Origin of the sequence: Nostoc sp. FACHB-892, assembly GCF_014698795.1 — a bacterium.
Lineage (GTDB): Bacteria > Cyanobacteriota > Cyanobacteriia > Cyanobacteriales > Nostocaceae > Nostoc.
In genome coordinates this window covers 1-46,047 of record NZ_JACJTR010000046.1, presented here as the reverse complement: position 1 = coordinate 46,047, position 46,047 = coordinate 1, and the positions used below count along the sequence as shown (strand labels likewise).

The 46,047-nt window shown below is 41.6% G+C and carries 37 protein-coding genes and 2 pseudogenes; 18 read left to right on the top strand and 21 right to left on the bottom strand.

Going from position 1 to position 46,047, the window contains the following annotated elements:
* Positions 1-170: 170 nt before the first annotated feature.
* Positions 171-281, bottom strand: a pseudogene (locus H6G96_RS41775) (beta-carotene hydroxylase); the annotation flags it as partial.
* A 78-nt stretch (positions 282-359) separates the two neighbouring features.
* On the opposite strand from H6G96_RS41775, the gene H6G96_RS33280 reads away from it, so the two are divergent.
* Positions 360-584 carry a DUF433 domain-containing protein gene (locus H6G96_RS33280; protein WP_190917638.1) on the top strand — a complete coding sequence of 75 codons (225 nt, stop codon included), beginning with the start codon at positions 360-362 and terminating at the stop codon, positions 582-584.
* Positions 568-894: a DUF5615 family PIN-like protein gene (locus tag H6G96_RS33275; RefSeq protein WP_190917636.1), complete on the top strand. Its 327-nt coding sequence runs from the start codon at positions 568-570 to the stop codon at positions 892-894. The genes H6G96_RS33280 and H6G96_RS33275 overlap by 17 nt, the downstream gene beginning before the upstream one ends.
* A gap of 21 nt (positions 895-915) precedes the next feature.
* Here the strand turns inward: H6G96_RS33275 and crtR are convergent, their stop codons facing one another.
* The gene (gene crtR, locus H6G96_RS33270) at positions 916-1,806 is read right to left on the bottom strand and encodes a beta-carotene hydroxylase (RefSeq protein ID WP_190917644.1); all 891 of its coding nucleotides are present in this window, start codon (positions 1,804-1,806) and stop codon (positions 916-918) included.
* Positions 1,807-2,186: 380 nt separating this feature from the next.
* Between crtR and pyk the strand changes: the two genes are divergently transcribed.
* Positions 2,187-3,956, top strand: a complete 1,770-nt coding sequence (gene pyk, locus H6G96_RS33265) for a pyruvate kinase (protein WP_190917634.1) — start codon at positions 2,187-2,189, stop codon at positions 3,954-3,956.
* 83 nt (positions 3,957-4,039) lie between these two features.
* Here pyk and H6G96_RS33260 read toward each other — a convergent pair whose 3' ends face one another.
* On the bottom strand, positions 4,040-5,821 hold the full coding sequence (locus H6G96_RS33260; protein ID WP_190917632.1) for a M61 family metallopeptidase: 1,782 nt from the start codon (positions 5,819-5,821) through the stop codon (positions 4,040-4,042).
* A gap of 283 nt (positions 5,822-6,104) precedes the next feature.
* Positions 6,105-7,751 carry a cellulase family glycosylhydrolase gene (locus H6G96_RS33255; protein WP_190917630.1) on the bottom strand — a complete coding sequence of 549 codons (1,647 nt, stop codon included), beginning with the start codon at positions 7,749-7,751 and terminating at the stop codon, positions 6,105-6,107.
* 551 nt (positions 7,752-8,302) lie between these two features.
* Here H6G96_RS33255 and H6G96_RS33250 point away from each other — a divergent pair.
* Positions 8,303-9,103: a hypothetical protein gene (locus H6G96_RS33250; RefSeq protein ID WP_242063496.1), complete on the top strand. Its 801-nt coding sequence runs from the start codon at positions 8,303-8,305 to the stop codon at positions 9,101-9,103.
* Between the two features lie 405 nt (positions 9,104-9,508).
* Complete coding sequence (locus H6G96_RS33245; protein ID WP_190917628.1) at positions 9,509-10,825, top strand: NF041680 family putative transposase; 1,317 nt, start codon at positions 9,509-9,511, stop codon at positions 10,823-10,825.
* Between the two features lie 289 nt (positions 10,826-11,114).
* On the opposite strand, the gene H6G96_RS33240 is transcribed toward H6G96_RS33245, so the two are convergent.
* Entirely contained in the window at positions 11,115-11,909 is a 795-nt protein-coding gene (locus H6G96_RS33240; RefSeq protein WP_190917626.1) for a hypothetical protein, read from the bottom strand.
* 213 nt (positions 11,910-12,122) lie between these two features.
* On the opposite strand from H6G96_RS33240, the gene H6G96_RS33235 reads away from it, so the two are divergent.
* The 5 genes from H6G96_RS33235 to bcsA all read left to right on the top strand — a co-directional run bounded on the left by H6G96_RS33235 (position 12,123) and on the right by bcsA (position 22,797).
* Positions 12,123-13,877, top strand: coding sequence for a porin (locus tag H6G96_RS33235; RefSeq protein ID WP_190917624.1), 1,755 nt, complete (start codon positions 12,123-12,125; stop codon positions 13,875-13,877).
* Positions 13,874-16,231 (top strand): tetratricopeptide repeat protein, encoded by a 2,358-nt coding sequence (locus H6G96_RS33230; RefSeq protein WP_190917622.1) that lies wholly within the window; start codon positions 13,874-13,876, stop codon positions 16,229-16,231. The genes H6G96_RS33235 and H6G96_RS33230 overlap by 4 nt, the downstream gene beginning before the upstream one ends.
* 125 nt (positions 16,232-16,356) lie before the next feature.
* On the top strand, positions 16,357-17,616 hold the full coding sequence (locus tag H6G96_RS33225) for a glycosyl hydrolase family 8 (protein ID WP_190917620.1): 1,260 nt from the start codon (positions 16,357-16,359) through the stop codon (positions 17,614-17,616).
* Positions 17,617-17,787: 171 nt separating this feature from the next.
* A complete protein-coding gene (locus tag H6G96_RS33220; protein ID WP_190917618.1) occupies positions 17,788-20,127 on the top strand; it encodes a cellulose biosynthesis cyclic di-GMP-binding regulatory protein BcsB in 2,340 nt (779 codons plus the stop codon).
* A 57-nt stretch (positions 20,128-20,184) separates the two neighbouring features.
* The gene (gene bcsA / locus H6G96_RS33215; protein ID WP_190917615.1) at positions 20,185-22,797 is read left to right on the top strand and encodes a UDP-forming cellulose synthase catalytic subunit; all 2,613 of its coding nucleotides are present in this window, start codon (positions 20,185-20,187) and stop codon (positions 22,795-22,797) included.
* A 277-nt stretch (positions 22,798-23,074) separates the two neighbouring features.
* Here the strand turns inward: bcsA and H6G96_RS33210 are convergent, their stop codons facing one another.
* From H6G96_RS33210 to H6G96_RS33190, 5 genes are all read right to left on the bottom strand, one after another.
* On the bottom strand, positions 23,075-23,758 hold the full coding sequence (locus H6G96_RS33210; RefSeq protein WP_190917613.1) for a Crp/Fnr family transcriptional regulator: 684 nt from the start codon (positions 23,756-23,758) through the stop codon (positions 23,075-23,077).
* A 198-nt stretch (positions 23,759-23,956) separates the two neighbouring features.
* Positions 23,957-25,192 carry a pilus assembly protein PilB gene (locus tag H6G96_RS33205; protein WP_190917611.1) on the bottom strand — a complete coding sequence of 412 codons (1,236 nt, stop codon included), beginning with the start codon at positions 25,190-25,192 and terminating at the stop codon, positions 23,957-23,959.
* A gap of 432 nt (positions 25,193-25,624) precedes the next feature.
* Entirely contained in the window at positions 25,625-26,812 is a 1,188-nt protein-coding gene (locus H6G96_RS33200; protein WP_190917608.1) for a HetZ-related protein 2, read from the bottom strand.
* 709 nt (positions 26,813-27,521) lie between these two features.
* Complete coding sequence (locus H6G96_RS33195; protein ID WP_109011757.1) at positions 27,522-27,869, bottom strand: carbon dioxide-concentrating mechanism protein CcmK; 348 nt, start codon at positions 27,867-27,869, stop codon at positions 27,522-27,524.
* A gap of 82 nt (positions 27,870-27,951) precedes the next feature.
* Positions 27,952-28,263 carry a BMC domain-containing protein gene (locus H6G96_RS33190; protein WP_190917606.1) on the bottom strand — a complete coding sequence of 104 codons (312 nt, stop codon included), beginning with the start codon at positions 28,261-28,263 and terminating at the stop codon, positions 27,952-27,954.
* Positions 28,264-28,568: 305 nt separating this feature from the next.
* On the opposite strand from H6G96_RS33190, the gene H6G96_RS33185 reads away from it, so the two are divergent.
* Together H6G96_RS33185 and H6G96_RS33180 are read left to right on the top strand one after the other, a co-directional pair.
* Entirely contained in the window at positions 28,569-29,456 is an 888-nt protein-coding gene (locus H6G96_RS33185; protein ID WP_190917604.1) for an alpha/beta hydrolase, read from the top strand.
* A 319-nt stretch (positions 29,457-29,775) separates the two neighbouring features.
* On the top strand, positions 29,776-30,795 hold the full coding sequence (locus tag H6G96_RS33180) for an acyltransferase family protein (protein WP_190917602.1): 1,020 nt from the start codon (positions 29,776-29,778) through the stop codon (positions 30,793-30,795).
* A gap of 119 nt (positions 30,796-30,914) precedes the next feature.
* Here H6G96_RS33180 and H6G96_RS33175 read toward each other — a convergent pair whose 3' ends face one another.
* Both H6G96_RS33175 and H6G96_RS33170 read right to left on the bottom strand, forming a co-directional pair.
* Positions 30,915-31,661 (bottom strand): hypothetical protein, encoded by a 747-nt coding sequence (locus tag H6G96_RS33175; protein ID WP_190917600.1) that lies wholly within the window; start codon positions 31,659-31,661, stop codon positions 30,915-30,917.
* Positions 31,662-31,663: 2 nt separating this feature from the next.
* Entirely contained in the window at positions 31,664-32,296 is a 633-nt protein-coding gene (locus H6G96_RS33170; protein WP_190917597.1) for an AAA family ATPase, read from the bottom strand.
* Positions 32,297-32,485: 189 nt separating this feature from the next.
* Here H6G96_RS33170 and H6G96_RS33165 point away from each other — a divergent pair, with 189 nt between their 5' ends.
* Entirely contained in the window at positions 32,486-33,868 is a 1,383-nt protein-coding gene (locus tag H6G96_RS33165) for a cytochrome P450 (protein ID WP_190917640.1), read from the top strand.
* A gap of 284 nt (positions 33,869-34,152) precedes the next feature.
* Here H6G96_RS33165 and H6G96_RS33160 read toward each other — a convergent pair whose 3' ends face one another.
* From H6G96_RS33160 to upp, 3 genes are all read right to left on the bottom strand, one after another.
* On the bottom strand, positions 34,153-34,410 hold the full coding sequence (locus H6G96_RS33160) for a YggT family protein (RefSeq protein WP_190729636.1): 258 nt from the start codon (positions 34,408-34,410) through the stop codon (positions 34,153-34,155).
* 129 nt (positions 34,411-34,539) lie between these two features.
* Positions 34,540-34,893: a hypothetical protein gene (locus H6G96_RS33155; protein ID WP_190917595.1), complete on the bottom strand. Its 354-nt coding sequence runs from the start codon at positions 34,891-34,893 to the stop codon at positions 34,540-34,542.
* Positions 34,894-34,969: 76 nt separating this feature from the next.
* Complete coding sequence (upp, locus tag H6G96_RS33150) at positions 34,970-35,620, bottom strand: uracil phosphoribosyltransferase (protein WP_190917593.1); 651 nt, start codon at positions 35,618-35,620, stop codon at positions 34,970-34,972.
* A gap of 371 nt (positions 35,621-35,991) precedes the next feature.
* On the opposite strand from upp, the gene crtH reads away from it, so the two are divergent.
* On the top strand, positions 35,992-37,482 hold the full coding sequence (gene crtH, locus H6G96_RS33145) for a carotenoid isomerase (RefSeq protein ID WP_190917591.1): 1,491 nt from the start codon (positions 35,992-35,994) through the stop codon (positions 37,480-37,482).
* A 37-nt stretch (positions 37,483-37,519) separates the two neighbouring features.
* Here the strand turns inward: crtH and purT are convergent, their stop codons facing one another.
* The 4 genes from purT to H6G96_RS33125 form a co-directional block, all read right to left on the bottom strand.
* Complete coding sequence (gene purT, locus H6G96_RS33140; protein ID WP_190917589.1) at positions 37,520-38,683, bottom strand: formate-dependent phosphoribosylglycinamide formyltransferase; 1,164 nt, start codon at positions 38,681-38,683, stop codon at positions 37,520-37,522.
* Positions 38,684-38,748: 65 nt separating this feature from the next.
* Positions 38,749-39,231, bottom strand: coding sequence for a pentapeptide repeat-containing protein (locus H6G96_RS33135; RefSeq protein WP_190917587.1), 483 nt, complete (start codon positions 39,229-39,231; stop codon positions 38,749-38,751).
* Positions 39,232-39,434: 203 nt separating this feature from the next.
* A complete protein-coding gene (locus tag H6G96_RS33130) occupies positions 39,435-41,192 on the bottom strand; it encodes an ABC transporter permease (protein WP_190917585.1) in 1,758 nt (585 codons plus the stop codon).
* Positions 41,193-41,236: 44 nt separating this feature from the next.
* Complete coding sequence (locus H6G96_RS33125; RefSeq protein ID WP_190917582.1) at positions 41,237-42,187, bottom strand: ABC transporter ATP-binding protein; 951 nt, start codon at positions 42,185-42,187, stop codon at positions 41,237-41,239.
* A 233-nt stretch (positions 42,188-42,420) separates the two neighbouring features.
* Between H6G96_RS33125 and H6G96_RS33120 the strand changes: the two genes are divergently transcribed.
* Positions 42,421-43,029: a hypothetical protein gene (locus tag H6G96_RS33120; RefSeq protein WP_190917581.1), complete on the top strand. Its 609-nt coding sequence runs from the start codon at positions 42,421-42,423 to the stop codon at positions 43,027-43,029.
* A 115-nt stretch (positions 43,030-43,144) separates the two neighbouring features.
* Here the strand turns inward: H6G96_RS33120 and H6G96_RS33115 are convergent, their stop codons facing one another.
* Both H6G96_RS33115 and H6G96_RS33110 read right to left on the bottom strand, forming a co-directional pair.
* The gene (locus tag H6G96_RS33115; protein WP_190917579.1) at positions 43,145-43,369 is read right to left on the bottom strand and encodes a hypothetical protein; all 225 of its coding nucleotides are present in this window, start codon (positions 43,367-43,369) and stop codon (positions 43,145-43,147) included.
* The gene (locus tag H6G96_RS33110) at positions 43,353-43,814 is read right to left on the bottom strand and encodes a PIN domain-containing protein (protein WP_190917577.1); all 462 of its coding nucleotides are present in this window, start codon (positions 43,812-43,814) and stop codon (positions 43,353-43,355) included. The genes H6G96_RS33115 and H6G96_RS33110 overlap by 17 nt, the downstream gene beginning before the upstream one ends.
* Positions 43,815-43,874: 60 nt before the next feature.
* On the opposite strand from H6G96_RS33110, the gene leuB reads away from it, so the two are divergent.
* From leuB to H6G96_RS33095, 3 genes and pseudogenes are all read left to right on the top strand, one after another.
* Complete coding sequence (gene leuB, locus H6G96_RS33105; protein ID WP_190917575.1) at positions 43,875-44,963, top strand: 3-isopropylmalate dehydrogenase; 1,089 nt, start codon at positions 43,875-43,877, stop codon at positions 44,961-44,963.
* Between the two features lie 90 nt (positions 44,964-45,053).
* Positions 45,054-45,314, top strand: coding sequence for a hypothetical protein (locus H6G96_RS33100; protein ID WP_190917573.1), 261 nt, complete (start codon positions 45,054-45,056; stop codon positions 45,312-45,314).
* Between the two features lie 151 nt (positions 45,315-45,465).
* Positions 45,466-45,918, top strand: a pseudogene (locus tag H6G96_RS33095) (prepilin peptidase); the annotation flags it as partial.
* Positions 45,919-46,047: the final 129 nt, after the last annotated feature.

Genomic DNA, 46,047 nt, shown 5'->3' with positions numbered 1-46,047 from the left:
AATTGGTACGAAATACAACGCAACATGTTCACATTAGTTGTACGTGAGCATATTTTTGCAAACCTTAGCAGTGATGGCATTTTCTAGACAACATAGATAATCTTTTTTGTCAATGCGTAAGTCCTAACTTCTATCACGACAGTGATCGCACATTACGTTTTGTTGCAAATAGAAGACCACAAATGATGAATTAAGTGGTAATTCTGTACCATAATCAAAATATTGAGAATTGGGTTGCAGTAGACACGAGCATTTTTCCAGCGATCGCCCTTTGCAAAGGGGAATAAAATATATGCTGAGATTTCTGAGACGACGAGAGTTAGGATCAGAAGGTAGTCTGTAGCTGACAAGCTAACTATATGACATCCACATCGCGTGTTGTTCATAGTGACCCCGATATATTGGGGGGAACCCCTGTTTTTGTTGGTACTCGTGTGCCGATAAAAACCTTGCTCGATTATCTAGAAGCGGGTGACTCACTGGATGAGTTTTTAGATCACTTTCCCAGTGTCAGCCGTCACCAAGCAATCGCCACTCTCGAATTAGCAAAGGAAATGCTAACAGTGTATGCGAATTCTGCTTGATGAGTGTGTTCCACGACCCTTAAGGCGTGAACTTACTGATTATGAGGTACGCACAGTTGTGGAAATGGGATGGTCGGGCAAAAAGAATGGCGAACTGTTGCAACTGATGCTCCAGGAGAATTTCATAATTCTCCTCACAACAGACCAAAACTTACGATATCAGCAAAACTTGCAACAGGCTGGAATTGCAGTCGTTGTTCTAGTAGCATCTAGTAATCGCCTACCTGATTTGCTTTCATTGATACCCAGTGTTCGTAGTGTCTTAACAACGATCGCTCCAGGTGTAGTTGTTGAAATCAGAGATTTTTGACGCGAGCTTAATATAACAACTCTATTCTTTTTGATGATGAAACCGAATTCCTAAAAAGATGTCATAAACAAATTCAAAAAAGTCTTTTTTCTGCAACAATCCTGAAGTTTGATAACAGCCTTTCTCATCTAACAGGGGCTTCATCACATAGTACGCAGGTTGATAATTATACCAAGGAATAGAAGGCCACAAATGATGAATTAAGTGGTAATTCTGTCCCATAATCAGAATATTGAGAACTTGATTTGGGTAGACACGAGCATTTTTCCAGCGACCGCGCTCCGCAAAAGGACGATGAGGCAAATAGTCAAAAAATAATCCCAGTGCTATCCCCACCACAAAAGCGGGTATAAACCAAAAATTTAGAATGTAACCCAAAAAGTGGTATTGCACCGCTATATAAACAATTACACCGATAATTAAGCGGCTAATGAACCATTCTAATAGCTCATATTTGCGCCACAGTCGCCGTTGAAAGAAAAACACCTCATGGTATAAAAACCGCACTGCAATCAGCCATAGCGGACCACCCGTAGAAACATAATGATCTGGGTCGTCTTCGGGATGATTGACATGACCATGATGCTGTAAATGCACCCGCGTAAATACTGGAAAAGCAAAAGCTAGCATCAATGCACTGCCATGCCCTAACATCGCATTCATTACCCGGTTGCGATGGGCAGATTGGTGACAAGCGTCATGAATTACCGTCCCAGCACAATGCAAAGCAATAGTGTTAACGCTAAAGCACACCCAGTGCGGCCATTCCCAAAGCCAGTAACCAAAGTTAGATAGCACCAGCATTGCTACAGCTACCAAAAACAGCAGTAGCGTGAAATTAAAATCACCAGGAGGCGCTAAAAATTCCTTTGGCGGGATTGTCAGTGGCTTTTTTGCCTCCGATGCGATCATCTTTAACATTGACTCCTTCTTAATCAAACATTACAAATATACGATAAAGATTAGGAAAGAATAAATTTATGTAAAGTTTTCTATAGCAAGATTTATCTACAGCTTTGAATATCAGTAGATGAATAACGCTATGATTCCAGACAAAGCCTAATCTTAACTAATAATTGGGGTATGACAATCGGCAAGAAGTTAAAGGGATAAACTGCTTCGTGAGGAGGATAGATACAAGATTGTTGTAATATATCAAGTCTATCCCACAGAACCCACTCTCCCCAGAAACACTCTCTAACTGCTTATATCTATTGGTATAGCAGTAACTGAAAAGGAGATGCCACTTAAGTTACGATGACTTCCCAGATAGCTCCCTAACTTCAGCCCCTATGCAATTAAGAGATTCTCTGCGCCGGACAAAAATTGTCGCTACTATTGGCCCTGCTACTAGTAGTCCTGAAATGCTCAAGGCGATTATTGAAGCGGGAGCCACGACGCTACGACTCAATTTCTCCCACGGAACTCATGCCGACCATCAGCGTAGTATTCGCTTAATTCGGCAAACGGCTTTTGAACTAAATCAACCAGTGGCTATTCTCCAAGACTTGCAGGGCCCAAAAATTCGCTTGGGGAAGTTTGACAACGGGTCTATAGTTGTGGCAAAAGGCGATCGCTTCACCTTGACAAATCGCCCGGTGGTAGGTACGCAAGAAATTAGCTGCGTCACCTATGATTATTTAGCCGAAGAAGTTCCAGTTGGCGCAAAAATCCTGCTCGATGACGGACGAGTAGAAATGGTTGTGGAGGAAATTAACCGGGACAAAGGTGATTTGCATTGTCGGATCACCGTGCCTGGTAAACTTTCTAACAACAAAGGCGTAAATTTTCCCGGCGTTTACCTGTCTATTAAAGCAATGACCGACAAAGACCGAGAGGATCTGATGTTTGGTCTAGATCAGGGTGTAGATTGGGTGGCACTTTCCTTTGTCCGCAATCCGCAGGATTTGATTGAAATTAAAGAGTTAATTTCCAGTACAGGCAAGCAAGTGCCGGTGGTTGCCAAAATTGAAAAGCATGAAGCCATAGAACAAATGGAGGCAGTTCTGGCTTTGTGCGATGGTGTAATGGTTGCCAGAGGCGACTTAGGCGTGGAACTGCCAGCAGAAGATGTCCCAGTATTGCAAAAGCGGCTAATTGCTACAGCAAATCGCTTGGGGATTCCCATCATCACCGCCACCCAGATGTTAGACAGCATGGTGAGCAATCCCCGTCCCACTCGCGCAGAAGTATCGGATGTGGCAAATGCGATTTTAGATGGCACGGATGCGGTAATGCTCTCCAATGAAACTGCTGTAGGTAACTACCCTGTAGAAGCAGTAGCGACGATGGCGCGGATTGCCGAGCGGATGGAACAGGAAGAAGCCCAACACTTAAACTTACGTTCTTTGAGAGATTCCCGGCGCTCCATTCCCAATGCTATTAGTCAAGCTGTAGGGCAAATTGCCGAACAACTAGGCGCAGCAGCAATCATGACCCTAACGCAAACTGGAGCAACAGCTCGCAATGTATCTAAATTCCGTCCCCAAACACCGATTTTGGCAGTGACACCCCATGTGAATGTGGCGCGGCAGCTACAGATGGTGTGGGGAGTAAAACCGCTATTGGTGCTAGGATTACCTTCGACTGGTCAGACATTTCAAGCTGCAATCAACGTGGCTCAGGAGCTTAAATTACTGTCTGAGGGAGATTTAGTAGTAATGACTGCTGGCACACTCCAAGGAATTTCCGGCTCCACAGATTTGATTAAAGTTGAGGTGGTGACGGCAATACTAGGTCATGGAATTGGGCTGGGACAAGGTTCAGTGAGTGGTCGCGCACGAGTAGCTAATACTGGCATGGATGTTAGTAACTTTAATCCTGGAGATATATTAGTTGCACCTCGTACTAGTGCTGATTTTGTTGAGGCAATTCGTAAAGCTGCTGGAATTATTACGGAAGAGGAAAGTCTCACAAGTCACGCAGCAATCATCGGCTTGCGTCTCGGTGTGCCAGTTATTGTCGGCGTGAAGCAGGCAACGCAGGCGATTCGGGATGGGGCGATCATAACGCTGGATCTGCAACGGGGTTTGATTTATTCTGGGGCGGTGAGAACGCATTAGGATTGGGGAAGAAGCAGGGGGCAGGGAGCAGGGGGCAAGGGGTAGAAGAATTAATAACCAATACCCCATGCCCAATCCCTTTATCAAACAGTTGCGATCGCTACCCCAAGCCATCCAGCAAAGTTTTGCTGCTGTGTGGAGTCAGGATGCTCAACAGGCTTTACCTGATATCGGGTAGGACGGGGTGGGGCTAGGGTGATGGAATAGCTACGCAGTTCGTCTTGATGAAAAACTGTGACTTTGATTGCATCACTTGGTTGGTAATCTTTGAGGCGATCGCTTAAGCTATTCCCCGTTACCTTAATCCCATCAATTGCTAACAACTCATCACCTGCATCAATTCCCCCTATTTGTGCAGGTGAACCCGCCTCCACAAACTTAATCATCTCTCGCCCATTCTCTGTATTTATTCTTACGCCCAGATAAGGTTCTTCTTGCTGTTCAGCTACCAACTGCAAGCCAAAAGGTTCTAAATATTGATTAAAAGGTAAATCATCAATGCCATCAATATAGCGTTTAAAGAAATCAGTCAAATCGATTCCGGCAACAGATTCTATAACTTCTTGCAACTGTTCTGGGGTATAGCCAATTTCATCTTGTCCAAATTGCTGCCACATTTTCAACATCACGTCATCGAGGGAACGTTGATTGTCATGAGTAGAGCGAATCAACAAATCCAGCAATAACGATACCATTTCTCCCTTTAAATAGTAAGAAATTTGGGAATTACCGCTATTAGCATCCGGGCGATAGAGTTTTATCCAGGCATCAAAACTCGACTCGGAAACGGGCTGTACCTTGCGCCCCGGTGTCATTTCATATCTGGTAATTTCCTTGCTCAATTTATTCAAATACGACTGAACATCATAAATTTCTGCCCGCAAAGGAATTAACAAGTCATAGTAACTAGTAGTACCCTCACAAAACCATAATGATGGTGTGTAATTTTCTTGATCGTAATCAAAAACCTCTAATGCTTTTGGGCGAATTCGCTTGACATTCCATAAGTGAAAGAACTCGTGTGCTACCAATTGCATAAAGCGATCGTACTTTTCCTGAGCGCGAAATCCAAAACGCTGGTAAATTAATGAGCAAGAGTCTTTATGTTCCAAACCGCCAAAAGCTTGGCTAAATAAATGTAGTAGAAACACGTATCGTTCATAGGGCAAACCGCCGAACATCTGGGCTTCTACCTGAATAATTTTTTGAATATCAGCAATCATCTCTTGGGCTTGGAAATTTCCTTGCCCCCAAATTGCCAGTTCATGGGGTTTTCCCAAAACCTCAAAGTTATACAATTGATGGCGACCAATCTCAAACGGAGTATCAACAAGAGTATCAAAATTGGCAGCCAAGAAAGTATTTGTTTTCTCACCAATAGGTGACAAGGCAGTAGTTACCTGCCATTCTGGGCGTGGTGGTACGATAGTGACGCGAATTGGTTGGTTCTCCCAGCCCTTTATTCTAAAAAATAGTGCCGCACCGTTAAAATAACCGTGGGTAGCATCTAAGTGATTTGTCCGTACCGATAGCTCATTGGCAAAAATTCTGTAACGTACAGTTAATTCTGAAACAGCTTTTTTGTCTATCTGCCAGTGATTTTTACTGATCTTCCGCCAAAGTAAAGGTTTACCCTCTGAAAAAGCCTCAAAATCCTGTAAATTCTTGGCATATTCACGGACTAAATAGGAACCGGGTGTCCACACCGGCAATTTTAAATCGAGAATCGACGAGGCGTAATCGGCAATGTGTAAAGTTACCTCAAACAGATGGGTTTCTGGTTGGGACATTCCCACCAAGTAATGGATTGTTGGCCCGCTTTCCTGGACGTAAGTGTTGGGACGAGTTGCTGTTGCTTCAGTCATCTTGTGTGCTGAGTTAATACTCAACGGTTAATGGAATTAGTGATTTCTCCTATCATGACAAATTCGCCTTTTAACTTTTGGCTTCAACGAAGAGGCAGTTATTGAAGAGGGCAAGGAGAAATGACCCCTTCAATAACTGCTGTGGAATCAAGAGAAAAAATGGGTCTGAGTCCCCACTTCTACTAAACTGGCTCTCGTAAAGAGCCGGAAGCTAGCCCAACAGACTGGATCGAATTCCCCCACTTGAACCATCCCTTTTGCTCCCTGCTCCCTTGCCTCTTTTTCAAATCGAGACGGCGGCTGTTTGCTGCGGCTGATAATCAGAACCAAGTTTGTTGGCACAAAACCCAGTATCCCGTACTTGATTTGGTTCAATTGTTTTTCCCCAGTCCAAAGGAGTCACTACATACTGTATGGCTCCTTGCTGCTTAAAATCTGCGTTCCAAAAGTTATTAATCTTAGCTTGATTCATATTAAATGCCAGTTGCCAGTTATTAACCTTGGTATTACCCTGATTGGTAATTTTGAAGCTGACACAAAATCCAGTTTCCCAGTTGGAACTGATCTCAGTAGTGACTTTTAGTTGGGCAGCACTAGTAGTAGATGGGGAGACAGAAGGAGTAGGAGTTGAGGAGATAGAAGGGGTAGGAGTTGGGGAGATAGAAGGAGTAGGAGTTGGGGAAATAGGAGGATTACTAAGTTGATCTGGCGGTTGAACTTGTACAGGTGGGAGCAATTGGGACAGTAATTGCTGCTTGGGTAGATCAACACTTTGCCAATCATCTAATAAAATTCCGCCTGTATCACTACTATTAGGATTCCAACTCCAGTAAGTAAAGCTCAAGTTATTTTTTTGAATGTATTTCACCAACTCATTTTGCCAAATTCCTTCTTTGGAATTTAAGTCTACTTGCCGTCCCCCAAACTCCCCAATTAAGATGGGGGCAATATTCTGACTAGCGATATAGTTAAATCCTATTTGCCAGCGTTCAATTAGATTGTTAGGAAAGTTAGAGTCAGAAAAGTAGGGCTGATTGTACACCCCAGCGCCGTACTCATGAGGAGAATAGACTAGCTTATTAGAACGAGATAAACGTACTGGATAGTTTTTTACACCTTCTAGATTTCCACCATACCAATGCTGTGACAATTTTTGACCGGGGACATTCTTTTCAACTCCTTCAACGACAATCAGCCAATTAGGATTAACATTGAGAATCGCATTGCCTGCACGTTCTGCTGCTAGTCGCCAGTCAGTACTTATATTGTTATCACCCCAGCTAGCTTTCCCGTAAGGTTCATTTTTTAAGTCTGCACCAATAACGTTAGTTTGATTCTTGTAGCGGGTTGCTAACATTATCCAAGTATCGATCCAGTCTGCCTCCGTAAAGCCATCTCCGTACCACAATTCTGGAATTTGCTGGTCGTTGAGGCGGTGGCTGTCGAGCAGGATTAGCAATCCTTGACGTTCCGCTTCCTGAATAACTAAGTCCATTACTTCCAAGGGGGTTTTACCTTGAAGTTCCTGGTTGCTGCCAATTCCAAAGTCAATGCCACTTACATTAAGCGATCGCAATCCTGCCACAGAATAAGGTAACCGGATAACGTTATATCCTAAGCTTTTAATCTGCGCCAGCATTTCTTTATAATCTCGTTGCCATAAACCGTGAGGGGCGTGCGTATCAGTTTCCATACCAAACCAATTAACACCCCTGAGCAATACAACCTTGCCTTTTGCATCCACAATGGTTCTACCAATTGTTGAAAGTGGTAGCTCTATTAGCGTTGTAGCCCTAGCAGCATCTAGCTGAATACTAGCAGGTTCCTTGGTGAAAATAATTGCTAAAAATACTACTAGGCTTAAGGAAAATATCAGTAATCGTTTATGTAATCTCAATGTTCTTGGTTTATTTTTATAATTAACTTGCATACTATTATTACTTTGTTTAGAACAATATCTAAGTTGAATCAGCGCAAAAAATATATGATGCTTTTTATGAATAAGAGAATTTTACAATATCCTTACATAAAAAATATTTTGTAAATATAATTTTTAGCCGAAGATAAATATTTGTAGTCTGATTACAATGCATTTATTTGACAGTTACTTGTATTACTTAATCAAACTTCCATGCATCTGACCATCCTAGTAATCTTAGAGCAATACTTAACTACTATTGTTTCTGTATCCGTAAAAATTGGGTAGTAGAAGTTAAGAACGCTGAAAAGTTTAACTGGCAATACGTATAAACTTCTATTAATGTTTTGCATTAGTTGCTTAGTTTACAAAAAGTTTACGTAGTTTACTGAGTTCTTCATCAGTTTTCTATTGAAACTATTTGGTATAGAGAATAGTTTAGATACTAAGGCAGTACACATATTGAGTGACCGTGAAAACTCTATACAAAATAGATGTTATAAGCGGTAATTATATCTGCTGGAATCTATCCATAGTCTTTTATTTAACAAAAGCTTTCTGATATGACACTTTCTGCACTGCAAAAATTTTTACTACCACCTGCGATCGCTTCTCTAAGTGTATTTTCTTTGATGTCATTGCCCCTTGCTACGCTAGGCGATAAACAAATAGCTATCAAATTTCAGGAAGAACCTATTTTTTATGGCAAGCTTAGAGATATTGCCATTCCTTATGTAGTTTTTGCAACAGCACTTAGTGTAGGGTCTGGAATTTCAGCACTAGCTTTCTGTGGTTGGCGAAATTCTTCTTCCAAATCAGCAAAAATCCAGCAAGAGCTGTCTAATTTAGAGCAACACCTACAGCAGAAAGAGGCATTACTAAAAGAATGGGAAGTTTCCGAGCCTCGACTACAAATTTCTGGCTTGAACGCTTTTTTAGATGACAAATTGCCTTTTGACCAAGCTCTTAACTCAAAAAATGTAATAACTTCATCTCAACCTATTGGAGCGCAAATCCCAACGCCAGCGCACACACAACCAGTAAATCCTGCACCAAAGGTTGCAACTCAAAAAAATAGCACTACCACTATCAGAGATATTGCTGCTACTTCTGCGTTTGCATCTGCCCAAACTTTCCTTGGCTATGCTCAGGAAAATCCCAACAATATCAAAGAAATTACTGCTGATGAAGTGAATCAAACAGCAAGTATGGCATCAGAATTTGAAGAGTTGCAAAAACAAATTAAAGAGATGATGTTACAAATGCAAGCAATGCAAGAGAATTTGCAACTAACATCTGAAGCAACAAATGCTAAAGTAGAACCCCCAGCTAAATTTCAGATTTACTATAATACTGTCCTTTAAAACCTACTCAAATCTGTTTATCAGAAAGCAAAAGCTGAAGATAAACAGATTTAATTCCCCTTTGTGTGATGAGAAATAACCAAAACAAACAAAGGCTTAGAGAAGCAGAGGAAAATATTTAAACCACTCAATAGCATATAGCGTTCCTAGATCATTTGCCAAAATAAATTAACCGCAGAGGTACAGAGAACGCAGAGTGAAGAATTAGAGATTTTTAGGATTCCTATAGAAGTACAGAGCAATTGAATTGAGGTATAAATTTTACCTCTCCCTTTTTCCTGGACTTTAGACTAAAGCAAGCGATCAGCAAAGAACAGGTATGCAGAAAAATAAAGGGATGCCTGTAAGAACAAGCACCCCAATAACGGAAGATGAAAAAAGCACAACCAATGTTCATCTACCGCTATGGATGTTTTTGCACAGCTGAGGGAATTCCGTCAAGCAGCATACCAAAGTTTATGCCGGGCAAAAGATGCAACATTTGAAATGATGGATGCAATATTGCTGACACGTAACGTCTACAGTCTGGCAGATTTATCAATGTGTCCCGTATTCCGTCGTCAGTGGTCAAGTATTTATGAGACAACACAGGATACCAGACCGCAGCGTAATAAATTGATGGGGCTGTACAGTCAAAAAATACCCAAACAAGGACGTATTATCCTGGCAGGAGACCATACAGTATGGTCAAGACCAGATGCACCAACCCTTAAAGAGAGAACCTACGAGCATTATGCTAAAGGAGGAAGAGGTGGTCGTCCCGTCACCCCTGGATATGGATACAGTACCATAGCCTGGATACCAGAAACTGAAGGGAGTTGGGCATTACCACTTAGACATGAGCTGAGCGAATTACAATGTTGGGAAAATCCCATAGATAAGGCTGTATGGCAGTTTAAACGGGTGTCTAAAGATTTACCATCTCGACCAATCACACTATGGGACATCGAATATGGGTGTGCGCCATTTGTGATCAAAACGGCTAACATCAATGCAGATAAACTGATGCGGTTGCGTTCCAACCTATGTTTATGGGGAGAACCACCAGCATATTCAGGTAGGGGTAAACCACGAGTACACGGTGATAAATTTAAGCTCAACGATGCCAGTACCTGGGCAGACCCAGAACAAACCATTGAACTTGAAGATGCCAAACTCGGTAGAGTTAGGATTTGCCTGTGGACAAGAAAGCATTTCCGTCTTTCTCCACACCATACGATGTCAATTATATTGGTGGAAAGGCTACAAGAGGACGGCTCACCACGAGTCAATAAACCGATGTGGTTGGCATTTGTAGGTGAAGAAATGCCACCTTTATCTGAGGTTTGGAAACTTTATATGCGACGTTTTGCGGTTGACCATTGGTATCGGTTTATTAAACAACGCTTGCATTGGACGCTCCCTAAACTGTCAACTCCCCAACAATGTGACCGATGGAGCGACTTAATGCCACTGATGACTTGGGAGTTATGGCTGGCTCGTGATATCGTCAATGACAATCCCCTCCCTTGGCAGAAACAGATCACTAAACTTACCCCTGGACGGGTTGCACAAGCCATACCTGGGATTTTGGTCAGGGTTTCTACTCCTGCCAAACCGCCAAAACCACGCGGTAAATCTCCTGGGTGGAAAGCAGGACAACCCCGGCAACGTAGAATTCGCTATCCTATCGTCAAAAAGCGTACTTCCTCTTCACGTAAAGCCGAGCCGAAACCTGCTTGATTTGTCTTTTTTCTAATTTTTTACTTTGCTTTTTTTCAACTCAGTTTCCCTGAGTCATTTTGTGCTTCTTAGTCTAAAGTCCAGTTTTTCGTGAAGCTTCCGAAATTACACAAGTCTCTTAATGAGGAAAAAGCACTTTTCTTCACAAACAATGCCATTGAATTGGTGTTTATTAGGTAATTAATATCTGGATGCCAGCGCTCATATTGAGGCTGGTATTCCAGTTTTTATCTATCAAAAAGGAGTGATAGAGGGCTACAGTACCCCGCCCTCAATCAAGTGGGAATTTTCACCTGAGAAACTCTGAAGGAGTCACATAGGCATTCGTTTGCCTATTTTTAATCGGTGGAGGTAAGGTACTTTTTGAAGCTATGGGTTGCGGCGGAATTTGATATCGGTTTCCCCAACCACCATTCAAGTCTTCCGGTTGCGGACGAGGTGGTATTGTTTTCCCCGTAGGTAGAGGTATTGTTAAAGTTTGGCTAACTTGTAAATACTTTTCACCTTCGTTAGTAAAGCGAATCAACTTGCTTTCAAGCGTGTCAAACTGTTGATTTTCTAACTTTAACTTTTGAGAGTTTTGATTATCTGGCTGTTCCCACTGACTAGCAGGATCGAAAATAGCTACAAATGTAACACCATCTTCTGGAAACAGTCGTATTTGTGCTGGATTTGCTTGCCAAACTTCTTGAAAACTACCATCGGGTGAAACTTGCCACAGATTCAGTGCAGCCTCCCATTGTCCCTGTTTCACTTCCACAATTTGACGAGCCAGAATTGAACGGTTAGTATTGGTGTCTGAATTCAGCAAAGCTTCTGTTCGTCCTGATACTGGACGCAAATAACGCACAGCGGCCACTGTAATCTTGCTAGACTCCGGCAGATTGGTACTACCAACGATGTTGTATACACCTTTACTTGATATAGGTTGTACATCTCCAATTTTCATCTCCACTCTTTCTTGTGCTTTTTGAACACAGCCATAACTGGCAGCTAAAAGCATTAGACAAATGCCTGCCTGGAGATTAGTAGTAGATAGAGCTTTAAATCTAGGTAAAAAAGTCTTTAAATCAACAATATTCATAATAAAGGGCAAAATATTTGGTTTATTTGCAAACTTAGCTCAGTTTTTACCTATTATGCCCACTTTAATTTTAAAAATAACAGTTTTTATCGACTCTTAATCAAATAATTGAAAATTAAGAATTTTATTGGATCTAGTGGTTAATACTCATTAACTTTGCTAAAGTAGCGACATTCAATAACCTAAATATGTAGTTGTTACCCAACTAGGCTGATGAGGCAAACAGTACTCGATTGTTATAAATTTACTTTTTCAAGTCAGTACCATAAAGTTTATCCACTGCTTTGCATTGTCGTCTCGATTTGCTGGGTACTGGCAGTGAGCGAAAAGTCTTCAGCTCAAGTTAACCCATCTCAGCTACAGACTATCGACTACCAATTGGGTTTAGCAGAACCGCTACCAGCGCCTAAACTACCCGTCAAGAAAAGTCAATCGCAATCAGGGTCGCAGACATTGCCTCTTCCAAGCGTAACGGCTGGTGTAGCAACTGCACCGATCGCTAATCCAGTGTCCAAAGTTGTAGAACCCAAACCAGTCAACGATCTCCAACAGTTGGAGAGTGTCTTCATCCAGCAACAGGTAACTGGAAAAGCCCCGGCAGCAACACGTAGTTCTGTTGCACCACGAGTGGCAGCAGGTGGGGACACTTCTGACCTGAATTTAGGATTGCAGGGACAGATGAACGGCTCAAAGCCATCAAGTAGTTCAGCACCACTGCCACCACTCGCCAACTCGGCTGCAACGCAAGAATTCACTGCACCAGCAGCACCAACTTTTAATCAAGTACTCGGTTCTCAAACAGCGCCCCTGCCACCACTTCCCAACTCGGCTGCAACGCAAGAATTCACTGCACCAGCAGCACCAACTTTTAATCAACAATTACTCGAGCCACAGACAACTCCATCAATTCCTACTACAGCTCCCGCTCCAGTACCAGTTACCCAATCGGTAACTACTCAACAACGCCGTCAACTCAATAGCAGTAGTTTAAGGGAACCCTCTTTACAATTCCAAGGAGTTTATATCACCCAAGGCGGTGACACCTCGGCACGGGCGAGAGTTAGTGGCATCTATCCACTGTCTCCTCAAGCTTTGGTTGGAGCAACCCTGGACTTAACCAGCCAAGGTAGCAGCTTGGATGACTCCCGAAACGAGGGTTTGAACATTAATGAGCTTTATTTGGCAACTTCACTAGGAGGAGTACCTAATCTACGGTTTGTGATCGGTCAAATAGATTTAACGTCTTATTTTGATCGCAACAGCTTTGCTAAAGATGGAGCCAGTCAATTCTTTAATCCGGTGTTTCAAACCAACCCAGCACTGGCGGCGACAGGGATTAGTTCACGCACTGGTTTATTAGCAGATTGGAGTGTCACTGACAATATTGAAGCGAAAGCGGCAATCTTTTCATCAGCAGACAAAATTGGTGACTTCTCTTTAGATGGATTTGCTGGCGAAATCGGCATTCGTTACGGCAATGCGATTATTCGTGGTACTTATGCCACCGATCGCGATGCTGGTGTTCGTGATAGCTTTCTTGAAAGCTTTAGCATTGCCAGAGGTAACAATCAATTTGGCCCTGATGAAAACGATCGCGAAGAAGCATACGGTGTCAACGCCGAAGTCTTTATTCCTAATCTGAAATTAGGTTTGTTTGGGCGCTATGGTCGTTATGAAAATCGCACTTTAGGAGAGGGTGCAAATACTTACGTTTTGGGAGCTAGTTTTTTAGATCTGTTTACCCCAGATGACCGGCTCGGAATAGCTTATGGACGTGCTCTCTCTAATGATCGGCTGCGTCGTGGAGAGCGTCCCGATGTATTGGAAATGTTCTATGATTTTAAATTTATTTCTAATCTACGAGTAGGCTTTTCGGTTCAAGCACGTGATGATTTCTCAGAAACAGTTTTCGGTATCAGGGTGAAATCAGAATTTGATGTGACTCCCACAGGGAGAATTACTCAATGAGTCAAAATAATATAGATAAAAAGCAAAAGGGAAAAGCTAAAAAAATACAATATCGTTCTCTTTTTATTTGTTCATTTTTCCTTTTTACTTCCTTGGTAACTGTGTCCTCCTTGGGCAGCATTGCCCCTGCTCAAGCACAGAACTTATCAGCATCGGCACAAAAAGGTTTTGCATTTTTAAAAAAAGGCTTTATCAATGATGCGATCGCAGCCTTCCAACAAGCCCTCAAAAGTCAACCGCAATCTTCGCAAGTTAGGTTAGGATTAGCGATCGCTTATCGTCGAGCCGGACGTATTCCTGAAGCTTGGAGTGCTTATCAACAAGTACTGGCAGTAGACTCCAACAACCAACTAGCTTTAAAGACAGTTGGTCTATTGGCTACTTATCGTCCTGAGTGGAACTTAAAAGGGATTGAGGCTCTGACAACTTTCCTAGAGTTAAATCCTAATGACTCAGAAGGTCGTGGTTACCGTGCTCTACTGTACTCCTATCAAGGACAATTAAGCGAGTCTTTGGCAGACTACCAAATAGCACTGAACAACAACCCCACACCAGAGACAGTCATTGGTGCAGCTCAAACTTATAGTTACAGTGGGGATTTTCCTAAAGCATTAGAGTTGTTTAACCGCTATCGCTCCACTGGCAAAGCCATTACAGGTTATGCAGCAGTAGCCTACGGTCGCACCTTACGAGAAACAGGCAATCCTGCGGGGGCAGTACAGGTGTTAGAAGCGCAATTGCAGCGCTCGAATAAACTTGACCAGATAGAGTTTGAAACTCGTAAAGAACTGGCTATAGCATATCTTGTCAATCAACAACAAGCTCAAGCATTGGCAGTTTTGGATGTATTACAAGGAAGGCCAGAGGCGATTTTGCCCTTAGCGCGATCGCTCAATGAAATTCGCAAGTACACCAATAACCCCACCCTCACACAGCAAGTTTTCAATCTCTACCGTCAAGCACTCCAAACCGATCCCAATCCTTCCCCCAAACTACTGCGTGAAGTCGCTGATGTCTTTACTGGGTTCCCCGAAGGACGACAAACAGCGCTGCAACTCTATCGACGGGTGGCGTTAGAATTTCCCAACGATCAAAGTTTGCTGGTGCAGCAATTAGCTTTAGAAAATCAGCTAGGTTTAATCGGTAAAAATGACTTGAAACAGCGTTTAGCGACTGCAATACAATCAGTGCCGAGTGATCGCGTACAGTTGCAACAACTAGCTAATGCCTTAGTAAACATTGATGCTCCCGACCCAGAATTTTTACCTGTGTACCAAAATCTCTTACAAATGGGGGTTAACGTCCCGTTTTTGAATTTCCGGGTCGCGCAGATGTATGTGCAGCGCCAAGATTTGAATGCTGCAAGGCAAGCCCTGGCAGCTTATACAGCTACCCCCGCAGGTGCTAAAGACCTCGCACCCCAATTATTAGCAGCAGAAATTGAGCGTCGTGAGGGTAGCCTTGAAGCGAGTGCCCAACGCTACCAAGCTGTGCTTGCTAGCAAGCCAAATAGTAGCGATATTATTGATGCTGCTTTGGGCGGGCTGGCTGGAGTGCGACTGCAACAAAAGCGTTTTGATGAGGCTGTAACAGTTTATGACCAATTGATAGCCCGCAATCCTCAAAATTTATCGATTCAACTAGGGCGTGCTAGTATCGCCTATCAAGCCAAGCGAATCTCCCAACCAGAAGCAGAGGCAGTTCTCAATAATTGGTTAGCGACACAACCTGCAACCAATACTCCTCCAGAACTATACAGTTTGTTAGGGGCGCTGCCTACAGATCCGCAAAAAGAAGCTTTATATAGTTATCTGCTAGAAGTTGACCCTAGTTCTATACCACTACAACTGCGCCTGTTACAGGTGATAGCGAAACGCAATCCGGCTCAAGCGCAAGCGCGGATGAAGCAATTGATTGCTCGCATTCCCAATACTCCTGACTCATACCAGTTGCAGGCAGAGTTAGCTCGATCTGTAGGTGATTTGAATTTGGCTAGCAATACCTATGAAAATATTTTGGCGCAGCAACCAGATAACATCGATGCTCTAGCGGCTTTGGGCGGAATTCGCTTTGAACAACGCCGCTTTGAATCGGCACAGGAGATTTATGCTCAAGTGTTGGCACAAAAACCGGAAGACAAAGGCGCACGCCGCGCCCTTGCTGGATTGAATGCAATTTTAGATCAGCCTTTGACAGCACTGGCACAGCTAGAACAACTGCAATTAGAAGCAGCCGCAGAAGGAGGAAGCGATAGCGATGCAGCTCGGCAAATACAGCAAATCCAAACAGACTTTCTGCTACGACGGGGATTTCAACCCCCTTGGGAAGACTATCGACGCCGAAACAGAAATTAGCGATCGCTTAAATTTATTCATGAAAGTTAATTTTAAACAACTACAAGGGAACAATAAGGGCAACGAGATGATACTCTCCCGCTTTCCCCATCAGCTAATGTTTTATAAATCAAATTGTTCTTAGGATGTGGCACTTCCCAAGAGTGGCAGCTATTGCCTGCCTGATTGGTTTATCTGCCTGTGTCTCTAGTTACTCGGCAGCAAACCCCAAAACGCCGGATGAGCAAACTCCGGTGGCAAACGTCCCCACTGAAGGTAGTAGTCAAAATCTCACTAGATTATTAGCTGATCTCCCTAAATCTACCCCCAACCGGGAATTACTAGCCCAAAGTTGGGATAGCTACCGCCAAAGATTTATTCAGTCAGATGGGCGAGTGATTGATTACGAAGCAAGCGATCGCTCAACTAGTGAAGGTCAAGCTTATGCTTTGCTCAGAGCAGTACTGATTAATGATCCGGCAACCTTTGCCCTGACTTTAAACTGGTCAGAAAATAACCTCCAGCGCCAAGCGGGTGGTAAACGCACAGATAGTTTGTGGGCTTGGAAGTGGGGGCGAAAGCAAGATGGTAACTGGGGTGTCATCGACAGTAACTTTGCCAGTGATGGAGATATAGATGCGATTACTGCCCTGATTTTAGCATCACGGCGTTGGAATCGTCCCGAATACCTGGAACTGGCAAAAGTTAAACTGCAAGATTTGTGGAACTTGTCCACCATCTCAGAACCACAAGGTAAGCGCTACCTGTTACCAGGACCTGTAGCTGCATTTGTCCCGAATGCATCTACCTTTTACCTGAATCCTTCTTATTTTGCACCCTATGCTTTTCGTATCTTTGCACAAGTTGATCCCCAACATGATTGGTTGAGTTTGGTAGACAGCAGCTATCAAGTACTAGAAGATTCCGCAAAGCTTTCTAGCGTAGGTTTACCCAGTGATTGGGTAGCTCTAAATACCAAAACAGGAGAATACCAAACCCTACCAGCATCTAGTACTCTAAAGAGTTTGTATAGCTTTGATTCTTATCGAGTTTGGTGGCGTTTATCGTTGGATGCTGCCTGGTTCAACTCACCGCAAGCGCAGCGCTATCTAGTGACATCCACTCAGCACCTGCAAAAACTGTGGAGTAAACAATCAAGTCTACCAGCAAGTATCGATCTCCAAGGGAAAGCATTAGTGGATTACGAAGCTACATCCCAATACGCTATGTTGTATGCCGCCATGCAGTTGATAGAACCAGCGATCGCTCAAGAACTGCTTGTGAAAAAGATTATACCTCAATACAAGCAGGGAATTTGGGGAGACGAATCTGCTTATTACACCCAGAATTTGGCTTGGTTAGGATTGCTACCTCCGAAGACAATTCCCCCGCGACTGCTTAAATGACATCTTCTGACCTTGAGTTAGAGCAAAGCCTTGCTTTCCAAATACCTTTTACTCCCGTTGATTTCCTTAAAAAAATCCGATGGGATGATTTTTAAGTTCTAAAAGCAACAAAATACTTGTGCTTTTTACATAAAAAATTTGAGTAAATTCACACTAAAATCACACTTTACCATGAAGCAATTGTTTCATCTTTCCCAAATTAGTAAAAAAGCAATTATTGTTACTTCTTGCTTTTTTTTGTTTCCTAGTTCATTATTGAGCGCTCAAGCTCAAACTAAAGGTGATCTGCAACAAGCAGTAACTTTATTAGCTCAAGCAACGACATCAGAAAATACTAATAAAGCAGACTTAAAAGCTGCTAGTGCCAAAAACCTAGCAACTTACACCCTAGAATTTAATCGTAGTCCAATTGTGGGCAACCGGATGCGCTTGCGTGGGGTTTACTCAGAAGGTCGTCTTGCCTTTACCCGCCCTCGTGGCTGGAAACTAGATCGGGGTAAGGTACAAGCTTTAATCCGTTTTCAACACTCACCTGCACTGTATGCCAATCGCTCGAACCTGACCGTGCTAGTCAATGGTACCAGTGTTGGTAGTGTACCACTCAATCGCAAAGAGTCCCAAGTAGGTCAAGTGCTGTTTAATATCCCACCAAAGCTGCTGCAAGACTATAATGAACTCATTTTGGTGGCACAGCAGAATAACAGCATTGAATGTAGCGACCCTAGTAGCCCCGACTTATGGACAGAGATTCTGCCAGATTCCAAATTAATCTTGAACTATGAAAGGCAGCCGATTCCCCTGAATTTCAGCCGCTATCCTTATCCTTTCTTTGACGAACTCGGCTTAGAAACTAACCAAATTGCTTATTTACAACCGAGTCAAGTTGATCAATCCTGGTTGACAGCAGCAGCTCGCTTACAAGCAGCATTGGGGAGAATCGCAGATTTTCGCCCGATTCAAACTAGCTTAGTGTCTGATGTCGCAAACGTGAAGGCAAGCGATCGCTTGGTCATCATTGGTACTCCCAACGAGCAACCAACCCTAAATACTTGGAAGAATTTGCCCCTGAAAGTCGTCAGCAATCAAATTCTCGATCGTGATAATAACCCTGTACCAGACGAAACAGGGGTATTGATTATAACTCAAGCTGAAAAGAGTGGGGTTCCAGTTTTAATTGCTACTGGCAACAGTGCAAAAGCCGTGGAAAAGGCAACTCAATTTTTATCACAGCCAGACTTGCGGAAAATGGGGACTGGTCAGGTAATATTCGTCAGTACCATCAAGGAAGGTTCGACACCAGGACTCCGCCAGTGGCCTCGTTATTTGCCAGAGCAAAATTCTTTTAAACTGGGCGACATTAAAACCCAGGTAAATGGTGAGCCATTTAGTGATGTAACTGTACGTGGGATCGGAGCGCCGCCAATTGAAATTGATTTTCGCGCTTTACCAGATGATCGGTTTGTCCGGGGTAGTTCCATGAATCTGGTGTACAGCTACGGGCCGCAGGTTAATCCGCGAACTTCTGCGATCGAAGTTTTACTGGATGGAGTTTTCATTGGTGGGGCACGTCTTGATTCTGAGTCGGGAGAAACTCGCAAAAACCTGAAAGTCAATTTGCCGGAAAACTTGATCAAACCCAACTCGAAACTGCAAGTTTTCTTGCGGATGAATCCTAGAGAACCCTTTGATAAACAGAACTGTCTTCAGCCACCAGATCAACAGCTTACAGGTACGGTACATTCTGATACTAGCTTCGACCTGAAACGGGAAATTTCTACACAACTACCAGATTTGAACCTGCTGAAATTCGGTTTCCCCTTTGCTGCACCACAGGATTTGTCCCAGACAGCGATTGTCGTACCACAAATCCCCTCGAAGACAGATGTGTTGACTTTATTAGCTTTTAGCGAACGCTTAGGAAGGCTCAGTCAAGCAGATACTGTCAAACTAAATGTTTATACACCGGATGCTTTACCAACAAAAGCCCGCAAAAATGACCATTTGGTAGGAATTGGAACGCGAGAAGACTTTCCTTTTCCTGAAGTATTTAATTCCACTGGCTTTAACTTGAGTCAGGCATATTCCCGTTCCTCTGCCAATGCTGTGGTTCAGACACCGCAGGATACACAAGGGATGATTAAGCAAATTATCTCTCCTTGGAATAGCGATCGCGTCGTTCTAGCTTTAACATCTCAAACCGAAACTGGTTTAGAGCGAGTGCGGCAAGTCCTCAATCAAGATCCGTGGTTCTTCCAACTCAAAAAGGATACGGTGCTAATTAGTAGCGATCAAAAAGACTTGGTTTCCTACGATGCTGATGCCTATCAACTACAGTTTTTCCAAAGCGCCCCAAATACTCGTCGCTGGGAAAATACCAGTCTCCTCAGCAAGGCATCACGCTTTTTACAAGAAAATTGGCTATTGCTACCTCTAGGCATTCTCACTGTATCTCTAGTTCTTTACGGGATTCTCCAGTTGTATATCAAGCGCTTGACTGCTGACAAAAAGTAGACACTTTCGGTTAGATATCGCCAATTTTAAATTTAAATTTCAAAATTTAGATCCAAAATGACTTCTTCCCCACCTACATCGCCCCAGAAATCACGCGATCGCCAGCGCTTAAAATTTAGCAATTGGTTGATTGATATTACCCCTAGATTTTTTGACCGCACTCTCCAAAAAGTGGGTGTGAAACAGTTTAAGTGGTTTATCCTGCTGCTATTGGTGCTTTCAGTGCCACTGATTATTACTCCGATAGAAGTTTGGCAGCAGGGATTGGTAGCAGTGTTTCTCGTGCTACTGGGACAACTGCTTATACACGCAGAGTTTCAAGAGTCTTCACCAGAAATCAGCCACTATTATCACCTGTTTATGCTGTGGCTGAGTATGGTAACAACGCTGCGTTATTTATACTACCGCACCAGCTACACCCTGAACTTTGATGGTTGGCTCAATAGCATCGCTTGCGTATTTTTGTTCGCCGCCGAACTTTATGCCATCCTCACCTTGATATTGGCATACTTTCAAACCCTGAAAATTCAAGAACGCCAACCAGTTAATCTCACAAACATTCCGGTTGAAGAATGGTTCAAAGTTGATATCTATATTCCCACATACAACGAAGATGTGGAGATTGTTCGCAAGACGGCTGTGGCAGCCTTAGCCTGTGATTATGCTCCTGATAAAAAAAAGGTTTATGTGCTTGATGATGGTCGTCCAGAAAAGTATAGAGAGAACGACCCACGCCGAGAACAGTTTAGTAAAAGACGAGAACAGCTATGGCAAATGTGCCAAGAACTAGGCTGTATACACATGACGCGGGACAATAACGACCACGCTAAGGCTGGTAATATCAATACCGCCTTTTACAAAACCGACGGCGATTTAGTGTTGATTTTGGACTGTGACCACATTCCATCGCGGCAAATTCTCTTGCATACAATGGGTTTTTTCTTCGATCCCAAAGTATCATTTGTCCAAACTCCCCACTGGTTCTATAACCCCGACCCTTTCGAGCGTAATTTAGTCACTAAAGGTAGAATACCCGCAGGCAATGAACTGTTTTATAAGGTGCTGCAAAAAGGTAACGATTTTTGGAATGCCGCCTTTTTCTGCGGTTCCGCAGCATTAATCCGCAAATCCCACGCTTTAGAAGTTGGGGGAATTGCAGTAGAAACCGTGACGGAAGATTGCCACACTGCTTTGCGATTGCATTCGTTGGGTTACAAGTCTGTCTACTACGACAAAATTATGGTGGCTGGTTTAGCGCCAGAAACGTTTTCTTCTTATGTAGGACAACAAGTGCGTTGGGCAAGGGGGATGGCGCAGATTTTGCGATTAGAAAACCCGATTTTTAATCCGAAGCTGAACCTAACATTTGCACAACGGATTTGTTATTTTAGCGCGACTTCACACTTTTTATATGGCTATCCTCGACTAATATACGCGATCGCTCCCACACTATTTTTATTATTTGGCGTTAACTCTGTCCAAGGTTTGGGTTTAGAAACTCTAGCCTACGCCTTACCCCATATTCTCCTCTCTCTTTTTACTAACTACATCATTTACAAAAACGTTCGTTTCTCCTTCTGGAATGAAATTTTTGAATTTGCGATGGCTTTCCAGGCTGGATGGGTGACGATGTTGGCGCTGTTTAACCCTAAGCTGGGTTCATTTAACGTTACTGACAAAGGAACGTCTATAACCAAACGTACCTTTGATTGGGAATCGATGCGTGGTCTTTTGGTGGTGACAGCACTTGTAGTATCTTCCTTGCTAGCTGTTCCCTATTGGCTGCTGCTACATCCTGAAGATTGGCAAGCGGTCTTAGTCAACACCATGTGGTCTGTTTTTAATCTGGTTTTGCTGACAGCTGCTTTGCTGGTTGGCTTTGAACAACCACAAGTACGTACTGCCCACCGTTTAAAGCGTCGCCTCTCCATCTTAATTACCAGTAACGGTCAAACAATCATGGGCAAAACGGTGAATATTTCAGAAACTGGGGCATTAATTTCTTTGGAAACTTGGCCCAATTTACTGGATGAAGTAGAGGTTGAGGTGATGGGAGATTATACTGCTAGCGCCTCCTTGACAGCACAGATTGTCCGAGTCTCTCCGATTAATGATACAGAAACGCTTTTAGCTGTTGATTTTGTGAAGCTCAACAATGCCCAACGCGATGCTTTAACTCTAGTTTTGTATTCTGATGTCCGAGAGTGGTATTCTCAGAAAGGCCAGTATGTAGACCGACCCTTCGCTTCTCTAGGATTTTTAGCCACCAGTCTGACTCGGGCATTGCGTGACGTAAAACAAACTAGCCGTAAAAAGGTACGCAAGCAGGTAAACAGCCATAGCCGACTCTATTGGGATGGTAACTTCTTCTTTGCAGTAGCCACAGAGTTAGGAACAACGGGTTTGCGCTTGGAAATAGAGGATACAAAAGCCGTGTCTTCTCACAAAATGCTAGGACAACAGGATTTGCACACGATGCGAACTGTTAAACCATTAGTTGGTTTACTGTTAAATGAGGATGAGGATAATCTCTCATCTAATCGATTTGTTGCCGAAATTTATGCAGTAGAAGAACAGGCAAATGGTAAAATTGCGCTTGAGTTAAATTTTCCAGAAAAATTCAAAGAACGCCAAGACACCAAAATTAAACAACTGTTGGAGGTTCTGTAGCAGAAATACTTGACTAGATTTTGACTAGCGCAAGCTTCATTTTAGTTTAGATGTTGCTTGCGCTTGAAAGTGTTTTAAATTGCAAAAGTCAATTCAATATAGTTTAGGACTAGCCCTTTCAAGGTGACTAATAAAATCTCTTTTTTTCTCTTTGTGTCTTCTGCTTCTGCGCGGTTAAAAAGTTTTTTATTTAACCACAGAGGCACAGTTAACACATAGTTAAGAGATTAAAGAGTAGTTTATTGAGTAAAATTATTCAATGAAAAACATTTAGTAATCACACTTTGCCAGCCAAGTTCATCAACTGTTTGAAGTTTACGAGATAAATAATGTTGTTGGCGCTGTCAATTTTGATCCACCCTTTTTCATGCAGCTTTTCCATAATTTTGGTAGTTTCTTCAACACCAATTTCTGTTACCTCTGCCAAATCTTTGAAGGGAATGTTAAAAATTTCCTTTCCAAAATTCGATTCTTGACCATAGCTTTCGCCTAAAGTGACAAGGGTATGGGCGAGTTTGACTGCTGGTGGTGAAGACCGCATTTGTAAGCGCAAGTTAATTTGCCGCAATCGCCGCACCATAAGTTGTAACATCCGGTGATGTAACTGCGGGTCTTTGAACAATATTTGAATAAAACGCTCTCTGGATATACTCAGTAAATTCACGGAGGAAAGGGCAATGACATCGGTTGAGCGTGGAGATTCATCCAAAATTGCCATTTCTCCAAAGAAATCGCCCCGACCAAGAATTGCCAGAGCTACTGCATCTTCCGCGACGGTACGCCGGACTTTAACCCAACCAGAAACAAGGAAGTAAACGGCGTTACCCCAGGCATCTTCCATTACAACGGCTCGCCCAGATGGGTATTCATGTTCAATTGCAACGTTGAGCAGCCATTCCAAAGTCTGGGGGGTGGCTGTACTCATTAAGGGGAAAAGTTCACTAAAAACCTCAGTCTGCATGAAATATTTGCAAAAAATGGATTCAAGAGCAGGAAACTAACTTTGTCATTATAAATTTGTTTAAACCGTAATCTTATTTAGAATACGGCAGCAAAATTTGTACCTATTTGAGTTTAACTCTCAGGTTAATCGGTCTAAAGTTAGATTACAACATAACAATTCTGTATAAGATTGGAATCAGCGATTTCACTTACAGAACTATGATTTGAGGTTTGTTGGGTAAGCGCTTTTCACTGCTAGTATTTGGATTTGTTGGTCTAAATTTTTTACTAGTTGATTCAGGGCAACTAAAGCCTCTAATTGCTGAGAGTCAAGTTCAGGATTCATGAAAAACCGTTCTTGTAACTCATGCAACTTGAAGCTTAGTTGCTGAGAAATTACTAAGGCATCGTGGCCTAGACGGGTCAATTGTTGTTGTTGATAGAACTTTAATGCTGCTCCTCGCAAGACTTGGAGTGTTGCCTCCTCACCGTAAATTCCCGGTATGACTCGCAAGCGTAATAACAAGCGGTTTTCTTGATATACGTATTCCTTCTCTACCTGTTTTGGTTCTACAAGTGTGGTAACAGGCAAGGAAGCAAACCGTTTTAATTCATTAAGTACTCCTTGGAAAACAGAAAGCGGCAGTTTGTCTAAGATAGACTGCAAAACTCCATTGTCACTCCACAGTATCCTGCCTTCATAAGCTTGTCTTTCTAAATACAGCCGACCAATTCCTCCAGCCAGAATTCGCCCTAGCAATTCTTCTAGTAATTTCTTGGGTGCTAGTGTTGGTAGTACTTCAATAGGATTAAATAGTTCGGGAACTTGCGTGGGCAAAATAGGTAAATTATTTTGTGGTGCTGCAACGGATGTTTCCGGCTCTTGACTCCTCATAGTTTGAGATGATTTATCTAACTCTGGGATAGGAGCCAAGTCTACTCGCTGCCCAGAATGTTGACGCTTTTGTGTCTCAAACACCATCAATATTGATTGCTGATTTGACTCAGAGTCGGCATCTATAGAGAAAATAGGTTTGTCAGCAATGCTAGCTGCACTATTTGTCGGGGAAAAATCTGGCGTTGGCTGATGCACTTGTTTAGCATCTAGCTGGGATGTATTCTTATGGTTGAGGTAGGCTGACAGTATTCTGCGGTGAGCATCGGCTGCGATCGCCTCAATCACCATTGTGCAATTGATATAAGATAAAATGCGACTCACATAATCTAGCGCCTCGCTATCTTGTGGATGAACCATACCTAGCGAGAGGTTTTTTTCTTCTAATCCAAAAGGCAAAATTTGGTGGTAGAGACAAGCTTCAAAGGACAAAAGACTATCAATCAGGTGGAATATTTGCTCGCGTTCCCCTCCTTCCTCCCACTTAGTTTGAGTGGCAGTTAGCATTTGCTGTCCATTTGCTGCGGTATCATTTAGTTCACCTTCTAAAGACAACATAGGTTTGATTGCTTGGTGTTTACTTATATAATATTTTGCCTTTAATTTAGTAGGTAGTTAATAAAGATACGTTGTTAGATTGTTAAAATTTAAATTATATCTACTTAAGTAGACGTAAGTAGAAGATTAATTTCAGATGTAGATTTGCGAAAGGCAGAGGGCACAAGGCTGGAAGTATTAATCAAAACTTTAATTGTAGATATAAAGCCTAATAGTATAAAAAATATATCGAGATACGTAGCATGAGCACAAGACCTCCAAGATCAATCCCATGCTTTTAAGCGTAAGTTTCTTCTACTTTCTGAAGTTTTACTCTAGTTACTGAGATACGAGGAGATGAAAAGACAAAGAGAAGGAACTTGCTATGAATTGTTCCCTGCTCCCCATCTCCTACTTTGATACACTGCCTTGAGCAACTAAATGCCTCACAAGCTACTCCTGAGTTCTTAAAGCTTGGGCTACAAGATAAATTTTTGTCCATTCACCTAGCACTTGATGGGTTTTGAGTTTTAATTGTTGGGCTATTGCTTCTATTGAGTTATCCGCTCTCCGCAAATCTAGAATCTGCCGCCCCAGAGGAGTCAATTTTTCATCAAGTTGCTGCCATTGGTTTTGAGTTAAACCCAAGTTATGTTCTTGCAAGGAAATTGAAAGCCAGCTATCTACTAGTTCTGGTTTACCTTTGAGGGCAAAAACACGCACAGCGTGGTAACTAATTTTTTCTCGCAGACGGTATACTTCTTTAGTCTGCTTATTTAATCTCTGGGCAATTTCTTCTTGGGATTTACCTTGCAAATACAGTCGTAGCCACTCTACTGCATCTTTCCCTAGATTTTCTTGCAAATAATTTTCAAATTCTTTTTGTACTGACTGACGCAGCGCAAGTTGTTCTTCTAGCTGTTGTACTTCTTGATATTCTGCGATCGCCTGACTATCGACTAAGTTAACTCGAGTGTCACTGTCGTCTGTGAGAACTTCTTCCGACACCAGTCGAATTAAGTCACGCCCCGGTACTTGGGTTAAGCCACCGCGCTGAGTGCGACGCAAGTAGTTTACAAATCGATAAGCTAATAGGGGTTGATTGCGTACTGGTCGTAGACAATATTCTTCCACACTGGCAAATAACAGAGCATCCCCTAATCGTCTATCGGTTGTATATTTGGCAATATCAGCCATTTGCTGTTGCATCTGGTTATCGCTTTGCAGTAATTCTTGGAGTACTTCTTGCAGTACATCCATGACGCTGCGCTGGCGATCGCGGCTTAGGGCAACCCAAGTCTGAATTTTATTCCGCAATGTGACTAAACTCCCCAATCGCGTTATCAAGTTCCGATAAGCACGTTCTCGCCCTAGCCCCAAATAGCGTTGACGTAAAATTCTCCAGCGATATTCCATTGCTTGCTTGGCGATATCGAATTCCTTCGGATTAAATAGATCAAAGCGTTTTGAGTCAGATCCCAATAGCCAGAGAATAATACTTTGCCTAGCAGCTTCATTTTGGTCTGGACATTCCGCAGCCAAGCGCTTTCGCCAATCTAGAGCCAGTTGTTCCACATCCCTTGTCATAGTGAGATTGCGCTCCTCGAAACTCAATTTTGAAGTTTGCATCACAACCCCCATTCGTCCCACCTAATTGTTTAATTGGCAACTTGCCAGGATTTCATGAGTTTCATGAAAATAACTCAGTGATTCCACTTTAATTACGTCTTAATTCACTAGATTTATGCAGAAATTTTTATATTTATGTTTTGCTTACAATTTCCAAATGCCCAAAACCCATACCCATGAAGTTTTCAGGGCGATTTTTGTAATTTATACTTTTTGTAAAGTTATAAAAGGGCGTCGGGAATACCCACTCTTTTTAAAGATGGGATGAGAGACGCACCGACCCCGTTGACGGTTGACGATTGACGGTTAACAGTCTTTAGTGTTATAATATCGGGTTTTAAGAGTTGGATGAGCTTAAGTTAAATTTAATAATAATATTTTTCAGTTTATATACGTATAAATCGCTATTCTGGGTAGTAGGGATTGATAAGTAAATTTATCCTTTTTAAGTAGCTTCACCCACAAATGTGTTTCTAATATTGGCAAGTTATTTTATAAGTTTTATATTCCCAAAAATGAATAGTCAACAGTCAATATTGATTTTGACTATTGACTTTGACTGTTGCTTTCCCTGTGCTTCAAAATTTAACTTCTGCAAAATCTAAAAACAGAAAGAATGCAATCGTCTAAAGTTTTGATAGTCAGAAGTCTGACAAGAAACTTTTCTTGAAATTCATTTATGGTAATTTTCTGTTTTGAGTTCCCCCGCAGCAGGTTGAATTTATCGACTGTTTGATCTCACAATGGGATTTTCTACAGATTCTCGATATCCTTGGACTTGTTCTGTGTAAGCAATTGGTAGAACAGCTTCAACGTTTTCATGGGGACGAGGAATAATCACCCAGGATTCTAATGTACCGCCATAAACATTTTCTGCGGCTTCAACGCCAGCAGCCATAGCGGCTTTTACTTCAGAAACATCGCCACGAATATTAACTGTAAAGCGAGCGCTACCTACTCTGATATAACCAACGAGGGTAACTCGACCAGCTTTTACCATAGCATCTGCTGCTGCTAGCACCGCAGGGAAACCTTTCGTTTCAAGTGCTCCAACTGCCTGTAATGACATTATTAATCTCCTGTATGAATAAACGTGGGGGCTACAAATTAATTGTACGAAGCTTCGCTACAAATTTTGATAGCAAAATGGCTTAGAACATGCGGAAAGGTTCTGATTCTTCAGTGAAATGGATTGGTAATATGGTTTCTACATTTTCCGGAGGATTGGGAACGATGTAATGGGTGATTACTGTACCAACCTTTACTTGCTCTCCAGCGACAATTCCGGCTTCAACAGCTCTATTTACTTCAGAAACGTGTCCCCGGACAGCGACTAACAAGCGAGCGCTTTCGGCTTGACCATAATACACAATTGTGACTGCGGCAGCTTTGACCATTGCATCTGCTGCTGCTAAGACACTAGGAAAACCTAAAGTTTCAATTACGCCAACGGCCATTGGCATGGCATTAGCTCCTGGATTAAGGGATAGGCGATATTAATTGTACGTGGCTTTAGTCCCAATTTTGACATTTTGGAAAACTTTTTTTGATGTCATAGTTTTTGGAGGAGTGGGGAGTAGAGAGTGGAAAGTTAGGAATTAGGAGTTAGAAATTAGGAGTTGGAAGTGAGGAGTTAGAATATTTTGATAGCTGCTGGTCTATATTTTATGTATTACAATTAATATTTTGACCTGTTAGTTTGTGTAATTTTGTTGTTGAACGAAATCAGCGATCCGTGGATGCAAGCTAGTACGATAAACTGAAATTTATGTTTCCGAATTTTCTTCCTCAAGCAGTTGGGCAACTGACAGAATCTGCCTCGATCGCACTAGCTCGGAGTATTCAAACTGCTGCGATCACTACTCCTTTAATTAATCAACCAGTTACCACAACCTATGTCAAGCAAGGGAGTGGTGGAACTCCTATTTTATTAATTCACGGCTTTGACAGTTCTGTATTAGAATTTCGACGGCTTTTGCCACTGCTTTCTGGAGATAATGAAACGTGGGCAGTAGATTTGTTAGGTTTTGGGTTTACAGATAGACTCTCAGGAATTTCCTATAGCCCAACTGCGATTAAAACCCATCTTTATTATTTCTGGAAAAGCCTGATTAACCAACCTGTAATTTTGGTGGGCGCTTCGATGGGGGGTGCGACTGCAATTGATTTGGCGCTGACTTACCCGGAAGTTGTAAAAAAGCTGGTGTTAATTGACAGTGCGGGGTTGGCGAATGGTTCACCATTAAGTAAATTAATGTTTCCCCCGTTGGATTATTTAGCAACTCAATTTTTGAGTAATTTGAAAGTACGCGATCGCGTTTCCCGTATGGGATATAAAAATCAAAGTCTTGCCTCTTTAGATGCTCTATGTTGTGGCGCATTACATCTACAAATGCCCAGTTGGAATCAAGCTTTGATTACTTTCACTAAAAGTGGTGGTTACAGTGCTTTTAGATTTAAGAAAGTATCACAAATTGTGCAACAGACGCTAATTTTATGGGGAGATTCCGATAAAATTTTGGGTACTAAGGATGCCATGAGGTTTAAAAGAGCAATTCCACAGAGTAAACTCGTCTGGATTCCCAATTGTGGCCATCTTCCACACCTGGAACAACCGCAAATTACCGCACAGCATATTTTAGATTTCCGAGTTTAAATGTAGTTCAAACCCAAGAATACTGATGCATTTACTGCAACTGATTAGATGTATTTAGGGAGAACGTGTTGAAACAGCAAGATTACGTATCAAAGTAGCATAAGTATCAATAGTTCTCCTGTAACGCTGAACTGTAAAGTTTTTGATTTATTGCTAATGGTTTCTGTCAAAGCTACTATTTTTCTCTTTATATAGTGTTATTTTCACATAATTTTAGGGAACTCTGTAGCTAGAGCGATCGCAAACCTGTCTTTCAAACAGACAGGAGTTCATAGAGTAGATTTAAAAATTTACTAAAAAGTCAGTTTGTAGAGAAGCTATGAGAATAGAGAGAAATAATAGCTTGGATACCTTAAAAGCATTAAGCATTGCTTTTGTTTTTATCTGGCATTTACGACCATTTCAATTTCTTATAAATGATTCTACTGATATTATTGTATTTGTTATTGCTAAAATTTTGAGGGATTTGGAACTGCAATTATCTTTAACAGCCGTTCCGATATTTTATATTGTTTCTCTTTACTTATTTTTTCAAAAATCAGATGGTGTAAAATACTTTAAAAAAAGAATTACTAAGCTAATTAAAATTTATTTATTTTGGGTGATTGTTCAAAATGTATTTTTTATTATAGCTACGAGAGAAATACCTAGTTTTTCATGGCAAATCATTATAGGTTTAGAACCAAGCTTACCAATTGTTGGTGATTCAGTTTTCTATTTTTTATTTAATCTAATTTGCTTGACAATTTTAGCCTTTTTATATGAACTCATAAAATCAGATTCTTTAAAAAGAATTATATCTTGTACAGTAATAATATTTTGTTTACTTTATTTTGAAGCCTGTTGCTTGCTAAATTCGAGCATTCCTTATCATTGGCTAATAAATTTTGTTATTTATATTCCCATCGCTTTTTACTTAGTTAAATTTCCTGAAAAATTGTTAAATTTCAAATTTTATTACCTAATTGCATTTATATTGTTTTCGTTCCATGACATTTATTTACGTACATTTGAGTATTACTCAAGCATTTATGGAAGAATTGCCATTATTTTTGGAGCCATAACTATTTTCTGTTATGTTTATTCTCGAAAAGAAATAGATGAGAATTTACTAGTACAAAAATTATCTAAATACTCTCTTGGTTTATTTTCATTACATAAATATTGGCAATACTTATTCTTCTTGCTAGTTAAACATTATCAAATTGGCATAAATACAGGATTTTTCGGAACTCCTTTGAGTAAAATATTTATAATTGAAGGATTTTTTGTTGTATTTTTTACTATTTTTTCAATTTATTTATTGAGGTTAACTTCTTTAAAGCAGTTTATCACTTAGAAAGTAGGCTTTATCTGATTGACTGACTCTAGTATATTGTGGCAGAAGTTTGTCTAACTTTGACAAGGGGCAAAATCCCCTTGTCTGGTTAATCGTAGCTGGATTTGCACCAAGCTTTACTAGTCAAGCAACCACATCTCATTAGAACTTTCAGGATACTCATTTGGTTGATTTTGTGGTTGATTTTGAGCTAGTGATTGCGATGACCGATGTGATTTTTTGTAGTTAAGTGGATTGTAGTGGTCTTTTACTGGTTTTATAGCACTAGTTTCTTTTGCAACACTACCAGCATAATCATCTGGTTGATTTTGAGCTAGTCTTTCTGATGAAAGATGTGATTTTTTGTAGTTATATGGATTGTAGTGTTCTTTTACGGGTTTTATAGCACTAGTTTCTTTTACAGCTACAGCAAGTTTAGAATTATCTTCTGCTGTTTGTTTTAAAGCATTAATTTCTTCTATAAGCTTGGAATTAGCTTCTGCTAGTTGCAGTGCTGTTTTTTTTGTTTCGTCAAGTTCTTTTGCTACTTGTTGCGCTAATGATTTTTGTTCAGATGCTAATGTTTTTTGTTTAGATAGTTTTGATTGCAAATCAGCAATTTCCTGCTCTAAAGATGCTTCCTTTTTATGGCTTTCTTCTAAATTAGTTGTCAACTCTTTGACAGTTGCTTCTAAATCAGCCTTAGTTGGGCTTGTGCGTTTAGTAGAATTTGGTTCAGGCGTTTGTGCTGAGGATTCCTCATCAGATGAAGCCTGTTGTTCAGCAATTTCTTCTGCTGTAATTTCAATCGCAGATTCGCCTTCTGGGGGTGTAAATTTTTGCGCCTCTTCTTGTAGTAAGTCAGAGAGACTTTGTTTCCTAGCCATTATTATTTTCTCCAATCACGCTGTAATTCATCAGCTGCACGGCGGTAGTCTAATTCCGCCTCCCGTGCATTACTTCCTCGCCATTGACTAATCGCTACACCCTCAAGTGCCGCTCGTTCATGAGCCTTATAAGCACGGATAAAGGTATTACAAGCAGGAATACCTAATCGAGTCAGAGTGTTTTTTGCTTCTAGTGCTTCCCCCATACTGCGCGTATCAACTTTGGTAAGCAGTACCCGATGGGGAGTTCCCACGGGAATGACGGCTTCCTTCACTGTTTCCACGAGGATAGCTAAATCCATTGCGGCTGGGGGTGTAGGCAAAACTAGATAATCTGCGATCGCAACTACCGCCACTAATGCTTCAGAGCGCAGCGCGGGAGGCGTATCTACTACTACTAAATCGTAACCTGTTATCTTTTGTAAATCACCTAAAAGTGTGGGATCTGTTTCTTGAGATAAGTCAAATCCCATTCCCTGCTGACTGCGCCCAAACCACCAACTGGCAGAACCTTGAATATCTGCGTCAATCAGCAGTACCTTTTTTTTCTTCGCAAAGTTTGCAGCCAGATTTATTGAGGTAGTCGTTTTACCGACTCCTCCTTTACCGTTAAGAATAGCGATGATTTTTGGCACTGCTTACTTCCGATGCGGCCCTATACCATTTTAGATTTTGAAAGAGGTAGTGGTAATCGCTTTAGGCGCTCCATTTGTCGAAATCATTTTTTAAATTGCTATTACAAGAATATACCGCTTTATGTGACCCTCAAAAACATGAAAACTCGTAACAATAAAATTCAGAAGCTATCAATTCCCCAAACTCCGATGACAGCAACTTACAATCTGCCCGATGGGCCTCAAATGCCGCGCTGGCTACGGATGATCAAATTTATTAATCAGCCACTGAAATATGCGGATGATTTTGCCAAAATTTATGGCGACACTTTTACTATCAGAAGTAGTAACTCTGATAACCATATTGTGTACTTTAGTGAACCCCAAGCACTGGAGCAGATTTTTACTGCTGATTCCAGCCATTTTGAGGTTGGTAGGGGGAACATAGGACTAAAATTTTTGCTTGGCGATCGCTCCTTTATGTTAGCGGATGGCGATCGCCACCAGCGCCAACGGCAACTAGTAGCTCCTCCATTTCACGGCGAAAGGATGCGTGCTTATGGTCAGGATATCCAAACAATAACCCGACAGGTGAGTAATCAATGGCAAATTGGCAAACCTTTTAAGATCCGCGAGTCGATGCAAGAAATTACTTTGCGTGTTATCCTACGGGTTGTATTTGGTTTGGATGAGGGAGAGCTTTTTGAGGAACTTAGGCGATCGCTAAGTGACTTACTAGACTTCATTACTTCGCCCCTAATGTCCAGCACCTTGTTTTTCGGGTTCATGCAAAAAGATTTTGGTGCGTGGAGTCCCTGGGGTCGGATTTTGCAAAAACGGCAAAAAATTGATCAACTTATCTATACTCTGCTGCGAGAACGTCGGGCTGAATCTGATCAGAATCGCCAAGATATCCTAAGTTTGATGATGGCTGCTCGTTACGACGATGGCCAAGAGATGTCAGATGAAGAATTACACGATGAGTTAATGACATTGCTAGTAGCAGGACATGAAACTACCGCTTCTGCATTAACATGGGCTTTTTACTGGATTGATGATTCTCCAGAGGTGCATGAGAAGTTACTACGGGAACTCAACACCATTGGAGTTAACCCCGATTTGAGTAGTGTGGCTAAATTGCCCTATTTGACAGCAGTGTGCCAAGAAACATTGCGAATTTACCCAATTGCTATGAATGCTTTCGTGCGGATTGTGAAGGCTCCGATTAAAATTATGGGTTACGAACTGCCAAAGGGGACGGCAATAGTCCCCAGCATTTATTTAGCGCATCATCGGGAAGAAATCTACCCACAATCCAAGCAGTTTAAACCAGAACGCTTTTTAGAACGACAATATTCACTATACGAATATTTACCCTTTGGTGGCGGTAATCGTCGCTGTATTGGGTTGGCATTTGCCCAGTATGAAATGAAAATCGTCTTGGCAACTATTTTGTCAGAATTTCAACTATCGCTAGTGAACAAGCGTCCTGTGCGTCCTGTGCGCCGTGGGTTAACTATAGCCGCACCGGCCGGAATGCGGATGGTTGCTACACCTCAAGTTAAGCGTGCGAATACAGCAGCGTTAGTCTAGCTGACATTTTGCACCATTTTCAACAACCGCTTTAAGATTTATTTTGATAAGGTGTTACGCATTTAACTTGAACATTTAGATAAAGGCTGATGACCGATGATTGATGACTGATAACCGTTAACCGTCAACAAGTTAACGACTATACAATTTAGGCACGCATCAGCTTAATTTGTGTGTACACCGTAGCCCATAAAAATTGTAGAGACGCCAATTTAAAAGCGTCTCTACAAAAGTGTTTATTGGAGTACTAATCAAAATGCCTGTACGAATAGATGGCAGACTAATTAAAAAGGAATAGCTCTCAGAAAGCCACCAGCTAAGTTGAGCGCGAAGAAAGCTAAGATTGGAGAAAAATCCATACCGCCTAATGGGGGAATAATTGAGCGGAATAGATTCAAATAAGGGTCGGTTATCTGGGCTAAAGCAGCAAATGGCTGATTATACCAGTTGATTTGCGGAAACCAGGTCAACAAAACCCGGATAATTAGCAAATAGCTATAAAAGGTGACAAAGGTAATTAGTGTCGTAATGAGTAAACTCATGGATAGCTTTTCCTACTACTAAGTGTCAAATGCGGTCTTATCTTTAATAATTTTAATTTAGTCCATGTCATGGTGTTCGCGGATTTAGCACTTACCACACTTGACATTTTCACCACGCCTGAACATACCTCAGGAGTCTTTAGTGAGGGAGCGATCATTGCTTGCTTGGGGTGAACCGCCATTAACATTTCCCAGTTGCTTTCGCACATCATCAATTGTGGCATTTAGCTGGGCAATTTTATCTTCTAGCGATCGCCTAGCCGTTTCTATGCCAATGCTCTCGCTTTCTGAGGCTTTCATCTGACGTCGCTTTGCTGCTACTTTCTTCGCTTCGATTTGACTATCCGTCAGTTCTGTATCCTCCTCTGCTAGCAACTCTGGATCGCGTCGAGAAGCAATCACTGCTCCTATGACACCGCCAAATACGCCACCAACAAATGCCCCTGCTAAAAAACCACTGGCAAAACCATCACGCTGACTCATATCTTTACCGCCTTCAACAAACCTTGCAACTTTATACAGTAGTTATGCTATTTTCCTGCCCTAGCTGCATACTAGCTTAAGTCCCAAAGATGCGATCGCCTGCATCTCCTAATCCCGGTACAATATATCCCTTGCTGTTAAGTGTTTCGTCAATAGTAGCAGTGTAAATTATTAGACCTGGATAAGCCGCACTCAGTTTTTGTAAAGCTGGTGGAGCCGCCACTACACAAACAATCCGGGTCAAACCTGGATCAGCGCCCCGTTGTGTCAATTCTGCCATTGTCGCCATGATCGACCCTCCTGTTGCCAACATTGGATCGGTAATTAACACTCGTGTTTGAGGGTCAAATTTTTCTGGTAACTTGTTCAGATAACAATGAGGTTGCAGGGTTTCTTCGTCTCGCGCCAAGCCAAGATGGTAAATCGAAGCTAAAGGCAGTAAAGTCTGCGCTCCCTCAAGTAATCCTAGTCCAGCCCGCAGAATCGGCACTACTGCTACTGGGATCTGCGGATCAATCACGGTTGCCGGACAGGTATCTAAGGGACTTTGCACCACTGTTTCTTGGGTCGGCAACCAGTCTCGCGCAGCTTCATAAGTCAGCCATCTTCCCAACTCAGTCATGGCACTGCGAAATAATACTGAAGGAGTGCCTGCATCACGGGCAACTGCCAGCCAGTGTTTGATCAGGGGATGGGGTGGAACATAAACGCGCAATTGTAGCGTCATAGCCAGAAATAGGGGCTTTTTGATTGTATAAGAACTGAAACACCATAATACTCTTTCCTGCATCCGGCTGACAGCTAATAATTGACGCTATCAATTTTATTGATAAAAATTTTCATTAATAGTTGACATTAATTCTCAATCAAGGCTATATTGTTATACAGTGTTCTCCTCTCTTTTAAGGATCGGCAGACGGGATTAGTCAGCAGTAGCAGGCTCGTCCCTCTTTTTTTTGATTAGTCATTTGTCCTTTGTCATTGGTCATTAGTTAAATTAAATATTGATTGACTCTAGATAAAAAACAAATACTTTTTTTTCTACGTTCGCGCAGCTTTCGCTTTAGCGATACGCTCATTACAAAGGACAAATGACAAATGACAAATGACGCGATCGTAATTGGATCTGGGATTGGCGGATTAGTAACAGCAACTCAGTTAGCAGCGAAGGGAGCGAAAGTGCTGGTATTAGAACGTTATTTAATTCCAGGTGGTAGCGCTGGTTATTTTGAACGCCAAGGCTATCGATTCGATGTTGGCGCATCAATGATTTTTGGATTGGGACAAAATGGCACTACTAACTTACTCACCCGCGCTTTGTCAGCTGTGAATGTTAGCCAAGAAGCGATCGCAGATCCGGTACAGATTCACTATCACTTACCCCAAGGTCTAGACCTGAAGGTTGACCGGGTTTATGAAAAATTTTTGCAAAATCTTACTGCTCATTTTCCCCATGAAGAAAAGGGGATTCGTCGCTTTTATGACGAATGCCAAAAAGTATTCAAGTATCTCAACAGCATGGATTTGCTGTCGCTGGAAGAACCTCGGTATTTACTGAGAGTATTTTTCCAGCATCCTTTGGCGTGTCTCGGTTTAGCTAAGTATCTGCCCCAAAATGCCGGAGATGTGGCGCGGCGTTACATTAAAGACCAGCAATTATTGAAATTTATTGATATGGAATGTTATTGCTGGTCGGTAGTTCCATCAGACATGACACCAATGATTAATGCTGGGATGGTCTTTTCTGACAGGCATTATGGCGGAGTTAACTATCCTAAAGGTGGGGTGGGACAAATTGCTCAAAAACTGGTGGACGGTCTAGAGAAAGCTGGAGGTAAGATTCAATACCAAGCTAAAGTCACGAAAATTCTTACAGAACACGGGAAAGCGATTGGTGTGCAACTGGCGAATGGTGAAGTATATCACGGTAAACGCATAGTTTCTAATGCTACACGCTGGGATACATTTGAACAATTACTACCAGCAGAAGAAATGCCAGATAATGAGAAAAAATGGCAACAGAATTATCAAAAATCTCCCAGCTTCTTGAGTTTGCATATCGGGGTAAAAGAGTCAGTTTTACCTGCGGGGACAGAGTGCCACCATATTTTGCTGGAAGATTGGGAAAAGATGACAGCAGCAGAAGGCACAGTTTTTGTATCGATTCCCACCTTGCTTGACCCAGATTTAGCACCAAGTGGATATCACATCATTCATGCTTTTACTCCTCACTGGATTGATGATTGGCAAAAACTTTCTCCGAGTGAGTACGAAGCGAAGAAAGAAAAGGCGGCTTGGCGAATTATTGACCGCCTAGAGAAGATTTTTTCAGGCTTAGATGCTGGATTGGATTATCTGGAGGTGGGGACACCCCGCACCCATCGCCGCTTTTTAGGTCGTCAGGATGGCACTTATGGGCCAATTCCCCGGCGCAAGTTGCGGGGGTTATTAAGTATGCCCTTTAATCGCACAGTTATTCCAGGACTTTATTGTGTAGGGGACAGCACCTTTCCAGGTCAAGGATTGAATGCAGTTGCTTTTTCTGGGTTTGCTTGCGCCCACCGAATTGCCGTAGATTTAGGATTTTAACGCAATAGGCTTGGGTTGCTTTTGAATCGATATTAGATTAGATAATTGTGATTTTATTGGCTGCTTTCGTAGCTTTTTCCCTAGCCTTTTGGACATCAACATCTTTCGCTAAAGCTACGCCCATTCGCCGATATGGATGAGCATTAGGTTTACCAAATAATCTAATATCTACATCTTTTTCTGACAAAGCATCGGCTACACCACTAAAAGCAATAGAATCAGATTTTTCGGAAGCTAGAATGACGGCACTAGCTGATGCTCCTAGCTGTTCTATATGAGGAATTGGCAAGCCTAAAATAGCTCTTAAATGTAGTTCAAATTCATTGAGATTTTGTGAGATTAATGTCACCATTCCTGTATCGTGAGGTCGGGGAGAAAGTTCAGAAAAAATCACTTCGTCTTTGGTAATGAAAAATTCAACACCAAAAATTCCGGCTCCTCCTAAAGCATCAGTAACTTTTATGGCTATTTCTTGAGCTTTTAATATCTTGTCGTCAGAAATTTCTGCGGGTTGCCATGATTCTTGATAATCACCTCTTTCTTGGCGATGCCCAATAGGGGAACAGAAGATTGTTGGTGCATTCCACTGTTTAATTGTTAGTAAAGTTATCTCAATTTCAAAGTTAATAAATTCTTCTGCAATGACTTTTTGACTATCACCTCTAGAATTAGCAATCGCATAATTCCAAGCCTTATCAACTTCACTTTTATCCTGTACTACAGACTGACCTTTACCAGATGATGACATCACAGGTTTAACAACATTAGCAAACCCAATTTCATCAGAAACTTTAATCAATTCTTCTAAAGTTGTAGCATAACCATATTTAGCTGTTCTGATGCCTAATTCTTGATGCGCTAGTTCTCTAATTCTGTCGCGATTCATTGTATAGTTAGTAGCAGCCGCAGTCGGTATAACTGTAATCCCTCGCTGTTCAAATTCGATCAGTTTTTCTGTTCTGATCGCTTCAATTTCTGGTATAATAATATCTGGCTGGTGTTTTCTCACTACAGCTTCTAAATCATCAGCACTGAGCATAGAAATAACTTCATAAGCATCAGCAACTTGCATCGCGGGAGCATTGGTGTAGCGGTCAACAGCAATTACATAATTACCAAGACGTTGAGCAGCGATCGCAAATTCTTTGCCTAGCTCTCCTGAACCCAGCAACATCAATTTTTGGGGCAACTTAATACTCATTAACTTATCCACGTCAATCTCAATTTAATAATCTTATAATTTTGTGTGTTTTAATTATCATTTCTTTAAGAATTAAATCTAGCTCCGCGTAGTTGTAAATCTTGACGTTGCAGCTGAGTTAAACCAGTACCTACGCCAAGTTGACAATTATCTACTAAAGTCTCTAACCAAATAGTCTCGTTAAGAGTTGCACCTCGTAAATCGGCATTTCTCAAGTCAGCTTTCGTAAAATTTGCAAATAAGAGGTCTGCATTGACTAAACTACTACCTTGTAGATTTGCACCTGACAAATTCCCTCGAATGAAGTTTACATCATCTAAAACTAAACCAGATAAATCTGCTCCAATAAGATTAGGAAACTTTACCTGATTGGGATATTCAAAAAACCGCATTATACAGATTATATTTGCTTCATTTAGTCGCATTTTGATTAAAAACTCATAACGAGCTATACCAAGTTGCTTAAGAATCTGTAGACGTTGTGAAGAACTTTGTTCTAAAAACTCAATGGCTGTATGGCGTAGGCCTTGAGTTGGCAGATTTAGCATTATTGTCAAATTGTAATGATACTTATGCTAATGAAAAGTTTAACCTTAATGCAAGAACCCCGACTTCTCAAACAAATCGGGGTTCTAATAGATAATTACTTATTTAGTACAGCGTGGCGGAAATAAACAACCCATTCTAAATCAACTAAACGCCTATGTTGTATTCATTTTGACTTTTGATTTTTGACTTCTGCCTTGCGGTACTAGCGTCCTGCTAATAGTGCTTTTGTAGCAGATTCGCCTGCTAATCTCACCTGTTTTGTTAACTGGAAGTTTAACAACGCTAGAACACTCAACTCAGCTAGGAATGCCATAAAAATTGTTGTTGCTCCAGAGTATTGTATTGCAGCCCAAGGAAAAGTTGAAAACAGCCATACAGTAGGATACTTCCACGAGGATATGCCAAGAAATCCTAGAATCATTGGTGGTAAGAACGATACCACGCCTATAGTACCTATTGCCCAGAAAGAACGTTTGGGAGTTTTTTGCAAAAGTATTAATTGGGCAATTGTAGCATAAATCATGATTATGCTGACAGACAAAGCTACAGCTAAAAGTACTTTAAACGCGCCAATATTACTATTTAGCCAATTGTCTGTATAGAAAACAGATGTAATTAAAATCCAGACTAGCAAAGGGATAATAACAATTACCAGATTAATAGCGATCGCCACAAGTGCAGGGCTTTTTTCAGCCCAAATTAGATCCTGCCAAACACTCTTGCGGCTAGAAACTTCCTGATGTCGATATCTTGCCCAATCTTGTACATCTTGACGATGAGGGGAAAGAATAGCAATCAAACTGAAAATTAACCCCAAGTTGTATATTGCCAGAAAAATTAAATTTGGCTCAAACTGTCCGTAAAAGTTGGAACTATTTTGCCAATTTTGTAAGCTAAATCCCCAGATCATCACCTGGCAAAAAGCTACTAATAAATAACTTTGTCCCTTGCTGATGATTGAAGCTTGAGGATTACGAAAGCAACGTTTTAGAGCTTGTAATATTCCATAACTGCACAATCCCAAGTTTAACAAATGGAAACTAACAACACTAACAATATTTTCCCCTAATGGTAAAAAGAAAAACTCCAAGTTTTTCACTTGAGAGCCATTATATATACGTGTCAAGTTAGGGAAAAGATAATTGATTGTATCCCAAGGGGCGAAAAGCCTTAACCAAGCAGTTGAATTATTTAAACCGTTGCTAGAATACGATGCAAATTGTATTGTTATGAACAAGAAAAGCAAAACTGCACCGCTACCTAACCAAGGTTGAAAACCGCTAAACCAACGGCTTACTAAACCAAATGCTAACGCGGTGCTGTAGAAGAAAATACAGCTAGCTGCAAGAATTGCGTAGTAACTCAAAATGTAACTAAAGGTAATTCCGGCAGAATTTCCAGCCCACAAGTGTAAAGGAATTGCTGCTAAGAGAACGAGATAAATTAAACTCGGAACCCCTACCAACTTCCCAGTCAATATACTTGTTTCTGATTGAGGACTGAGACGGATAAAATTCAGCGTACCGCGAGTTTCTTCTTTAACTAAATCATTGATGAGCAAATAAGTTCCTGCAACTAAGAGGGTAAATACAAAAATTACACTCAAAGAGAGGAATATATATTCCCAGTGATCTCGCCACCACAACTGCCAATCAATTTCATTTGCCGGACAAAAGTTCTTTGAGAGGAAATAATTAAAATCATCAATTTTAGTTTGATTTGATTGCTGGTAAAGCTGGTTTTGGCGCGGTTCATATAATTGGCGCAAACGACAGTATGTAGCAGTTAGCGAGTATTCATCATTAGGAAACTCGCGTAATTGATATAGAAAAACTACCATTTGTAGAAGTAGAGATGTAGCAACTGCGATCGCGACATTAAAAAATTTCAGCCGTCCTTTGAGTTCTCGGAATAGTTGCGGATTCCAATCGCCGATTTTGTCTACTAAATTGACCATCATAGGAAAAAGTTCTCCAAAAATGGGGAGTGATATTTATTGACGAATCAAGATGCTTGTTTGTGACCTAATTTTAAGAAAATAGTTTCTAAGTCTTCTTGTGTGCAGTGAAAATCAGTCAGGGGAATCCCTGCTTTAATGAGCGATCGCAACAACTCAGCACTATCTTCATCTTTGCCCGAAAAATTCACCCGGACGCTGTTTTTCCCTGATATCACCTCCCACTCTTCTACTAAATGATGATGTTTTAATTCCCTTAATAGTGCTTCTAGGTTCCCCAGAGTTGATATCACAATTTGCTGATGGGCAAGACGTTGATAAAGTTGCTGTAAAGAGGTACTTTCTACCAAAAAGCCAAGTTCCATAATTCCCACAGAAGTACAGAGTTCAGCTAAATCACTGAGAACGTGGGAAGAAATGATTACAGTCATCCCAGCTTCTTGCAAAGCCTTGATGATTTCACGAAAGTGCATCCTAGCAATAGGATCAAGCCCAGAAACAGGTTCATCTAGGAGTAGTAAAATCGGTTCGTGGATTATGGTTCGCGCTAAACTTAAGCGCTGTTTCATTCCCCTCGACAGGGTAGAAATGCGACTATTGCGTTTATTACCAAGTTGGATTAGTTCTAAAACTTCATGTAAGCGTTGAGTGCGGCGTGGTTCTCGTAAACGATAGAGACGCGCAAAATAATCTAGGTAATCCCAGACTGTCAGATCCTCATACAGTGGGTAGTCATCGGGTAAGTAGCCAAGACGACGCTTAAGTTTGGGATTACTCTTGTCACGGAGTAAGCGATCGCCATTAATATAAATCTCACCCGTAGTTGGTTCCTCAGCAGTTGCCAACATTCGGATGAGAGTTGTTTTACCCGCGCCATTGGGCCCAATTAGTCCATATACTTCCCCCGCCTGGATTTCTAAATCAACATCATTGACAGCAACGTGTCGGTCGAATTGCTTAGTTAGTCCACGGGTGCAAATTGCTAATTCTTTTACCATCGCTGCTGGGGTGCGGCTTGTGATTAACAGTTAACCTAACCTTTTTCTACAACTTCTGTCAGGCTGGTTTCGGAAATTGAAACTGGCTTTATATAAAGCTGCTTTTAGTCATGGGCATTATTTACCACTATCTTCACTAAAGTTTTAAACAATAGCAATTATTAAGTTTTGCTACAGGGGAATACTAAAGCTAGAAATCTCTATGTTTTCTCAGTTAATTAGGTAAAACCTGTATGGATTTTGAATCAATTATGAATATGCCTGCGATCGCGCAAGCTATTGCTTATGCTATTGAAGATGGTAGGCAATGGGGATTATCTTTTGCCAACAATTTTTATTGGGTAGGTAATAGAGATAATATTGCAAACCTGATGATATTAGAGTCAACCGCTTGGTCGGTAGGCAACGGTATTTTCAGTGGATTCATAGGGCTAGCCGGAATACCCACTGATATTGCTATTACGTTGTATTCCAAGGTAAGACTAGCATCAGCTCTTTTTGCCCTTTATGGTATTGATACAAGAAGCGAATCTGCACAACTACTAGTTTTAGCTGCTGCGGCTGGAGTGAGTGTATGTGAACTGGCTAATCAATTAGGAACTCAAGTGGGATCACAAGCTATTCAAAAAACTTTAATCTCCATTCCTGGTAAAACTTTTGCTGAGATAAACAAAGCTTTAGGAATTCAGCTAATCTCCAAAGCAGGCGAGAAAACTTTAGTCAACGTAGCAACAATGATGCCTTTTATCGGGTCGGCGGTTGGTGGTACGGTAAATGGGGTAATGATGAATGCTTGCGGATATTCAGTGGTTGCCTTCATCCATACTTGGAAAAGGTTATAAAGTAAGGTGGTATTTGTAGCGATTATCTGGATTGTTAAGTCTAAGCGATCGCTACTAGATAACAGTTTTTTTATACTTTTGGTCTTGCTTATGCTGTTCTCGCGTCTGAGTCAACTTACTCACATCTATCATGCTGTTGTCGCCCTTCCTCAATACTGACGAAGATTTCTTCAAGAGTGATATCTCCTAATATTTGATCTCTATCTCGCGTATAGTCTCCACTACCCATCTCAAATTGCTGCATAAATCGCGCCATTCCAGCAGGACCAAGAGCCTTAGTCAGGGCTTCTATTCCTAGTCGCCTAATCTCAGCCTGAGAAAGTTTAGTCACGTCTATCATCTGTCACCTCCATTACCCAATGAAGTGGGTTTTCTACTTTTACTTGTAACAAGTTCCTGCACCTTGCTGCCAAACGCAACATTCTATCATCAGTGGTTAGCAGAATATCCGCATTTCCTACTTCTGCACAAGCGATATGCAAAGCATCATAATTTTTAAACCCTAATTCATTCAGTTCTCTTGCACGAGATTTAACCTGTTCAGTCAAACTTACTTTGATGATTACAGAACCAGTCCAAAGCTTCATCTGTCGTTTTCTATCAGTGTCTGGAGTACGTTTAAGTTCATTATCAATGGCGTCACTTACAAGCATTTGCCATTCACCACTCTGACAACGAGCCAAAATCAGCCTTACCGCCTCAGCTTCTAAAAAAATCCGTTCTTGTGTCTGGTCATCAAAAGGGCGATTCAGACAACATACATCTAAATAAATTAAAAACTCCATAGGTACATTTTGCTAGGTATGATATTTAATCTGCAAGCATTTACCTAGTAATAATCAGCTATGACCCAGAACTACCGCATTACTCTACTCCCCGGCGATGGCATTGGCCCTGAAATTATGGCAGTGGCGGTAGATGTGCTGAAAGTCGTAGGGAAGCAATTTGATTTGAAGTTTGAATTCCAAGAAGCCCTCATTGGTGGTGCAGCAATTGACGCTACAGGTGAACCCCTACCATCTGCTACTCTAGATACTTGCCGTAACAGTGATGCTGTGTTGCTTGCTGCGATTGGTGGTTATAAGTGGGATTCCTTGCCATCCAATTTACGCCCAGAAGCAGGTTTGTTAGGACTACGTGCAGGTTTAGGATTATTTGCCAATTTGCGCCCAGCGAAAATTTTGCCCCAGCTAATCGATGCCTCGACTTTGAAGCGGGAAGTTGTGGAAGGCGTGGATATTATGGTGGTGCGTGAACTCACAGGTGGGATTTACTTCGGTAAACCCAAAGGGATTTTTGCCACAGAAACTGGTGAGAAACGTGGTGTAAATACAATGGTTTACACTGAGTCTGAAATTGAACGTATTGGGCGCGTGGCGTTTGAAGCGGCAAAAAAACGCGGCGGAAAACTTTGTTCGGTAGATAAAGCGAACGTATTAGAAGTATCTCAGTTGTGGCGCGATCGCATCACCCAACTTAGTACCGAATATCCAGATATCGAACTCTCTCATTTATATGTAGATAATGCTGCTATGCAGTTAGTACGCGCTCCAAAGCAATTCGACACCATAGTTACAGGCAATTTGTTTGGCGATATTCTCTCTGATGCTGCCGCCATGCTTACAGGTAGTATTGGAATGTTACCCTCAGCTAGTTTGGGCGCTTCTGGGCCTGGTGTGTTTGAACCAGTCCACGGTTCTGCCCCAGATATTGCTGGACTTGATAAAGCTAACCCTCTGGCACAGGTTTTGAGTGCAGCGATGATGTTGCGCTACGCTTTAGACCAGCCAAAAGCAGCAGATAACATTGAAGAAGCCGTATTGCAAGTTTTAGAACAAGGCGATCGCACTGGGGATATAATTTCTCCAGGAAAAAACCTTTTAGGTTGCCGCGCTATGGGCGATGCACTGATTTTAGCTCTTGAAGGAAAATAATTAAATCATGCAACTTGGGCAATTTGGCAACCTTTGCTATAAGTTTCGGGTAGACTAAAGGGAAATCTAGCAATTTAATAACAGTCGATAGTGTACGCATTACGACAAGGTCAAGTAAATTTTACCGCCCCAAAAAACCAATCGCCTTTGATTGATCCCGCCGTAATCAGAGCCGCTGGGCAAATATACTATATTCACTGTGAAGTACATCCCGAAATAGCTGGGCAACCTTCCGGTGTAGCAATTAATCGTGTGACTCTTCGAGGTAAGGTTATTTTTACTAACCAACCAGTTCTTTTACCTCAAGAATGTTTTGTACCCTTAAATCAAATTGAATCGCACATGTATTAGTCATTGGTCATTGGTCATTGGTCATTGGTCATTGGTCGTTAGTCATTAGTCATTAGTCATTAGTTCTCGACAAAGGACAAATGACTAATGACAAAAGACAAAAGATAAACGACAAATGACACAGGATAAATGACAAAGGACAAATGACTGTATGGACATTTTGTTCGCCGTCCTGGCGAGTGTAATAGTCTTTGCTTTGGGTGCATCTATTGGCAGCTTTATCAACGTTATTGTTTATCGACTACCTGCTGGGCTGTCAATTCTTTGGCCGCCTTCTCGTTGTCCCCATTGCTTAAACCAGCTAAAAGCTTATGACAATGTACCAGTATTCGGCTGGATTTCGTTAAGAGGGCGGTGTCGATATTGCAAAAGCAAAATTTCTGTCCGTTATCCTGTGGTAGAAGGGGTAACGGGCATAATTTTTTTATTGGTTTTCTTGGTATTTCAAGTTTCGATTTTAACAATAGGCTATTGGGCTTTTTGTAGTTGGTTATTGGCGCTATCGCTCATTGACCTAGATACAATGACCCTACCCAATCCACTTACTCAATCGGGTTTAGTGATAGGAATTTTATTCCAAATGATGCTTGGTTATCTATCAGAGGGTAAGTAGAACAAGGTGAAAAAACCAAACTATGTAAAGATAAGTAAATACGTACAATGTGTCTACAAAGGTAACAGCGATATGGGCAGCCGTTTAAGGGTATTTCTGACTAGAGAGCAAGATAAAACT

Coding starts and splice junctions, on each gene's coding strand:
- H6G96_RS33185 (WP_190917604.1), top strand. CDS start 28,569: ATGTTTCCGAATTTTCTTCCTCAAGCAGTTGGGCAACTGACAGAATCT.
- H6G96_RS33275 (WP_190917636.1), top strand. CDS start 568: ATGCGAATTCTGCTTGATGAGTGTGTTCCACGACCCTTAAGGCGTGAA.
- H6G96_RS33120 (WP_190917581.1), top strand. CDS start 42,421: ATGGATTTTGAATCAATTATGAATATGCCTGCGATCGCGCAAGCTATT.
- H6G96_RS33230 (WP_190917622.1), top strand. CDS start 13,874: ATGAGTCAAAATAATATAGATAAAAAGCAAAAGGGAAAAGCTAAAAAA.
- H6G96_RS33125 (WP_190917582.1), bottom strand. CDS start 42,187: ATGGTAAAAGAATTAGCAATTTGCACCCGTGGACTAACTAAGCAATTC.
- upp (WP_190917593.1), bottom strand. CDS start 35,620: ATGACGCTACAATTGCGCGTTTATGTTCCACCCCATCCCCTGATCAAA.
- H6G96_RS33280 (WP_190917638.1), top strand. CDS start 360: ATGACATCCACATCGCGTGTTGTTCATAGTGACCCCGATATATTGGGG.
- H6G96_RS33135 (WP_190917587.1), bottom strand. CDS start 39,231: ATGCTAAATCTGCCAACTCAAGGCCTACGCCATACAGCCATTGAGTTT.
- H6G96_RS33165 (WP_190917640.1), top strand. CDS start 32,486: ATGACAGCAACTTACAATCTGCCCGATGGGCCTCAAATGCCGCGCTGG.
- H6G96_RS33195 (WP_109011757.1), bottom strand. CDS start 27,869: ATGTCATTACAGGCAGTTGGAGCACTTGAAACGAAAGGTTTCCCTGCG.
- H6G96_RS33160 (WP_190729636.1), bottom strand. CDS start 34,410: ATGAGTTTACTCATTACGACACTAATTACCTTTGTCACCTTTTATAGC.
- H6G96_RS33155 (WP_190917595.1), bottom strand. CDS start 34,893: ATGAGTCAGCGTGATGGTTTTGCCAGTGGTTTTTTAGCAGGGGCATTT.
- H6G96_RS33220 (WP_190917618.1), top strand. CDS start 17,788: ATGAAGCAATTGTTTCATCTTTCCCAAATTAGTAAAAAAGCAATTATT.
- H6G96_RS33175 (WP_190917600.1), bottom strand. CDS start 31,661: ATGGCTAGGAAACAAAGTCTCTCTGACTTACTACAAGAAGAGGCGCAA.
- bcsA (WP_190917615.1), top strand. CDS start 20,185: ATGACTTCTTCCCCACCTACATCGCCCCAGAAATCACGCGATCGCCAG.
- H6G96_RS33235 (WP_190917624.1), top strand. CDS start 12,123: ATGAGGCAAACAGTACTCGATTGTTATAAATTTACTTTTTCAAGTCAG.
- H6G96_RS33180 (WP_190917602.1), top strand. CDS start 29,776: ATGAGAATAGAGAGAAATAATAGCTTGGATACCTTAAAAGCATTAAGC.
- H6G96_RS33110 (WP_190917577.1), bottom strand. CDS start 43,814: ATGGAGTTTTTAATTTATTTAGATGTATGTTGTCTGAATCGCCCTTTT.
- H6G96_RS33200 (WP_190917608.1), bottom strand. CDS start 26,812: ATGGGGGTTGTGATGCAAACTTCAAAATTGAGTTTCGAGGAGCGCAAT.
- purT (WP_190917589.1), bottom strand. CDS start 38,683: ATGAGTATTAAGTTGCCCCAAAAATTGATGTTGCTGGGTTCAGGAGAG.
- H6G96_RS33210 (WP_190917613.1), bottom strand. CDS start 23,758: ATGCAGACTGAGGTTTTTAGTGAACTTTTCCCCTTAATGAGTACAGCC.
- H6G96_RS33260 (WP_190917632.1), bottom strand. CDS start 5,821: ATGACTGAAGCAACAGCAACTCGTCCCAACACTTACGTCCAGGAAAGC.
- H6G96_RS33205 (WP_190917611.1), bottom strand. CDS start 25,192: ATGTTGTCTTTAGAAGGTGAACTAAATGATACCGCAGCAAATGGACAG.
- crtH (WP_190917591.1), top strand. CDS start 35,992: ATGACAAATGACGCGATCGTAATTGGATCTGGGATTGGCGGATTAGTA.
- H6G96_RS33240 (WP_190917626.1), bottom strand. CDS start 11,909: ATGAATATTGTTGATTTAAAGACTTTTTTACCTAGATTTAAAGCTCTA.
- leuB (WP_190917575.1), top strand. CDS start 43,875: ATGACCCAGAACTACCGCATTACTCTACTCCCCGGCGATGGCATTGGC.
- H6G96_RS33130 (WP_190917585.1), bottom strand. CDS start 41,192: ATGATGGTCAATTTAGTAGACAAAATCGGCGATTGGAATCCGCAACTA.
- H6G96_RS33245 (WP_190917628.1), top strand. CDS start 9,509: ATGGATGTTTTTGCACAGCTGAGGGAATTCCGTCAAGCAGCATACCAA.
- H6G96_RS33250 (WP_242063496.1), top strand. CDS start 8,303: ATGACACTTTCTGCACTGCAAAAATTTTTACTACCACCTGCGATCGCT.
- H6G96_RS33115 (WP_190917579.1), bottom strand. CDS start 43,369: ATGATAGACGTGACTAAACTTTCTCAGGCTGAGATTAGGCGACTAGGA.
- H6G96_RS33190 (WP_190917606.1), bottom strand. CDS start 28,263: ATGCCAATGGCCGTTGGCGTAATTGAAACTTTAGGTTTTCCTAGTGTC.
- crtR (WP_190917644.1), bottom strand. CDS start 1,806: ATGATCGCATCGGAGGCAAAAAAGCCACTGACAATCCCGCCAAAGGAA.
- H6G96_RS33225 (WP_190917620.1), top strand. CDS start 16,357: ATGTGGCACTTCCCAAGAGTGGCAGCTATTGCCTGCCTGATTGGTTTA.
- H6G96_RS33255 (WP_190917630.1), bottom strand. CDS start 7,751: ATGCAAGTTAATTATAAAAATAAACCAAGAACATTGAGATTACATAAA.
- pyk (WP_190917634.1), top strand. CDS start 2,187: ATGCAATTAAGAGATTCTCTGCGCCGGACAAAAATTGTCGCTACTATT.